46 protein-coding genes and 1 tRNA gene are annotated in these 49325 nt (G+C 33.7%); 21 read left to right on the top strand and 26 right to left on the bottom strand.

The features are described from left to right. The first annotated feature begins 242 nt into the window (after positions 1 to 242). The 3 genes from ACKOWY_RS03115 to ACKOWY_RS03105 all read left to right on the top strand — a co-directional run bounded on the left by ACKOWY_RS03115 (position 243) and on the right by ACKOWY_RS03105 (position 5226). Positions 243 to 1673, top strand: a complete 1431-nt coding sequence (locus tag ACKOWY_RS03115; protein ID WP_408939980.1) for a peptidylprolyl isomerase — start codon at positions 243 to 245, stop codon at positions 1671 to 1673. 84 nt (positions 1674 to 1757) lie between these two features. Continuing rightward, positions 1758 to 2711, top strand: a complete 954-nt coding sequence (locus ACKOWY_RS03110; protein ID WP_408939979.1) for an AAA family ATPase — start codon at positions 1758 to 1760, stop codon at positions 2709 to 2711. Between the two features lie 247 nt (positions 2712 to 2958). After that, positions 2959 to 5226, top strand: a complete 2268-nt coding sequence (locus ACKOWY_RS03105; protein WP_408939978.1) for an aconitate hydratase — start codon at positions 2959 to 2961, stop codon at positions 5224 to 5226. Positions 5227 to 5304: 78 nt separating this feature from the next. On the opposite strand, the gene ACKOWY_RS03100 is transcribed toward ACKOWY_RS03105, so the two are convergent. Both ACKOWY_RS03100 and ACKOWY_RS03095 read right to left on the bottom strand, forming a co-directional pair. Then, positions 5305 to 6753, bottom strand: coding sequence for a glyceraldehyde-3-phosphate dehydrogenase (locus ACKOWY_RS03100; protein ID WP_408939984.1), 1449 nt, complete (start codon positions 6751 to 6753; stop codon positions 5305 to 5307). A 155-nt stretch (positions 6754 to 6908) separates the two neighbouring features. After that, on the bottom strand, positions 6909 to 8300 hold the full coding sequence (locus ACKOWY_RS03095; RefSeq protein WP_408939977.1) for a trypsin-like peptidase domain-containing protein: 1392 nt from the start codon (positions 8298 to 8300) through the stop codon (positions 6909 to 6911). 149 nt (positions 8301 to 8449) lie between these two features. Here ACKOWY_RS03095 and dapF point away from each other — a divergent pair, with 149 nt between their 5' ends. The 5 genes from dapF (at position 8450) to ACKOWY_RS03070 (ending at position 12467) form a co-directional block, all read left to right on the top strand. After that, the gene (gene dapF, locus ACKOWY_RS03090) at positions 8450 to 9226 is read left to right on the top strand and encodes a diaminopimelate epimerase (protein WP_408939976.1); all 777 of its coding nucleotides are present in this window, start codon (positions 8450 to 8452) and stop codon (positions 9224 to 9226) included. 4 nt (positions 9227 to 9230) lie between these two features. Then, on the top strand, positions 9231 to 9755 hold the full coding sequence (locus ACKOWY_RS03085) for a GNAT family N-acetyltransferase (protein ID WP_408939975.1): 525 nt from the start codon (positions 9231 to 9233) through the stop codon (positions 9753 to 9755). Positions 9756 to 9784: 29 nt separating this feature from the next. Continuing rightward, positions 9785 to 10819, top strand: coding sequence for an endolytic transglycosylase MltG (gene mltG, locus ACKOWY_RS03080; RefSeq protein WP_408939974.1), 1035 nt, complete (start codon positions 9785 to 9787; stop codon positions 10817 to 10819). Positions 10820 to 10822: 3 nt separating this feature from the next. Beyond that, positions 10823 to 11737 carry a DUF2279 domain-containing protein gene (locus ACKOWY_RS03075; protein WP_408939973.1) on the top strand — a complete coding sequence of 305 codons (915 nt, stop codon included), beginning with the start codon at positions 10823 to 10825 and terminating at the stop codon, positions 11735 to 11737. Between the two features lie 97 nt (positions 11738 to 11834). Further along, the gene (locus ACKOWY_RS03070; protein WP_408939972.1) at positions 11835 to 12467 is read left to right on the top strand and encodes a peptidoglycan-binding protein LysM; all 633 of its coding nucleotides are present in this window, start codon (positions 11835 to 11837) and stop codon (positions 12465 to 12467) included. Positions 12468 to 12475: 8 nt separating this feature from the next. On the opposite strand, the gene ACKOWY_RS03065 is transcribed toward ACKOWY_RS03070, so the two are convergent. The 3 genes from ACKOWY_RS03065 to dnaA are packed head-to-tail and all read right to left on the bottom strand — an operon-like array spanning position 12476 to position 15143. Beyond that, positions 12476 to 13198: an SAM-dependent methyltransferase gene (locus ACKOWY_RS03065; RefSeq protein WP_408939971.1), complete on the bottom strand. Its 723-nt coding sequence runs from the start codon at positions 13196 to 13198 to the stop codon at positions 12476 to 12478. Continuing rightward, positions 13198 to 13665: a low molecular weight protein-tyrosine-phosphatase gene (locus ACKOWY_RS03060; protein WP_408939970.1), complete on the bottom strand. Its 468-nt coding sequence runs from the start codon at positions 13663 to 13665 to the stop codon at positions 13198 to 13200. The genes ACKOWY_RS03065 and ACKOWY_RS03060 overlap by 1 nt, the downstream gene beginning before the upstream one ends. A gap of 50 nt (positions 13666 to 13715) precedes the next feature. After that, complete coding sequence (gene dnaA, locus ACKOWY_RS03055) at positions 13716 to 15143, bottom strand: chromosomal replication initiator protein DnaA (RefSeq protein ID WP_408939969.1); 1428 nt, start codon at positions 15141 to 15143, stop codon at positions 13716 to 13718. A gap of 186 nt (positions 15144 to 15329) precedes the next feature. Here dnaA and ACKOWY_RS03050 point away from each other — a divergent pair, with 186 nt between their 5' ends. Continuing rightward, positions 15330 to 15731, top strand: a complete 402-nt coding sequence (locus tag ACKOWY_RS03050; RefSeq protein WP_408939968.1) for an acyl-CoA thioesterase — start codon at positions 15330 to 15332, stop codon at positions 15729 to 15731. Between the two features lies 1 nt (position 15732). On the opposite strand, the gene ACKOWY_RS03045 is transcribed toward ACKOWY_RS03050, so the two are convergent. Genes ACKOWY_RS03045 through ribD form a run of 3 tightly spaced genes read right to left on the bottom strand, consistent with a single transcriptional unit; the run spans position 15733 to position 17969 of the window. Then, complete coding sequence (locus ACKOWY_RS03045; RefSeq protein WP_408939983.1) at positions 15733 to 16392, bottom strand: IMPACT family protein; 660 nt, start codon at positions 16390 to 16392, stop codon at positions 15733 to 15735. After that, positions 16361 to 16969 (bottom strand): HAD family hydrolase, encoded by a 609-nt coding sequence (locus ACKOWY_RS03040; protein WP_408939967.1) that lies wholly within the window; start codon positions 16967 to 16969, stop codon positions 16361 to 16363. Before ACKOWY_RS03040 ends, ACKOWY_RS03045 begins: the two co-directional genes overlap by 32 nt. After that, positions 16947 to 17969 (bottom strand): bifunctional diaminohydroxyphosphoribosylaminopyrimidine deaminase/5-amino-6-(5-phosphoribosylamino)uracil reductase RibD, encoded by a 1023-nt coding sequence (gene ribD / locus ACKOWY_RS03035; RefSeq protein ID WP_408939966.1) that lies wholly within the window; start codon positions 17967 to 17969, stop codon positions 16947 to 16949. Before ribD ends, ACKOWY_RS03040 begins: the two co-directional genes overlap by 23 nt. Before the next feature lie 49 nt (positions 17970 to 18018). On the opposite strand from ribD, the gene ACKOWY_RS03030 reads away from it, so the two are divergent. Together ACKOWY_RS03030 and prmC are read left to right on the top strand one after the other, a co-directional pair. Further along, positions 18019 to 18495 carry a GNAT family N-acetyltransferase gene (locus ACKOWY_RS03030; RefSeq protein WP_408939965.1) on the top strand — a complete coding sequence of 159 codons (477 nt, stop codon included), beginning with the start codon at positions 18019 to 18021 and terminating at the stop codon, positions 18493 to 18495. A 7-nt stretch (positions 18496 to 18502) separates the two neighbouring features. Continuing rightward, entirely contained in the window at positions 18503 to 19363 is an 861-nt protein-coding gene (gene prmC / locus ACKOWY_RS03025) for a peptide chain release factor N(5)-glutamine methyltransferase (protein ID WP_408939964.1), read from the top strand. A gap of 27 nt (positions 19364 to 19390) precedes the next feature. Here prmC and ACKOWY_RS03020 read toward each other — a convergent pair whose 3' ends face one another. Next, entirely contained in the window at positions 19391 to 20635 is a 1245-nt protein-coding gene (locus tag ACKOWY_RS03020) for an ABC transporter permease (protein WP_408939963.1), read from the bottom strand. Between the two features lie 190 nt (positions 20636 to 20825). Between ACKOWY_RS03020 and hisS the strand changes: the two genes are divergently transcribed. After that, positions 20826 to 22184 carry a histidine--tRNA ligase gene (gene hisS / locus ACKOWY_RS03015; RefSeq protein ID WP_408939962.1) on the top strand — a complete coding sequence of 453 codons (1359 nt, stop codon included), beginning with the start codon at positions 20826 to 20828 and terminating at the stop codon, positions 22182 to 22184. Between the two features lie 47 nt (positions 22185 to 22231). On the opposite strand, the gene gpmI is transcribed toward hisS, so the two are convergent. The 4 genes from gpmI to ACKOWY_RS02995 all read right to left on the bottom strand — a co-directional run bounded on the left by gpmI (position 22232) and on the right by ACKOWY_RS02995 (position 28537). After that, a complete protein-coding gene (gpmI, locus tag ACKOWY_RS03010; protein WP_408939961.1) occupies positions 22232 to 23749 on the bottom strand; it encodes a 2,3-bisphosphoglycerate-independent phosphoglycerate mutase in 1518 nt (505 codons plus the stop codon). A 125-nt stretch (positions 23750 to 23874) separates the two neighbouring features. Next, positions 23875 to 26301 carry a DUF5916 domain-containing protein gene (locus tag ACKOWY_RS03005; protein ID WP_408939960.1) on the bottom strand — a complete coding sequence of 809 codons (2427 nt, stop codon included), beginning with the start codon at positions 26299 to 26301 and terminating at the stop codon, positions 23875 to 23877. Positions 26302 to 26393: 92 nt separating this feature from the next. After that, on the bottom strand, positions 26394 to 28094 hold the full coding sequence (locus ACKOWY_RS03000; protein ID WP_408939959.1) for a murein L,D-transpeptidase: 1701 nt from the start codon (positions 28092 to 28094) through the stop codon (positions 26394 to 26396). Continuing rightward, complete coding sequence (locus ACKOWY_RS02995; protein ID WP_408939958.1) at positions 28091 to 28537, bottom strand: GNAT family N-acetyltransferase; 447 nt, start codon at positions 28535 to 28537, stop codon at positions 28091 to 28093. Before ACKOWY_RS02995 ends, ACKOWY_RS03000 begins: the two co-directional genes overlap by 4 nt. Before the next feature lie 147 nt (positions 28538 to 28684). Here ACKOWY_RS02995 and ACKOWY_RS02990 point away from each other — a divergent pair. After that, positions 28685 to 28757: transfer RNA gene (locus ACKOWY_RS02990), tRNA-Gly, on the top strand. 42 nt (positions 28758 to 28799) lie between these two features. Here the strand turns inward: ACKOWY_RS02990 and pepE are convergent. Further along, positions 28800 to 29504: a dipeptidase PepE gene (pepE, locus tag ACKOWY_RS02985; RefSeq protein ID WP_408939957.1), complete on the bottom strand. Its 705-nt coding sequence runs from the start codon at positions 29502 to 29504 to the stop codon at positions 28800 to 28802. Positions 29505 to 29623: 119 nt separating this feature from the next. On the opposite strand from pepE, the gene ACKOWY_RS02980 reads away from it, so the two are divergent. The 5 genes from ACKOWY_RS02980 to ACKOWY_RS02960 all read left to right on the top strand — a co-directional run bounded on the left by ACKOWY_RS02980 (position 29624) and on the right by ACKOWY_RS02960 (position 34179). Then, positions 29624 to 30388, top strand: coding sequence for a hypothetical protein (locus ACKOWY_RS02980; RefSeq protein WP_408939956.1), 765 nt, complete (start codon positions 29624 to 29626; stop codon positions 30386 to 30388). A gap of 99 nt (positions 30389 to 30487) precedes the next feature. After that, entirely contained in the window at positions 30488 to 30931 is a 444-nt protein-coding gene (locus ACKOWY_RS02975; protein WP_408939982.1) for a DUF6702 family protein, read from the top strand. 59 nt (positions 30932 to 30990) lie between these two features. Next, positions 30991 to 33237 carry a M1 family metallopeptidase gene (locus ACKOWY_RS02970; RefSeq protein ID WP_408939955.1) on the top strand — a complete coding sequence of 749 codons (2247 nt, stop codon included), beginning with the start codon at positions 30991 to 30993 and terminating at the stop codon, positions 33235 to 33237. Positions 33238 to 33277: 40 nt separating this feature from the next. Then, positions 33278 to 33625 (top strand): twin-arginine translocase TatA/TatE family subunit, encoded by a 348-nt coding sequence (locus ACKOWY_RS02965; protein WP_408939954.1) that lies wholly within the window; start codon positions 33278 to 33280, stop codon positions 33623 to 33625. Beyond that, complete coding sequence (locus tag ACKOWY_RS02960; protein ID WP_408939953.1) at positions 33625 to 34179, top strand: phosphatase PAP2 family protein; 555 nt, start codon at positions 33625 to 33627, stop codon at positions 34177 to 34179. The genes ACKOWY_RS02965 and ACKOWY_RS02960 overlap by 1 nt, the downstream gene beginning before the upstream one ends. Here ACKOWY_RS02960 and ACKOWY_RS02955 read toward each other — a convergent pair. Beyond that, a complete protein-coding gene (locus tag ACKOWY_RS02955) occupies positions 34176 to 34817 on the bottom strand; it encodes an O-methyltransferase (protein ID WP_408939952.1) in 642 nt (213 codons plus the stop codon). The two genes, ACKOWY_RS02960 and ACKOWY_RS02955, sit on opposite strands and share 4 nt — an antisense overlap. Before the next feature lie 76 nt (positions 34818 to 34893). Between ACKOWY_RS02955 and rlmN the strand changes: the two genes are divergently transcribed. After that, the gene (rlmN, locus tag ACKOWY_RS02950) at positions 34894 to 35937 is read left to right on the top strand and encodes a 23S rRNA (adenine(2503)-C(2))-methyltransferase RlmN (protein ID WP_408939981.1); all 1044 of its coding nucleotides are present in this window, start codon (positions 34894 to 34896) and stop codon (positions 35935 to 35937) included. Between the two features lie 49 nt (positions 35938 to 35986). Here rlmN and ACKOWY_RS02945 read toward each other — a convergent pair whose 3' ends face one another. Then, the gene (locus ACKOWY_RS02945) at positions 35987 to 36835 is read right to left on the bottom strand and encodes a hypothetical protein (protein WP_408939951.1); all 849 of its coding nucleotides are present in this window, start codon (positions 36833 to 36835) and stop codon (positions 35987 to 35989) included. A gap of 108 nt (positions 36836 to 36943) precedes the next feature. Between ACKOWY_RS02945 and ACKOWY_RS02940 the strand changes: the two genes are divergently transcribed. Next, complete coding sequence (locus ACKOWY_RS02940; RefSeq protein ID WP_408939950.1) at positions 36944 to 37921, top strand: polyprenyl synthetase family protein; 978 nt, start codon at positions 36944 to 36946, stop codon at positions 37919 to 37921. A gap of 11 nt (positions 37922 to 37932) precedes the next feature. On the opposite strand, the gene ACKOWY_RS02935 is transcribed toward ACKOWY_RS02940, so the two are convergent. From ACKOWY_RS02935 to ACKOWY_RS02920, 4 genes are read right to left on the bottom strand one after another with little or no spacing between them, the layout of a single operon-like run. Further along, positions 37933 to 39852, bottom strand: a complete 1920-nt coding sequence (locus ACKOWY_RS02935; RefSeq protein ID WP_408939949.1) for a beta-L-arabinofuranosidase domain-containing protein — start codon at positions 39850 to 39852, stop codon at positions 37933 to 37935. Positions 39853 to 39857: 5 nt separating this feature from the next. Then, positions 39858 to 42023 (bottom strand): GH92 family glycosyl hydrolase, encoded by a 2166-nt coding sequence (locus tag ACKOWY_RS02930; RefSeq protein ID WP_408939948.1) that lies wholly within the window; start codon positions 42021 to 42023, stop codon positions 39858 to 39860. Between the two features lies 1 nt (position 42024). After that, entirely contained in the window at positions 42025 to 42858 is an 834-nt protein-coding gene (locus ACKOWY_RS02925) for a sugar phosphate isomerase/epimerase (protein ID WP_408939947.1), read from the bottom strand. 2 nt (positions 42859 to 42860) lie between these two features. Then, positions 42861 to 43691 (bottom strand): phytanoyl-CoA dioxygenase family protein, encoded by an 831-nt coding sequence (locus ACKOWY_RS02920; RefSeq protein ID WP_408939946.1) that lies wholly within the window; start codon positions 43689 to 43691, stop codon positions 42861 to 42863. 135 nt (positions 43692 to 43826) lie between these two features. Between ACKOWY_RS02920 and ACKOWY_RS02915 the strand changes: the two genes are divergently transcribed. Continuing rightward, positions 43827 to 44672, top strand: coding sequence for an AraC family transcriptional regulator (locus tag ACKOWY_RS02915; RefSeq protein ID WP_408939945.1), 846 nt, complete (start codon positions 43827 to 43829; stop codon positions 44670 to 44672). Between the two features lie 89 nt (positions 44673 to 44761). Here ACKOWY_RS02915 and ACKOWY_RS02910 read toward each other — a convergent pair whose 3' ends face one another. From ACKOWY_RS02910 to ACKOWY_RS02885, 6 genes are all read right to left on the bottom strand, one after another. Further along, positions 44762 to 45442, bottom strand: coding sequence for a uracil-DNA glycosylase family protein (locus ACKOWY_RS02910; RefSeq protein ID WP_408939944.1), 681 nt, complete (start codon positions 45440 to 45442; stop codon positions 44762 to 44764). 3 nt (positions 45443 to 45445) lie between these two features. Next, complete coding sequence (locus tag ACKOWY_RS02905) at positions 45446 to 45781, bottom strand: hypothetical protein (RefSeq protein WP_408939943.1); 336 nt, start codon at positions 45779 to 45781, stop codon at positions 45446 to 45448. A gap of 11 nt (positions 45782 to 45792) precedes the next feature. Next, positions 45793 to 45984 carry a hypothetical protein gene (locus tag ACKOWY_RS02900; RefSeq protein WP_408939942.1) on the bottom strand — a complete coding sequence of 64 codons (192 nt, stop codon included), beginning with the start codon at positions 45982 to 45984 and terminating at the stop codon, positions 45793 to 45795. A gap of 142 nt (positions 45985 to 46126) precedes the next feature. Then, positions 46127 to 46984, bottom strand: coding sequence for an EamA family transporter (locus ACKOWY_RS02895; RefSeq protein ID WP_408939941.1), 858 nt, complete (start codon positions 46982 to 46984; stop codon positions 46127 to 46129). Further along, on the bottom strand, positions 46981 to 48015 hold the full coding sequence (locus ACKOWY_RS02890) for a hypothetical protein (protein WP_408939940.1): 1035 nt from the start codon (positions 48013 to 48015) through the stop codon (positions 46981 to 46983). The genes ACKOWY_RS02895 and ACKOWY_RS02890 overlap by 4 nt, the downstream gene beginning before the upstream one ends. A 560-nt stretch (positions 48016 to 48575) precedes the next feature. Beyond that, complete coding sequence (locus ACKOWY_RS02885; RefSeq protein WP_408939939.1) at positions 48576 to 49220, bottom strand: hypothetical protein; 645 nt, start codon at positions 49218 to 49220, stop codon at positions 48576 to 48578. Positions 49221 to 49325 lie beyond the last annotated feature (105 nt).

Below are 49325 nucleotides of genomic sequence, written 5' to 3'. Positions count from 1 at the left end.
CAATAAAACAAATAGTAAAAGTTCTTTTCAAAACGTTTTCTGCAATTCCCTACTAATTTTTTGTTAATAGTACTTATAGTACTTGCATTCTCTAATTGAATTGTTATTTTTGTTGGCAATAATAAATTTCGGCTTCTGTAGTTTGTACTAGAAGTGCGTTTAACTTGAGAAAATATCAGGTTGCAATAACTAAAATCTGGTCTTACTAGGTTTTAGAAGTATTAAAAAATAAAAAATAAGCAATGCTATTTCAATTACCATCTATTACCTCTTTTATGAATAAGAAAGTGCTTTCTTTTTTCTTGGTTCTTTTTTCTGTAGTAACTTTAACAGCCCAAGAGGTTATTAAAGAGCAACCCGCAAAAGAAGCTCCAAAAACAAACTCATCTAAAAAATTGAAAGTAGATGGTGTTATTGCTACCGTGGGAGATTATATCATCTTAGATTCGGATATTGATAAAGCCTATTTGGAGATTTCAAGTCAAGGAGGTTCTGTCAAAGATATCTCAAGATGTCAGATGTTAGGAAAACTAATGGAAGATAAATTGTATGCACACCAAGCGGTACAAGATAGTGTTAAAGTAACCGATTCTGAGGTGAAAGCCTTAATGGACGAGCGTTTGAACTACATGACAGAGCAATTGGGTTCTATGGACAAAGTGGTGAGCTACTACAAGAAAAATAACGAAGAAGAATTTAGAACTTACTTTTTTGATATTTTAAAAGAAAACAAGCTAACATCCGAAATGCAAAAGAAAATTGTAGACGATGTGCAAATTACACCTGAGGAAGTGCGTAACTTCTTTAAGAAAATACCAAAAGATGAATTGCCTGTTTTCGGTGCAGAAATGGAAGTAGCCCAAATTGTGGTAAAACCTAAAATTTCGGATGCTGATAAACAAAAAGTAATTGATCGTTTGAATGGTTTCAAAAAAGAAATTCAAGAAGGTTCTAGTTTTGCTACCAAAGCCGTTTTGTACTCGCAAGATCCCGGTTCTAGATCCAGTGGAGGGTTTTACAAAATGAATCGAAAAACGCCCTTTGTAAAAGAATTCAAAGATGTGGCATTCAGTTTAGCCGAAGGAGAGATTTCGGCACCTTTTGAAACAGAATATGGGTATCACATTATATATGTAGAGAAAATAAAAGGACAAGAAATCGAGTTGCGTCATATTTTATTGGCTCCTAAAGTTACTGAGGAATCCATGCAAGAAGCAAAAGAAAAAATCGCGTTGATTCGTAAACGTATTGTGGACAAGGAAATTACTTTTGCGGAAGCAGCGAGAACCATGTCTGACGAAAAAGAAACTAGAACTAACGGAGGAACTTTAATCAATCCTAAAACACAGGATACTCGTTTTGAGTTGACTAAAATGGATCCAAGTTTGTATGCGCAAGTGTCTAATTTGAAAGAAAACGAAATTTCATCTCCAATTCCCGAAGAGTTGCAAGAAGGAAAAAAACAATACAAATTAGTTACTGTAACGAATAGAATTAATGAGCATACTGCCGATTATGCAAAGGATTATACTAAAATCAAAGAGTTGGCTTTGAAAGAAAAACAAATCAAGGCGATTGCAAAATGGTTTGATGAAAAAATCAAATCTACTTATATTAAAATTGTTGGAGAATACAGAGATTGTGTGTTTACCAATAACTGGTTGAAAAAATAAAATTTTTAAATAAATCCAAAAAGAGTTAGCTTTATGACACTAAAATCATGTTGCTAACTCTTTTTAATTTAAACTATTTTGGGAATGTCTGATGTAGCTGCTATACATAACTTAGTTCAAAAACGAACTGCTCTTAAAAAAGAAATTGCTAAAATCATTGTGGGGCAAGATGCCGTGATTGACCAAATTGTATTGGCTATTTTTTCAGGTGGACACGCGTTATTGGTGGGGGTGCCGGGATTGGCAAAAACCCTGATGGTAAATACGTTGGCACAAGCCTTAGGATTGGATTTCAAACGCATTCAGTTTACGCCAGATTTAATGCCTTCGGATATTTTGGGAAGTGAAATTTTGGATGAAAACAGACAATTCAAATTTATAAAAGGACCTGTTTTTTCGAACATCATCTTGGCTGATGAAATCAATAGAACGCCTCCAAAAACCCAAGCTGCTTTGCTGGAAGCTATGCAAGAACGTGCGGTAACTATTGCAGGGCATCAATACCAATTGGACTTGCCGTATTTTGTATTGGCAACCCAAAATCCCATCGAGCAAGAAGGAACCTATCCTTTGCCAGAGGCGCAGTCGGATCGATTCATGTTTGCCATTAAGTTAGAATATCCCACTTTTGAAGAAGAAGTTCAAGTGGTAAAACAAACCACTTCAGATGTAAAAACTGAAGTGCAAGCGCTATTTTCTGCTCAAGAAATTATCGATTTCCAACACCTAATCCGTCGTATTCCAGTAGCAGATAATGTGATTGAATATGCGGTTGCTTTGGTAGCTAAAACACGACCTGATAATTCATTGACTACTGATTTTGTGAAAAATTATTTGGATTGGGGGGCAGGGCCAAGAGCTTCGCAAAATTTGGTTTTGGCAGCCAAAGCGCATGCTGCTTTTAACGGAAAGTTCTCCCCAGATATTGAAGATGTTAAAGCGGTTGCTGTTGGAATTCTTCGCCATAGAATTATCAAAAACTACAAGGCGGATGCAGAAGGAATCACAGAAGAAATGATTATCAATAAATTATTATAAAAGATATTTTATACAATTTGAAACCCTAACCAAAAATCTGGTTAGGGTTTTTTGTTTTCTGTTGATTTCTTAAATAAATCAACATTTTTCATTATTTGACTATTAAAATGCTATTTTGATAAAAAATGCATATCAAAAATGGCTTTTTCGCAAATTATTCAAATCAAAGAACTTATTTGACTAATTATTTTTAAAAACTTAACCGATTTTGTAAATTTGCTAAACAAACAAATAAACCTATATTATTATGGCTTTTGATATTCAAATGATTGAAAAAGTATATGCGTCAATGGCTTCCCGCGTGGATAAAGCAAGGGAGTTAGTTGGGCGTCCGCTTACTTTAACAGAGAAAATTTTATACAACCACCTTTGGGATGGTAATCCAACTACAGTATACAAAAGAGGAATTGATTATGTTGATTTCGCACCAGATAGAGTAGCTTGCCAAGATGCAACAGCTCAAATGGCGTTATTGCAATTTATGCATGCCGGAAAGAAAAAAGTTGCCGTTCCTACAACGGTTCACTGTGATCACCTTATTCAAGCTAAAGTAGGTGCCAAAGCTGATTTGGCTGTAGCTACTTCACAATCTAAAGAAGTTTTTGATTTCCTTTCTTCAGTTTCTAATAAATATGGAATTGGTTTCTGGAAACCAGGAGCGGGTATTATTCACCAAGTAGTTTTAGAAAATTATGCTTTCCCTGGTGGAATGATGATTGGTACCGATTCACATACGGTAAATGCAGGTGGATTAGGAATGCTTGCAATTGGTGTTGGTGGTGCTGATGCGGTTGATGTAATGTCGGGTATGGCTTGGGAATTGAAATTTCCAAAATTAATCGGAGTTAAATTAACAGGAAAATTAAACGGATGGACCGCACCAAAAGATGTGATTCTTAGAGTTGCCGATATTCTTACTGTAAAAGGTGGAACTGGAGCCATTGTAGAATATTTTGGAGAAGGAGCAATCAATATGTCTTGTACTGGTAAAGGAACTATTTGTAATATGGGTGCCGAAATTGGTGCAACCACTTCTACATTTGGTTACGATGATTCAATGAGAAGATATTTAGCTTCTACTGGTCGTCAAGATGTAGTGGATGCTGCCGATAAAGTTGCGTCTTACTTAACTGGTGATGCTGAAGTTTATGCTAATCCAGAATCGTATTTTGACCAAGTAATTGAAATTAATTTATCAGAATTAGAGCCTTATATCAACGGACCTTTTACTCCAGATAGAGGAACTCCAGTGTCTAAAATGAAAGAAGAAGCTTCTAAAAATGGTTGGCCTCTAAAAGTAGAATGGGGATTAATTGGTTCTTGTACCAACTCATCTTACGAAGATATGGCGCGTGCAGCTTCAATTGTAGAGCAAGCTGTCGCTCACGGAATTACTCCAAAAGCAGAATTCGGAATCAATCCTGGTTCAGAGCAAGTGCGTTACACGATTGAAAGAGATGGCATCATTGCTACTTTTGAAAAAATGGGAACTAAAGTATTTACAAATGCTTGCGGACCATGTATCGGACAATGGGATAGAGAAGGAGCAGACAAAGGTGAAAAAAATACTATCGTGCATTCGTTTAACAGAAACTTCTCAAAACGTGCCGATGGAAATCCAAATACACATGCATTCGTAACATCACCAGAAATGGTTGCGGCATTAGCAATTTCGGGAGATTTATCTTTTAATCCGTTAACGGATACTTTATTGAACGATAAAGGTGAAGCGGTGAAATTCAATCCACCTACAGGTGATGAATTACCAAATAAAGGATTTGCTGTAGAAGATGCAGGTTTTCAAGCGCCTGCTGCCGATGGAAGTGGAGTAGAAGTAGTGGTTTCTGAAACTTCAGACCGTTTACAATTACTTGCTCCTTTCGATGCTTGGGATGGTAAAAATTATACCGGAGCTAAATTATTAATTAAAGCTTTTGGTAAATGTACAACCGACCATATTTCAATGGCAGGTCCATGGTTACGCTTCCGCGGACATTTAGATAATATTTCTAATAACATGTTGATTGGTGCTGTAAATGCTTTCAATCAAGAAGCAAATAAAGTTAAAAATCAATTAACCGGAGAATATGCTGCAGTTCCGGCTGTTGCAAGAGCTTATAAAGCTGCCGGAGTTCCATCAATTGTTGTTGGAGATCAAAACTACGGAGAAGGATCTTCTCGTGAGCATGCTGCAATGGAGCCTCGTTTCTTAGGTGTGAAAGCGGTATTGGTAAAATCATTTGCTCGTATTCACGAAACCAATTTGAAAAAACAAGGTATGTTAGCATTAACATTTGCTAACGAAGCTGATTACGACAAAATTCAAGAAAACGATACGTTTGATTTTGTAGATTTAACAAGCTTTGCTCCTGGAAAACCATTAACAATAGAAATCACTCATGGAGATGGTTCTAAAGAATCAATCTTGGCAAATCATACTTATAACGATAGCCAAATTGGATGGTTCAAAGCAGGTTCAGCATTAAATTTAATTGCTGCTGCAGGAAACGCTTAATTAGTTTTTCTATTATAAAACAAAAACTCCCAAGTACTACTTGGGAGTTTTTTATTTGAATTAATAATTAGCTACCTACTAATAATAAGTATATCTTCTCACTTTTGCAATGTATTTAGCCAAACGAATTACTTGGTGGCTGTAACCATATTCGTTGTCATACCAAACATATAAAACAATATTTGTTCCGTCGTTGGAAACAATGGTGGCATTACTATCAAAAATAGAAGGTGCCGATGTGCCCACAATATCCGAAGAAACCAATTCGTTATTTAAGGAATATTTTATTTGCTCTACTAATTCTCCTTCTAGGGCATAATGTTTCATGATGTTGTTTACCTCTTCAATCGAAGTAGATTTTCCAACTTCAAGATTCAATACAACCAAAGATCCATTAGGAACAGGTACACGAATGGCATTAGAAGTCAGTTTTCCAGCCAAGCTTGGTAATGCTTTTGCAACGGCACTTCCTGCGCCAGTTTCTGTAATTACCATATTTAAGGCTGCAGCTCTTCCACGACGGTATTTTTTATGCATGTTGTCTACTAAATTCTGGTCGTTGGTATAGGCGTGAATAGTTTCAAGATGTCCTTTTACAACCCCTAGTGTATCTTCAACTGCTTTTAATATTGGTGTTATAGCATTGGTTGTACATGATGCAGCAGAAAAAATGGAAACTTCATCCGGATTAAAATCATTATGATTTACCCCATATACAATATTTGGAACTCCTTTTCCAGGAGCAGTTAGTAAAACTTTTTCTACCCCTTTCGAAGTCAAATGGCGTTGTAAGGCTTCCTCAGTTGTAAATGCCCCGGTATTGTCAATAACCAAAGCATTATCAATACCATATTGGGTGTAATCAATTTCTTCAGGTGAATTGGCTGTAATTACATGAACCGTAGTTCCATTGATAAGTAAGGCGTTATTTTCGATATCTGCTGAAACCGAACCCTGAAAATCTCCATGAACCGAATCATATTGTAATAAAGAAGCTCTTTTTTCTAAAGATTGGGCGTCATTTCGGTCGCGAGTTACAATTGCTCTTAATCTTAGTTGTTGCCCTTTTCCAATTTTGCCCATCATTTCGCGTGCTAATAATCGGCCAATTCTACCAAAGCCATAAAGCACCACATCTTTTGGAGTAATTTCCTCAGAGTTTTTGGAATCTTTTAATTTATCTATAACAAAGGCTTTCGCATCATTGTATTTATTATCATCCAAATGGTATTCATATGTTAACTTTCCAATGTCAATTCGCGCCGGAGGAAGATCTAAATTTAAAATCGCTCTCGCAATTTCAACCGTATCAAATACATTTATTGGTTTTTGAACAAATTCACCAGCATACTCGTGCAAGTTCATGATGTTGCTTACTGTGGTATCAATTAATTGATTTCTAAAGAAAATTAATTCGATAGATTTATCATACCATAAATCATTAATGATTTTGATAAATTCAACTCCCGCTTTTCTTCGATCTGCTTGAAGTGAAAGTTCTTTTTCGTACAAATTGTTGTAGTTCATGTAAAGTAATAATGTAGTTAGAAGTGTGTTTTCAGTGAAATTTGGTGCAAAAATAAGCAACTATATCGTTTTCGTAAAATATTTTATTACTTTTTTCAATAAAAAAAACCGCCAACAAACTGTTGACGGTTTCTCAAACCCAATATTATAATTAATTAAATGATGATGCGTATTATTTGACCAATTTTATTGATCATCTCAATGCTTACTCCTTCATTTTCTCTTTTGTCGTTCGCCAATTTTGAAACCGTTTCTACATCGGTAGCCTTAGTTCCGTCAATGGTAAGAATGATGCTTCCCGAAAGTTCATTTTCATAGGGTTTTAATCGGTCGTTAGTGACTTCTTTAATTTTTACTCCATAGTCAATTTTATAACGTCTCTTGTCTGTTGCATCAATATTTTCTAATTCCAATCCTTTGAAATCAGTATTAATAATGTCATTTTTTACCAAAGTAACCGGGATAACCATATTTCTTCCATCTCTTAATATCGTAACATTGATTTTGTCATTCGGTCTTTTGGTGCTGATGTATCCGGTTAATTCAGGAAAACTTGTAATGGTTTGGCTGTCTAATTTTAAAATTACATCTCCTTTATGTAATCCCGCTTTTTCGGCGCCCGAATTTTTTAAAACTTTTGAAATGTAGTATCCTTGAGTTTCTTTTAATCCTAATTCTTTAGAAGTTTGGCCATTAATTTCATTTCCAACAATTCCTAAAGCACCTCGTTGCACATTACCGAATTCCATAATGTCTTCAATGATTTTACGAGTGATGTTAGACGGTATTGCAAATGAATATCCTGCATAACTTCCAGTTGGCGAAGAAATCATGGTATTTATTCCAATTAATTCACCTCGCGTATTTACTAAGGCACCACCAGAATTTCCTGGGTTTACTGCTGCATCCGTTTGAATAAAGGATTGAATTCCATTGGTGTCTAAATTTCTGGCTTTCGCCGAAACGATGCCCGCCGTTACCGTTGAAGTTAAATTATACGGATTCCCAACAGCCAATACCCATTCGCCCACTTTTACTTGATCCGAATCTGCAAAAGTAGAATACGGAAGTTTATCCTCCGAATCAATTTTTAATAAGGCAATATCCATTTTTGCATCGGTACCAATAAGTTTGGCTTTGTATACTTTTTTATTGTTTAAAGTAACTTCCAGTTCGGTTGCGTCTTTAATCACATGGTTGTTGGTTACGATATAACCGTCTTCCGAAATAATTACTCCCGATCCAGTTCCAATTTGTTCTTGTTGCTGACTTCCGCCATTACTTCCATAAAAAAACTGCATAATCGGATTGTAAACTGTTCGCACCGAAACATTTTTTACGTGAACTACGGTGTGAACTGCATTTTCTGCTGCTGCTGTGAAGTCAATATTTTCGGCACCCATTCCAACCGTTCTAGTGTAGTTTTCTGGTGCTGTTGTAATAATTGACTTTCGTCCAAAATTACTTTCAAATAATAATTTATAACCTCCAAGAGTAGTTGCTCCACTAAATAAAGCTACTAATAATAAGCTCGAATATCTTTTCATGTCTTTTTGTTTTAAATTATGTTAAGTAAAATTATATATTTTTATTTTTAAAAAAAATGCTTTAACGCTCGTTTAACAATCTTTAACTTATCATTAATAATTGTAACTTTGCTTTGAAAAATAGTATTTAACTAGTAATCATTCTACAAATGAAATTTCACAAATACCAAGGCACAGGCAATGATTTTATTATGATTGACAATAGATTGGGATTTTTTCCAAAGGAATCTGTTGCACTTGTTGAAAAGTTATGCGATAGAAGATTTGGTATTGGTGCAGATGGTTTGATACTTTTAGAAAATGATGCCGATACCGATTTTCGAATGGTGTATTACAATTCAGATGGAAACCAAAGCTCCATGTGTGGTAACGGTGGAAGGTGCCTTGTTGCTTTTGCAAAAAGCCTCGGAATAATTAATGATAAAACCACTTTCATAGCTACAGACGGATTACACCATGCTACGATTCTAGAAAATGGTTCGGTTTCGCTACAAATGAAAGACGTTCAAGAAGTGAAAATAGAAGCAGATTATATTTTTCTAAATACAGGTTCTCCGCATCATGTTACTTTGGTGAATGATATTCAAAACCTAGATGTTAAAAAAGAGGGTGCCGCTATTCGTTATTCTGATTTATATGGAAAAGCCGGTAGTAATGTGAATTTTGTAAGTCAATTAAGTGAAAACAATTTCCGATTACGAACCTACGAACGGGGCGTAGAAGACGAAACACTTTCTTGTGGAACTGGTGCCACAGCTACAGCAATAGCTATGAATGCTATCGGAAAAACAAATTCGAATGAAATAGCAATTGATGTTGAAGGTGGTAAACTTAAAGTTTCTTTTGAAAAAACCAATACAGGATACGAAAATGTGCTATTAGAAGGACCTGCCACTTTTGTTTTTGAAGGAGAAATAGAAATCTAAATTTATGACACTAACCGGATCACATATTTATCTCCGCGCTCTTGAACCCGAAGATTTGGATTTTATTTATCAAATTGAAAATGATGAATCCATTTGGGAGGTGAGTAATACACAAACTCCCTACAGTAAATTTTTGATTCGACAATATTTAGAAAATGCCCACCAAGATATTTATGAAGCCAAACAATTACGACTGGCAATTTGTATTAAGGAGTCGGATACTGCAATTGGTCTCATCGATTTATTTGATTTTGATCCCAAAAATAAAAGAGCTGGAATCGGAATCGTAATACAAAATGATAAAGACAGAAGTAAAGGTTTTGGTAAAGAAGCCTTGGGATTACTAATTGATTACTCCTTTAAACAATTGCAATTACACCAACTTTATGCAAATATTGGTTCAGAGAATGTATCAAGTTTAAACCTTTTTACTACTTTTGGATTTCAAAAAATTGGAGTCAAAAAAGATTGGATTTACATCAATAATGCCTTTCAGGATGAATTATTTGTTCAATTGATTAATTCTTAAATTGCCCTAACCCTAAAATAGATTTTATTTTGAACACAAAGTTTAAAACCCTTTTATTATCTGCTGCTGGTGTATTTTTAGTTATCACCATTATCGTTTATAGCAAATATTTTACAAGTAATACTAAAGGTCTTTCAAAGGAAATTTACATTGAAATTCCTACAGGTTCTAACTTTGTTAAAGTGCTGGAATTGGTTTCGCCCTACATTGATAACACCAATAATTTTAAATTCATGGCAGGTGTTCGTTCTTATGATGAAAATGTTAAGCCAGGTCGCTTTTTATTAAAAGAGGGGATGAGTAGTTTTGGGTTGGTTTCTGCATTGAGAAGAAATATGCCAGTAAATCTAGCGTTTAATAATCAAGAGCGCTTAGAAAATTTGTGTGATCGAATTAGCTCACAAATAGAACCGGACACTACAAAATTACTTTCTGTTTTTAGAGATTCTCTGTTTTTAAAACAAAATGGCTTCACTAAAGAAAATGTGATTGCCATGTTTATTCCAAATTCTTATGAGTTTTATTGGAATGTTTCTGCAGAGAAATTTAGAGATAAAATGCTTAAAGAATATAAAAAATTCTGGACTTTAGAGCGTTTAATAAAAGCAAAAAAACTAGGTTTGACTCCTGTTGAAGTCATGACACTCGCTTCAATAGTTCATAAAGAAACGGTTAAGAAAGACGAGCGCCCTAAAGTAGCGCGCGTTTATTTAAATAGATTGGCTCAAGGAATGCCACTTCAAGCCGATCCTACAATTATCTATGCTGTAAAACTTAAAAACAATAATTTCGATCAAATTATTAAACGAGTTTTATATGCCGATTTAAGTATCCATTCACCTTACAATACTTATGTAAATACCGGTTTGCCTCCGGGGCCAATTGCTATGCCAGATATTACGGCTATTGATGCGGTTTTATCCCCAGACGACAATAATTACATATATTTTTGTGCAAGTGTGGAGCGTTTTGGCTACCATGAATTTGCTGCCACCTATGAAGAGCATCAAGTTAATGCAAAAAAATATTCTACTTGGTTGAATAGCACCGGAACCAACCGATAAAAGTTGAAAAAATCAGTTTTATTATTTGCTTTTTTATTGTTGCATTTTCAATTTGTATTAGCACAAAGTGAATTGCAATCCTTTTTACAACCTTCCGATACACTAAATCAAACTCGATTAAAAGGGGTGGTTCTTTCAGAGGGAGTTCTCGCTTCGGGAGCATTAATTGGTTTAAATCAACTTTGGTATGCAGACTATCCTCATGCTAATTTACATTCAATAAATGATAATGATGAATGGCTTCAAATGGATAAGGCCGGACATTTATTTTCTTCCTATCATATGGGAGCCTTCGGTTATAATGCTTTGCATTGGTCGGGTTGCAGTAAGAAAAGTAAATTAATTTATGGCGCAACTATTGGATTGGCTTTTATGAGTGTCGTTGAGGTTTTTGATGGCTATTCTGCAGAATGGGGTTATTCCTGGGGAGATATGTTCGCCAATGCATCGGGTACTGCTTTATTTGTTTCTCAAGAATTGCTATGGAACGAACAACGTATTACTCCAAAATTTTCTTTTCATGCCACTGAGTACGCAAGTATTCGTCCCAATGTTTTGGGATCCTCATTAAGTGAGCAAATTTTAAAAGATTATAACGGACAAACCTATTGGCTTTCTGCAAATGTGGGTTCCTTTTTTAAATCCTCCAAAATTCCAAAATGGTTGAATGTTGCTGTTGGTTATGGAGCAGAGGGAATGTTGACCGGAAATGTTGAAAATAACACTGCTTTTTCTTCTTTAGAAACTAAAAGATGCCGACAATTTTACCTTAGTTTGGATGCCGATTTGACTAAAATTAAGACAAAATCACACTTTTTGAGCACTTTTTTTTCAATTTTTAATTCGATAAAAATTCCTGCTCCAACCCTAGAAATAAGCACTTTACAAGGAATTAAGTTTCACTATTTGTACTTCTAAAATCCTTAACTGCTTGATTTTCAATTTTATTTAAAAATAAGTTGTATATTTGCCCCGTCAATATCAAGATGGTGACAGCGCTTGGAAATTACAATTTATGATAAATAAATGGTTGTTTTACATAGGAATCGTTCTAATTGTAGGTTATATTAGTTCTGCTTTTAAGCCTTCAGAAGAGTTAAATAATAAACGATTTTATGTAAGCCAAAAGGAGGAATTGTTATATCAATTCCCATCCGAAAATCCATCCGATTATTTTCACCAATCCCTACCTTTTATCGGAAAACACTTCATCGGTTTTAAAGAAGCCATTGCAACTCGCGAATCTTTAGGTCAATATCATTTAGTAAATTCACTAGGATATATGGGTAAATACCAATTTGGTTCTGATGCTTTGCGCTTTTTTGGTATTAAAAGTAATTCTGCTTTTTTAAATTCACCCGAGTTACAAGAAAAAGCATTCGTAGCTTTAATAAAATATAATAAATACAAACTTCAAGATATTATTGAAGAATACAGAGGAAAGACTATTGATGGTGTTCGTGTAACCGAATCTGGAATACTTGCTGCGGCTCACTTAGGAGGCGCCGGATCTATAAGAAGATTCTTGGAGTCTAATGGTAAAAAAAGATGTAGAGACGGTTATGGAACTTCGGTAAAAAGTTATTTGAGAAAATTTGGAGGTTACGAAACCCACAATATTAAACCAGACAGCAGCCCTAAAGTTTAGTTTTTAGTTTACGTTTTGTGTAAAATAAAAATTGTTGGTCTATTGTGAAGATCTACTTTAACTCTTTTCCATTCACTTACCCTAAAGGTTTTGATGTATTCTGTTGGTAATGTAATATCAGTGGCAATACACAGGTGCGTATTTGGATGAAGAGTTTGCAACAAATCCTCCATTAATTTATTGTTTCTATAGGGAGTTTCAATAAACAGTTGTGATTGATTTTTGTCTTGAGATAATTTTTCGAAATTTTTTAAAGCCGATTTTTTCTCCGATTTATCAATAGGAAGATAGCCGTTGAATGCAAAACTTTGCCCATTCATACCAGATGCCATCATTGCCAATAAAATAGAGGAAGGTCCTACTAGAGGCACAACTTGAATTCCTTTTTCGTGAGCTAATTTAACAATTGCCGCACCCGGATCTGCAACACCAGGACAACCCGCTTCACTCATTAATCCAATATTAATTCCTTTTAAACACGGTTGAAGCATTTCGTTGTGTTCACTAATGTCGGTGTGCTTATTAAGCGTGCTTAGTAGTAAGGAAGATTGTATCTTTTCTGGGAAAACTGCTCGGATGCTTTTACGAGCTGTTTTTTCATTCTCAACGATGTAATGGTCTACGGTCTCAATTACTCTTTTAACTAATTGTGGTAAAACTTCTTCGGCATTGCTTTCACCTAGAGTTGTTGGTATGAGATATAATTTCCCTTTAAGGTTTGGGGTATTCATTACGCGTGTTTTGCAATTAGTTTTTTTGCAAGCAAATCGGTGGCTTCGTCAAGCATATCGTAAACCATGTCAAAGCCATTTTGTAATCCATAATAAGGATCAGGAACATCTACATTATCACCAGGAAAAAGCTCTTCTAAAATTAGTTTTACTTTTTCTTTTTGTTGATCTGATGGTGCCAATGCAATTACATTGTCATAATTGCTGCCATCCATAACATAGATGTAGTCAAATTCATCAAAAAAATCTGAAGTAAAATGTTTTCCTTTTTGATTCGAAATATCGATGCCGTGTTTTTTTGCAGTGGCAATAGATCGATGATCGGGTTGTTTGCCAATATGCCAAGATCCAGTTCCAGCAGAATCAACAAGAAATTTATCTTTAGGGAGTTTAGAGGCCAAGATACCTTCTGCCAAGGGAGATCGGCAAATATTTCCTAAACATACCATTACAATTTTGATTGGCATAGCTATATTTTCTATCTCCTTCAAAAGGAAAAGTTAGAAATGAACTGAAATTATAGAGATAATTTTTTATGAATATCTTCTACAAATTTTTTGAATTGCTTATCGGTAGAAACAAGATTGTCTACAGTTTTACAGGCATGAAGCACGGTAGCGTGATCTCTATCTCCAATTTGCGATCCAATATTTGCCAAAGAAGCTTTTGTAAACTTTTTAGCAAAGAACATAGCCAATTGTCTTGCTTGAACTACATGGCGCTTTCTTGTTTTAGATTGTAAAGTATCTAAATCCAATTGGAAATAATCGGAAACCACTTTTTGAATGTAATCTATAGAGATTTCGCGTTTCACATTCTTCACAAACTTCTCTACAATGTTTTTGGTAAGTTCTATTGTAACTTCTTTTTTATTGAAAGAAGATTGTGCAATTAATGAAATGATAGCACCTTCAAGTTCACGAACATTCGTTTTAATGTTTTGGGCAACATATTCAATAATTTCATTTGGCATTTCAACGCCATCACGATACAGAATGTTCTTTAAGATAGAAACTCTTGTTTCGTAATCTGGTTGGTGTAACTCGGCAGAAAGACCCCATTTGAAACGAGATAATAATCGTTGTTCAATGTCTTGCATGTCAACAGGTGCTTTATCCGAAGTAAGGATAACTTGTTTCCCGTTTTGGTGCAAGTAATTGAATATGTGGAAAAACACATCTTGTGTTCCTGTTTTACCTGATAAAAATTGTACATCATCAATGATTAATACATCAATCAATTGGTAAAAATGAATAAAATCATTTCGGTTGTTTTTCTTAACCGAATCTATGTATTGTTGTGTAAATACCTCTGCAGAAATGTATAAAACGGTTTTCTCAGGATATTTATCTTTAATTTCAACTCCAATAGCGTGTGCTAAGTGTGTTTTTCCTAAACCTACTCCTCCAAAAATTAATAATGGATTGAATGAAGTTCCACCCGGTTTATTGGCAACAGCCATACCTGCAGATCGTGCTAAACGATTGGAATCTCCTTCAAGGAAATTATCAAAACTATAGTTAGGATTTAATTGCGATTCAATTTTTAAATTTCTAATTCCCGGAATTACAAAAGGATTTTTTAACTCTGGATTTAAATTTTTAAAAGGTGCATCAACTTCTTGTGATTTAATTGGGCTGCGGTGAGCACTTGGTAATTGTTCTGTAAATGGTTGTTTATTGCCATAAGTGTTCTCCATTTTAATTTTATAGAGTAACTTTGCGTTTTTTCCAAGTTCTTTAGTTAAAGCGACCTTTAATAATTTAACGTAATGTTCCTCAAGCCATTCATAAAAGAATTTGCTAGGAACTTGAATATATAATGCATTATCTGATAATTCAACAGATTTAATAGGTTCAAACCAAGTTTTGTAGGCCTGTTCTTGGATGTTGTCTTTTATGAAAAGTAGACAATTTTCCCAAACTGATTGCGCAGTTTTGCTCATATTCTTACTAAAATTACTAAATTATATTATGGTCTTTAAACAGATGAAAAAGAAATTTCTTTCTGTTTTTTTTGGGGTAACAAATATGTGGATAAAAATCCATTAAAAAAAATATTTTGCTATGGTTTTTTAAAAAAAAATGTTGTATAGAGTTATTGTTAATTAGATAAAAAGTAAAAATTTAAGATGAACGAACATAAAGTAGAAGTAAGAGTTAGATATGGGGAAACCGATCAAATGGGAGTAGTATATCATGGAAGTTATGTACCCTATTTTGAGATAGGTCGTGTGGAATGGCTTAGAAACAAAGGAGTTTCCTATAAAGACATGGAACAAAACGGTATTGCATTGCCAATTGTTTCCATGCATCTTAATTATAAAAAGCCGGCTCGTTACGATGATGTGTTAACCATTTCAACCAAATTAAAAAATCACAGCGGAGTGAAGATTGAGTTTGATTGCGAAATCCATAATGAAAATGAGGAGTTATTAACAACAGCCCATTTTATTTTGGTTTTTGTTGATGTAAAAACAGGTAGACCAACGCAACCGCCCCAGTATATTTTAGATGTAATTTATGCAGAATAAGTTATTCTACTTTTTTGATGTTGATTTCAAACATTGAATTGAAAATTTCAAATACATTTTCTGCATTTTTTTTTCGGGTTGAAATGATAATTTCACATCCTAAATCCATTTTTTGAGTTTCAATTTCGATGTTTTTTTCTTTAATCACACGCATGACTTTGTTCATGTTTTTGTAATCAAAAGTAATGGAGTAGGTAACGTTGATTGTTTTTTCAATTATTTCAGATGCCTCCAAGGCCATTTGAGCTGCGGTTCGATAAGCTGTAATTAATCCTCCAACTCCTAATTTTACGCCTCCAAAATAACGCACAACCACCACTAATATATTGGTTAATCCAAAAGATTGAATTTGTCCGTAAATCGGCGTTCCTGCAGTATTGTTGGGTTCGCCATCATCATTTGCTCGATATTGGATGGTTTCGGTTCCTATTTGAAAAGCATAACAATTATGCACGGCGCTATAGTGCTGCTTTTTTAACTGTTCCAAATGATTTTTTATTTCCTCCTCATTGGTTACAGGAAATGCATAACCAAAAAATTTACTATTTTTTTCTTTAAATAAAATTTCCTCCGAGGCAAAAGCTATTGTTTTGTAGGTGTCTTGCAATGATTGAAAAATAATGATAATACTAAAATGGAAGGTGTTTTTGTTTAAATAAATCAACTACATCTTCTTGTCCAACTTGTAAATTCCAAACATGCAAACCTAGATTTTGTGCGGCATCCGTATTTATTTTTTTATCATCAACAAATAGGGTGTTTTTTGGATTTAAATTATTCTTATTAATAATATAGGAGTAAATTGATTCTTCAGGTTTTCGCATCCCCATTTCATAGGAATAATAAACTTTTTCAAAACATTGATAAAAATCGCTGAAGAACGAAGTGCCTACATTTTGTTCAAAATAGTTGATGTGAATTTCATCGGTATTGGTCAGTAAGAACAACTTATATTTATAAGATAATAATTGTAAAAACTCCAATCGATATAAAGGAAAATCGCCTATTATGGTATTCCAAGCGTCTTTTATTTCACTTAAACTAGCGTTAGGGATGTATTTTTGAAACGATTCTAGAAATTCTTGCTCCGTTATTTTTCCCTTCTCAAATAAATCGTTTTTAGATATTAAATCTTCATTGGGTGTAGTTAAACCGAGCTTATTAAATGCTTCAACTTGTGCTTCTTTTTCTAGATTGAGAAAAATATCTCCAAAATCAAAAATGATGGTTGTTATCATGATTTCTAAAAGTTACTAGTTCATCCTCTATTAATTGTGTTTTATTTGAATTTGCAATTTTAATTTGGGGTGCATTCACGCCATTTTTAAATGAAATTCCTCCTTTAAACACCCTTGCTTCATCCCATAAATTTGAATCAATGAAAGTTTGCAAGGTTTGAGCTCCACCTTCAATAAGCACCGATTGAATGTTTTGTTCATATAAAAATGAAGCAACATGAAATGCTAGATTTTCATCAAACGGAATTTCGTTCGAACCAATTGAAATAGTTTTTGCCTGATTATCAAAGATATGACTTTCTTTTGAAATTTTATTATTTTGATCTAAAACTATTCGAATCGGATTGTTTCCCGACCAGTTTCTGGTAGTTAAAGCAGGATTATCTTCCAAAACCGTGTTCGTTCCAACTAAGATAGCCTGTTCTTCGCTTCGCCATTTATGAACCAATTGCCGCGAAATTTCATTGGTTATCCAAACGGGTGCTTTTTTTTCTTTAGTAACAGGAGCAATAAAACCGTCTTTGCTCTCCGCCCATTTTAATAGAATATAAGGTCTCTTTTTTGTATGAAAAGTAAAAAAGCGTTTGTTTAATTCGTTGCATTCGTCTTCTAAAATTCCTACAGTAACAGTTGCCCCCGCTTCAATTAATTTTTTTATCCCATTTCCTGCCACTTTTGCAAATGGATCAACTGTTCCGATGACTACATTTGGGATTTTATTTGCAATAATTAAATCACTGCAAGGCGGAGTTTTTCCAAAATGACTGCAGGGTTCTAAACTCACATAAATGGTAGCTTTTGAAAGTAATGATTTGTCTTTAACCGATTGAATAGCATGAACTTCGGCGTGCGGACCTCCTGCCTTTTGATGCCAACCTTCACCAATAATTTGGTCATTATACACAATTACGCTACCTACCAAAGGGTTAGGATAAGTCGTGCCCAAGCCATTTTTGGCAAGTTCAATACAGCGTTGTATGTATTTTTCATGTATCTTCACACCACAAAAATAAGTCTTTTTGATTTTAGAATGTTAGACGATTTAGTTTATGTTACTCCGAGAAATAAAAAAAGAAGATAATCCTCAAATAGCCACTGTTATTCGCGAGGTTTTTATTATTGAAAACTATCCAAAAACAGGAACTGCTTTTGCTGATGTGCAATTGGACTTTATGTTTGAAGCCTATCAAAGTGCTAAGTCAATTTATTTTGTGATTGAAGAAAATAATAAAATTGTTGGAGGTGCCGGAATCAATCAATTGGATCATTCTGATGAAAATATCTGTGAGTTACAAAAAATGTATTTCTTGCCAGAGGCTCGAGGTAGAGGATTCGGTTTGCAACTCATTCAAAAATGTTTGGCGAAAGCCAAAGAATTTGGCTATGAAAAGTGCTATTTAGAAACATTGCCTGTAATGTTAAATGCGCAAAATTTATATAAAAAAGTTGGTTTTGAATACCTTTCCGAACCACTTGGCGGAACAGGTCACACCAGTTGTCCGGTATGGATGATAAAACAATTATAATTAACTGATGCTATTAAAAACCTTCAAATCCAAAATGCTAACTGCGCTTTCTTCCATTTATGATGAGCAAGAAATTGAAAGTTTTTTTTATCTGTTATTGGAAAGTTATCAGGGTAAAAAATGCATCGATTTAGCGTTGAATCCAGATATGGAAATGGATGCTTTGCAATTGATTCAATGGGAAAGCGCCTTATCAGAATTATTAAATCAAAAGCCCATACAATATATAATAGGTGCGACCGAATTTTATGGATTGCCATTTATGGTTAATGAAAACACCTTAATTCCAAGGCCCGAAACCGAAGAATTAGTCGAATGGATTGTAGCCGAAAGTCGGGAGTCAGCTCCGGGAAGTCTGAAAATTCTCGATATAGGAACGGGGTGTGGTTGTATTGCAATTTCCTTGGCTAAAAACTTACCAAATGCTGAAGTTTTTGCTGTGGATGTTTCCGAAAAGGCGCTGGCTGTTGCCAAAAAAAACGCAGATACCAATAAGGTGAAAGTGAATTTTATTCAGGCAGATATTTTAAAAATTAACGATTTGGTAGAACTTTCAACTCATTTCGACATAATAGTTTCCAATCCGCCTTATGTGCGCCATCTTGAAAAAGCGGAAATCAAACCCAATGTGTTGGAATATGAACCTCATTTGGCTTTGTTTGTGGAAGATTCCGATGCCTTACTTTTTTATCGAAAAATAGCGGAATTAGCTAACCAAAATCTTGTTGAAAAAGGAAAGTTGTTTTTTGAAATCAATCAATATTTAGGAAAAGAAACACTACAATTGCTAGAAAAATTTGGTTTTAATTCTACTGAATTAAAGAAAGATATTTATGGTAACGATCGAATGACTCGAAGCGAAAAATAAGTACAACTTTTGTTTTCCAACTACAATTTACTCGTAACGCAATGCTTCAATAGGATCAAGCTTAGAGGCTTTTATTGCAGGATATAATCCGGAGACTAACGCCACAATAAAACTGGTAATTACCGCAGCCAATATAGCTCCCCACGGAATTACAAAGCCAAACTCCATTACGGTAGCCATTAAATATCCTACCAATATTCCGAAGATAATTCCAACAAAACCACCAATTTGACCAATTAACAGGGTTTCCATAAAAAATTGCCAAGCAATTGTTTTGCGTTTGGCACCCAATGATTTTCGAACTCCAATTTCTCGAGTTCTTTCGGTTACCGAAACAATCATAATATTCATTAAGGCTATAGAAGAACCGAGTATGGTAATAATTCCGATTATCCATGCAGAAATACTTAAAACGCCAGTCATTTCGGCAATTCGGTTAACCAAATCATCGCTTCGCGAAATACCAAAATTATTTTCCTCCACCGGATTGAGTTTTCTAATTTGTCGCATGGTAACAGTTGCATTATCTACAGCGGCTTCAAAAAACTCTTTTTTATCAACCATAGTACTTATGGTATAGTTAATGCTGGGAGCAGAAAACAAGGAACGAGCCACCTGAATTGGAATCAAAACTCGTAAATCTTGATTGTTTCCAAAGGTGGAACCTTTTTCTTTTAATACACCAATCACTTTAAATTTAGCCCCTCGAATGGAGATTATTTTATCAATAGGATTTACGTCTTTTAAGAGTCCTTTGGTCGCAAAATCACTACCAACAATACAGGTGTAAGTATTGTTTGAAATATCAAAACCATTAAAATTTCGACCTTGAGTCACTTCAAAACCATTGTTAGCAGTAAAATATTCATCCACACCCAAAACAGCTATTTCAGGATCTGTTTTTTCATTATCAAATTTTACTTCGGCTCTTCCGGTAGCAGTAAAGGATAGTGAAGTTCTTGTGAAAGGGTAATTGAATTTTTCTTTGTAAGCTTTTGCTTCAGGATAAGAAATAATCGGATTGATTTTTTCAACTTCATCGCCTCCTTGGTTTCGGGTTCTAAATTCATACTGATTAATACTAAATGTATTCGAACCCATTGAAGCAAACTTAGAATTTAAAGTATAATCAATTGCAGAAACCACTGTAAGAATACCCACTAATGCAGTAATTCCGATAGCAATAATTACAATAGTAAGTACCGTCCGTAATAGTTGTGCTCGAATAGAACCAAGCGCAATCTTGATATTTTCTTTAAAAACTCCTTTCATAATCTCTATTTGACACGAATTTACGGATTTTGTTACAAGTTTGTGTCATAACAATTATAAAATAGTTTAAAAATTTAGATATTTGCAGAGGAATTTGAATTTTACTCTAGTAAATGTTGGAAGACGGAAGTTGGAAGGTGTAAAAAGGGTAATTTCTGACTTCCAAATACCAACTTCTAACAAATTTAAAATGGCATCCAAACCAAGTATACCCAAAGGGACACGCGATTTTTCACCTGCTGAGGTTTCTAAGCGGAATTATATTATTTCGGTTATTCGAAATCACTTTGAAAATTTTGGTTACCAGCCAATTGAAACTCCGAGTTTTGAAAATTCAGACACCCTTATGGGTAAATATGGTGAAGAAGGCGATCGCTTGATTTTTAAAATATTGAATTCGGGAGACTATTTAGATAAAGTTTCATCTGAAGAATTGGCGACCTTAAATTCAAAGCAACTTACCGGTAAAATTTCCGAAAAGGCACTTCGTTATGACTTGACTGTGCCCTTTGCAAGATATGTAGTGCAGCACCAAAGCGAAATTGAGTTTCCGTTTAAGCGGTATCAAATTCAGCCAGTATGGCGTGCCGACCGTCCTCAAAAAGGAAGGTTTAGAGAATTTTATCAATGTGATGCCGATGTGGTGGGTTCTACTTCATTGTGGCAAGAAGTCGAATTGGTTCAGTTGTATGATGCAGTTTTTTCCGAATTAGGATTGAATGGGGTGACTATTAAAATAAATAACCGCAAAATCTTATCGGGGATTGCTGAGGTGATTGGCGCTTCTGATAAATTAATTGATTTTACAGTTGCCCTAGATAAATTAGATAAAATTGGTGAGGAGGGCGTTAAAAAAGAAATGCTTGAAAAAGGAATTTCAGAATCAGCAATTCAAAAAGTACAGCCTTTATTCAACTTCACTGGAACCTTATTAGAAAAAATCGAAAAATTATCTGCTTTACTTTCCTCTTCAGAAGAAGGTAAAAAAGGAATTGAAGAGCTGCAATTTATTTGTGAAAATGTATCTAAATTAGGTTTAAAAAAAGCAATTTTAGATTTGGATGTTACTCTTGCACGTGGATTAAATTATTACACCGGAGCCATATTTGAAGTGGCAGCACCTAAAGAAGTTGCAATGGGCTCAATAGGTGGAGGAGGTCGTTATGATGATTTAACCGGAATTTTTGGTTTGAAAAATATGAGTGGTGTAGGAATTTCTTTTGGTTTAGACCGAATTTATTTGGTTGTTGAAGAACTAAATTTATTTCCAGAAACAGTGACTTCAAGTTCTAAAGTTTTGTTTTTAAATTTTGGTGATGACCAAGCTTTTGCTGCGTTGCAAGCCATTCAAAAATTGAGAGCCCAAAATATTAAATCGGAATTATATCCGGATGCTTCTAAAATTGACAAACAATTTAAGCATGCCGAAAAAAGAGGAATTCCGTTTGTGGTTAAAGAAATTTCGGGCGATTTATTTACTTTAAAAAATATTGTATCCGGTGAACAAGTTCAAGTTACTTTAGAAGAATTAATTTGCAAATTAAATTAGTATTCGTAGCATAAATAAAAAAGCCTCCTAAATGGAGGCTTTTTATTTTATAATAAAGAATGTCTTGTCATGGCTTCAGGTTGTGCAACCCCCATTAAATCTAATATAGTAGGAGCGATATCACCCAAAACACCATCGTGAATGTTTTTCAATTCGTTGTCTACCAATATAATCGGCACCGGATTCGTGGTGTGTGCTGTATTTGGTGAACCATCTGGATTAATCATGGTCTCGCAATTTCCATGATCGGCAATAATAATTGTAGTGTAATTATTTGCTAAAGCTGTTTCAACCACTTCTTTTACACAAGCATCTACCGCTTCACATGCTTTGATTGCTGCTTCCATAACTCCGGTATGACCTACCATATCGCCATTGGCAAAATTCAGACACACAAAATCTACTTCACCTTTATTAATTTCGGGAACTAATGCGTCTTTTAATTCATAGGCGCTCATTTCGGGTTGTAAATCGTAGGTAGCCACCTTTGGAGAATTTCTTAATATTCTTGTTTCTCCTTCAAATGGAATTTCTCTTCCACCCGAAAAGAAAAAAGTAACATGAGGGTATTTTTCGGTTTCAGCAATACGAATTTGGGTTTTCCCCGCTTTTTCTAATACTTCACCAAGGGTTTCGGTAATGTTGTCTTTATCGTAAATTACATGTACATTTTGATAGGTGTCATCATAATTGGTCATGGTAACATAGTACAAATTCATTTTATGCATGTTGAATTCGTGTAGGTCTTTTTGAGACAGTACTTCGGTTAATTCTCGTCCTCTGTCGGTTCTGAAATTAAAGAAAATAACTACATCATCTTCTTCAATTTTAGCCAGTGGATTGCCATTTGCATCAACCATTACAAGCGGTTGTAGAAATTCATCAGTTACATTATCAGCATAACTTTTTTGAATACTTTCAACTGCATTTGAACAATGGGTACCTTCATTATGTACCAATAAATCATACGCTAATTTTACTCGTTCCCATCTTTTATCTCGGTCCATTGCATAATAGCGGCCTATTAAGGTAGCAATTTTAGCATTCGAATTTTTGATGTGATTTTCTAAATTGGCTATATCGGTTGCTGCCGATTTAGGATCGACATCGCGACCATCAGTAAACCCATGAATAAATACTTTTTCTAAACCAAAATCTTGCGCCGCATCCAATAATCCATATAAATGAGAGGTGTGGGAATGCACGCCACCATTAGAAACCAACCCTAAAAAATGCACTTTTTTATTGTGGTCTTTCGCATATTGAAAAGCATCTAGTAATGGCTTTTCTTGGTTCATGGTTTTGTTTTGAACGGCCAAATTTATTTTGGCTAAATCTTGATATACAATGCGGCCTGCCCCTAAGTTCATGTGACCTACTTCCGAATTCCCCATTTGGCCTTCCGGTAAGCCTACGTTTAGACCGTCTGTGCGTAACTGAGCATTTGGGTATTTAGTATATAAACTATTTATAAACGGAACGTTAGCATTGTCAATAGCAGATACTTTTGGATCAGGTGATTTTCCCCAACCATCAAGAATCATCAAAATTACTTTCTTATTCATGGTACTTAAATTTCCACAAATATAGTCAATTGCAAAATCGAAAGGGAATAGAATAGCGTTAATTTTAGATAAAATAAACGAAATCGTTTTAGCAATTTTAGTATGAAATAGAAGCGCTATTTATATTAAAACCAATGTTTTGCTCGGTTGTAATCTATAAAATATCGGAAACTAATCGAAACCGTATTATTCAAGCTTTCGGGACGGAATAAATTTTTGAAATTTTGACCATAGTCTTGACTAAAATCTCCCCCAGGATAATAGGTAGAACTGTTTCGATATAAAACCGAAATCTGACTTCCGGGAGCGAACCACCAAGAATAACTTAAATCCAAGTTCCAAGAATTAAAGTAACGGTCTTGATTTGTAGAATAACTTGTGTTTTCTAGTAAATTTCCGTCGTCTTGAAGTGTATAAAATTCATTAGATAAAGCGTAACTCCAATAATGTCTTACTGTTAAGTTAAAATTCATTACGTTATTTACAGAATATTTCCCTTGTAATGAATTACTGAATGTAGTTCGGTTTCTTTTTGCGAAAATAGTGTTTGAATTGGAATCAAATGCTGCCCAACCAATATTGTTATTTTGGTAATTGTAAGAAAAGGTGTAGCTCAAAGATAATTTATCGCTAAAACGGTATCTTGGAGTGATAGAAGCATTGATGTTATAGCGCTCTTTTCCGTCTACAATAGCAACTGCCGGATTGAAATCTACTGCAAATTTTCTATTATAATTGGTAGACAAATAAAACCAAGGATTCACATATTTTGGTTGCAAAATAAATTTCATTTCGTTTTCTGAACGCGGTTCATAAAAATCAGAAATTTTCATTGGTCTAAAATTAAACCCATAACCATAATAATCATTTTTCTTATTTACCGTATTAATGTTAAGCGAAAAGCTTGCATTTTGTAATCGATCGGTTCGGTTATCAAATTCAACATATTCATTTAACCCAATGTAGAAACTATTAAATGTTTTAGTTGGATTTAATATTCGGTAGCTTTGATTTGCATAAAAATCATGATAATGGGTTTGATAATTAATTCCCAAATCATTTGGATCATAGTTTTTAGAGTAATATTCGGTTCCCACTGAATATCTGTATTTTCCGCTTGTTTCAGAAAAATTCAAAGACATTTCATGACCTTTTTTAATTTCTAAAGCTCTAGAATCATTTACATAACTGTATTTAAGATCTCCCGAAAGATTATAAGTGTTTGCCTTTGTATTCAAATCATATACCAAAGCAGATACATTTGCATCTCTAAAATCACCATTTCTTGTAACATTAGTATTTACAAGTGAAACAGATGAGTTTTTTCTAAAGCGTTGATCTAAAACTAAAACATTATAGTTTGCCAAAGGTTCTACTAATTCTTTGCGGCGGTCGCCGGTTACCGTATTTTGAATTTCTGCAAAGGTTTTGTCGGTTACTGCATTTAAAACTCCAATTCCTAAACCGTTTTTTGTTCTACCTGAAATTTTTAGAGCATTTAATAAATTCACATTGGAAGGGTTTTTTATAAACTCCTCATTGGTGTCTAAATTTGCATAGGTTGATGGTCCGCCGCCAATTCTTCTTGAGTAAAAAATGTTTCCTTTATTAAAAAGGTCGGTTCCTTCTGTGAAAAAAGGTCTGTTTTCTGCAAATTGTTGTTCAAACGGACTTAAATTCAAGACCACATTATCAAACACCGTTTGACCAAAATCGGGGATCATAATAGCATCTAATGTAAAGGCATCATTAATACCGTATTTTATATCCAAACCACCTTTTAATTCACCTTTAGTTTGTTGTTGATTACTACTCAAATAATAAGAAGAATAGGGAATCAAGAATAAACGGGTAGGAGTGTCAATATTTTCAATTCCCTCCAATAATCCGGCTTGAACACTTTCGTTGTTGATTTTATTATCTATTAAATTCCATGTAAATTGTTGTCGGTCTCTATTGATATCTCTATAAAAATTTAAACCCCAGGTTTGTTTTTTTTCAGAAGAAAAACGCAAAGCCGCATATGGAATTTTCATTTCTACCACCCAACCATAATTGGTAATCTCAACATGACTATCCCAAATGGCATTCCATGATAAATCTTGATTGCCATTGCTTGTATACATAGCATCAGTTTGAACTCCAGCCGCACTTACCGCAAACCGAGCTTCTTGTTGACTGTCATTATATCCATTAATAAAAACGCCAAAAATATCTGCTGAAGCATCACTATCTCTTGAAGCAAGTTCTTTTCTTATTTTACTTGGCTCATTGTCATAAAGTGTGGCACCAATATAAATAGCGTCATTGTCATAAACCACTTTTACTTCAGTTCTTCTTTCTTTTGGCTCTGTTTTTCCATTATCTGGATTAATCATTAAAAAGTCTTTTGCTATATCAGCTTTTGCCCAAATAGCCTCCGTTAATTTTCCATCTACATTGATTTTCTCATTGCAGAATTGGGTGTGTAAGGTTTTTTTTGGAGCTTGTGAATAGCCTAGCGAACTAATTAATGCTATAAAAAGTATATAGTAGGTTTTGTTTTTTTGCATGGTAAAATTTATGGGTGCAAAATTAATTTTCTTGTTGTATAGTAGTCAAAAAAAATAGTTAATTGTTACACACTGCTTCAATTTTTTTTTATCTAATATTTTAATTTAGAATACAAGTCGGCATCCAAGCAATAAATATCCTCTCTAAATTGTAGAATTCCATTGGTTTCCCATGCGGTCCAATACCACAAATGCAAATAAATAGGGTCTTTGATTTTAACTACAATGGTTTTAAGTTCAGGTTTTGGTAAAGGTTTACTATCAATTTTCAAGAATGGATTTTTAGCTAGCAATCTGGAGTTTTTCAAATCGATAGCCATCTGTTTTTTTCTTTGTAATTTATTGTAGTAGTTGATGTCAGTCGTGTCTTTAATCTTTTGTAAAGGCCATTTTAAGGTATCGTTTAATATATAGGTTGCCATTTCAAGAGGCTTTTGAAGTCGGACACAACCCGAACTAAGCGAACGAAAAGTGTAATCGAAAAAATCACGGTGGTTGGTGTCATGAAGATATACTGAAAAACGATTTGGAAAATTTATTTTCATGGAGCCAAGCGAATTGTTTCTGCTTGGTTTTTGAACATATTTGTATTGGCTAGCGTCTTCAATTTTCCAATCATATGGGCTTATTTCATTGTTTTCATTATCCAAAATGAGAAGTCCTTTTTTCTTGAATACATTTCGATTTTTCTTGGCTTCCGGATAAATATCTTCTTTTAATATTGTGGGTGGTACTGTCCAATTTGGGTTTAAGTTTATGTTTGTCAATTTAGAATCTAAAACAGGCGTCATACGGGTTTCTCTTCCTACTACAATTCTTTGAGATAAGATGGTATCGTTATTTTTTACGGCCACGATGGAATAATCGGGGATGTTGATTAATAAGTAATTGTCTTCAAAAGTATGTGAAAACCATCTCCAGCGTTCTAAATTGGCAATGACTTGTTCGATGCGTTGGTTTCTGCTGAAATTTAAGGCTTCAATGGTGCTTCTTCCAATAATTGCATCTACTTTTAATCCGTGTCTCGCCTGAAATGCCTTTACAGCTTCTTGTGTTTTTTTATTGTAAAAAGTGATCAGTAGCGTGTCTTTTTCTTTTAAATCACCCCAGTAGTTCAATCTTTTTTTGATGATGGGAATGTAATTGTTTTTGGTATTTGGTAAGATTCTTTCCTTTAAGTTGACCAATGCTATCGACTTTTCTGGAGGGTATTGTTTTAATAGACGTAAACTCGATTTTAGTTTTTTATAAATCCAATGATTGGGTTTGCAATTTTCAAGACTTGATTTAAGGGTGCTGTTTTTTAATCCTTCATCTAAAACAGCATTTTCAGAAATTGTTCTTTCTTCTAAATCCCAATTACGATATAATTTTTTTGGGTTTAATTTCCCTTTGCTGAGGTGCGAAATTAATTTTTGCGCGCTCAAGGTTAGGGCGATATCATAATTTATAAGTAATGAATCGGATAGGGTAGCTCTATTTTTCTCAAAATTCTGCAAAGTTTCTTGATTGTAATCTCTAGGCTCTAATCCTTCGTTTTCCGAATTTGCGATTTCTTGAAGAAGGGCATCTCTGTCTGATTTTGAATTCCAAACTAATTCAAAATTCTTCTTTCGATAAAAATCTATCAGCAGATTATTATGGGTGTTTAATACTAAGACAGAATCAATTGGACTGTTTTTTTGATAAAAAGTAAAGGCGCCGAAAGTTGAATTTGCTTCAAATCTATTCGGGATAATTTTGAGGAAAAATGCAAAAAAAGTTAGAAATAAAACAGAGAAAAATTTGTTCATAGCGGATCAATTTCTTTTTTCATTAAATAATGAGGTCCTATTTCAGGGATTGAAAAAAGAGCTCCAACTTTATTGTAATTCGATTTTTCGTAAAAAGAAACGGCCGACTCCCGTGCGTTGAACCATATTAAGGTACCGTTTTGGCTTTTAATGAATACTTCGCAGTGGTGCAGTAATTTTTCTCCGAATCCTCTTTTTTGATATTCAGATAAAATTGCCATTCCTCTAATTTGAAATTGATTTGGGCCTTTAAAAATATTATTTATTTTGTTAAATACAGAAACAACTCCGACTAATTTTTCATCATTATAAATTCCAAAATGCTTGGTGGTAGGTAAATCATCCCCATCAAATTGGCAACTTTCTATAGGTTTCCCCGCCCTTAATACAGGTTGTCTAACTTCATAGGTTTCTAAGGAACTTATATTTTTAATGATTTCCATATTTTTTTTAAAAAAATAGTATCGGTTAACAAATTAATACTAAAACTTTTAGCTTTACAGTTTGTTTATAATTCATAAAGATATAGAAAAATTTTTGAAAAAAATTTGCAATCAAAGAAACAATTACTTTATATTTGCACTCTCAATGCGGAAGTAGCTCAGTTGGTAGAGCTCCAGCCTTCCAAGCTGGTTGTCGCGAGTTCGAGCCTCGTCTTCCGCTCTGCAAGTAAAAACCCGAATCAACTGATTCGGGTTTTTTATTTTATAAACTTGCTAAATTGGTTTCTGGTTCAAGTTCTATTGGATCTTGGTTTTGTGTAAACCATCTTGCTGTTAAAGGCCCTTTTAATATTATTGATTCTCCCTTTACATCAAGCCAACTTCCTTCTCGTAATCCTAAAACAGGAATAGAATTAAAGGCATGAAATTCTTTAAGACGCGTTTCTCTAGTTTCACCCATGTGTTTGCTATTACTATCTGGATCTAAATAATGCGGATTTAAATTAAACGGAATAGCTTCCAAAGTTTTAAAACTTGGTGGATATACGATGGGCATGTCATTAGTAGTTTGCATCGAAATTCCAGTAATGTTACTACCGGCGCTAGTTCCTAAATAAGGCGTGCCATTTTTTATTGCTTTAGCTAATGCTTCCATTACTTCGTTTTCATACAATTGAGTTACCAGCAAAAAGGTGTTTCCGCCTCCTGTGAAAATTCCTTTGGCAGAAGCAATGGCTTCGGCTGGGTTTTCAAAACTATGTAAGCCAACAATTTTTTTATTTATTTTTAAAAAAGCAGCCCGAACATTTTCAGTATATGCATCCTCGGTAATCCCGCCAGGACGAGCATATGGAATGAAAAGTACGGTTTCACAATTTTCAAAATGCTGTTCCAAAACGGGTAATAAATAATCCAAATAGGATCCGCCATGAATTGTAGAAGTGCTTGCTATGATTAGGTTTTTCATTGAAAATTATTATTTGTACAAAACTACAAATTTATAATTAACAAAAAATTATCAAGCCGTTGGCTGTGCTTTTGCAAAACTTTGAAATACTTTTACCAAAATTATTTAATTTCTATTCCTTGAAGGCAATTAAGTTTAGTTTAATACTGTTTTTATTTCTGAATGTTGTTTCGGCACAATCCAATTTGGTATTCAGAAAGTTAAATGGAAAAGTGACTTCAACAAATTCTGATTTGGAGGGAATTTATATAACTAATCTAAAATCTAGAGAAGCTACTTTAACGGAACACGGAGGTTATTTTGAAATTCAAGCAAATGCAGGAGATACCTTAGTTTTTTCTTCGGTACAATTCAAAGCTTTAAAAATAGCAGTAAAAGAATCCGATTTCAATAAGGAATTGTTTTTTGTAAAAATGGATCCAATTGTTCGATTTTTAGATGATGTACGAATCAATGAATACAAAAATATTAACGCCGTTTCACTCGGGATAATTTCACCAAACACCAAACATTATACTCCAGCAGAGCGAAAATTAAATGCAGCATCCAACCCTTATTCTAGCTTTGGTCTTGGTAATTTTATTGGTTTTTCTTCCGGTTTAGATCCCTTGTTAAATTGGATGTCAGGTCGGACTACCATGCTTAAAAAAGAAGTTGAAGTTGAGAAAAAAGAAACTTTAATGGATAAAGTGGAAGGATGGTTTGAAAGGAAGTACTTTATTCAAACGCTTAAAATACCTGAAGATTATGTTAAAGGTTTTGAATACTATATTGTTGAAGATGCAAAATTTGCTGAGGCCATGAAGTCCAAAAATAAAACCATGGCGACATTTATTATGAATGATCTTGCAGTTAAATACAACCAACTTTTGAAGGATAAATAAATTAAACTACATTTGGACTTTAGTTTCATCTAAACCTATAAAGTGTCTAAATATTTTAAATTTTTCACCTTAATTCTATTGCTTTTATCCCTCTCTTCAATGGGGATTCATAAATATTATATGGGTATTTTTCAAGTTGATTATGTGCCTCAAAAGAAACGAATTCAGGTTACTTCAAGAATTTTTGTAGACGATTTAAATGCGGCTTTGGAAAAAAAATTCCATATGAAATCAAATTTAGGTTCAGATCAAGAAACTCCACAAGATGAGCAAAATTTGAAAAAATACCTTTCAGAGAAATTCCTTATTAAAGTGAATGGAGCTCTGAAACCAATGACTTATTTGAGTAAAGAATTGGAAGCAAATGTGTTGATCTGCTATCTTCGAATACCAGAAATCACTAAAATAGCTAAAATTGAAATTGAGAATTCTATATTGATGGAATGGAATTCAGAACAGCAAAATATTATGCAAACCAATATTAATGGAGTGAAGCAAACCATCATGCTGAATTCTGACGATTATAAACGAATGTTAAAATAGTATCGGAAGTAGTTGTTATTGAAAAATAAATTACTTTTATACTTTAAAAATTAATTGATATGCACCATTGTTCGACCCTAACTAAAGTTGTTTTTCTTTGTTTTTCTATTGGAATCTTTGCACAAGATGCTCCAAAGGCTAATCCAAGTGAAAAAAATCCAGATAAATTTAAGCAGATGTATGATTTGTTGGCAACGCCAAATATGTATCGTACCGCTTCCGGAGCTCCAGGGCCAGAATATTATCAACAACAAGCCGATTATAAAATTGATGTTGAATTGGATGATAAAAACACCAAACTTTACGGTCAAGAAACAATTACCTATACCAACAATGCCAAAGAATCACTTGATTATCTTTGGGTACAATTGGACCAAAACCAACAATCACGTAAGTCACTTTCGCCACTGGTTGAAAGTAATAAAACTGATCCTGCTATGGGGGTTCAAGGATTTTCTAGAAAATATTTAGAAGCCGATTTTGATGGAGGTTTTAACATCGAATTTGTTAAAGATGCATCAGGAAAACCAATGAATTATACCATCAATCAAACGATGATGCGTGTGGAATTGCCTAAAGTTTTAAAACACGGAGAGAAAATTTCGTTTTCAATTAAGTGGTGGTATAATATTAATAATTATACAATTGACGGTGGTCGATCTGGCTACGAGCATTTTGATTCAGATGGTAATAATTTGTATGTTTTGGCTCAGTTTTACCCAAGAATGGCAGTATATAATGATGTGGAAGGTTGGCAAAACATGCAATTTTGGGGATCGGGAGAATTTGCTTTGCCTTTCGGAAATTTTGAAGTGAACATTACCGTTCCTGCAGATCATATTCTAGAAGCTACAGGGACTTTATTAAATAGATCAGAAGTATTCACACCAGCTCAATTGGCTCGATACGCTCAGGCAGAAAAGTCATTTGACAATCCGGTGGTAGTAGTAACGCAAGCAGAAGCAGAAGCAGCTGAAAAAGGTTTTTCTGATAAGAAAAAAACATGGAAATTCAAGGCAGAAAATGTGCGTGATTTTGGAATTTCAACTTCTAGAAAATTCATTTATGATGCTATGGCCGTAAAAACTGGTTCTACCACAGCTATGGCGATTTCATTATATCCAAAAGAAGGAAATCCACTTTGGGAGCAATATTCTACTCGAATGGTGGCGCATACTTTGAAAAGTTATTCAAGCTATACTTTTGATTATCCTTATCCAAAAGCAATCTCGATTAATGCTAGAGATCAAGGGATGGAATATCCAATGATTTGCTGGAATTTTGGTCGTCCAGATGCAGATGGAAAATATTCGGATGGTGTCAAATACGGAATGCTTGGAGTGATCTGCCACGAAGTGGGACACAACTTTTTTCCAATGATTATCAATTCAGATGAGCGCCAATGGACTTGGATGGATGAGGGATTGAACTCTTTCATGGAATTTCTTGCTGAGAAATCATTTGACCCAAAATTTCCACTACGACGCGGACCTGCAAAAAATATTGTTCCTTACATGAGCGGTGATCAAAAAGGATTGGAGCCAATTATGACCAATTCAGAAAGCATCCGTCAATTTGGAAATAATGCCTATGGAAAGCCAGCAACAGCATTAAATATTTTACGTGAAACCGTAATGGGACCTGAGTTATTTGATTATGCATTTAAAACCTATGCCAACCGTTGGAAATTCAAACATCCAACACCTGAAGATTTCTTTAGAACCATGGAAGATGCTTCTGCAATTGATTTGGATTGGTTTTGGAGAGGTTGGTTCTACACTACTGATGCTAATGATATTGGAATCAAAGAAGTGAAAAAGTATTTTGTAAGTAACGAACCTTCAAAAGAAGTAACCGAATTTATGAAAAAACAACGCCGCCGTGATAGTAAACCAGGGCCAATGGTTTATATGATTGCAGAAGGCAGCGAAGATTATAAAACCGAGTTGAATAAACCATTTAAAATTGCCGATTTTGCGGCGTTAAATGAGTATGTAACTGCTCATTTTACTGCAGAAGAACGCGCTAAATTAAACGAGCCTAAATATTTCTATCAGGTAACTTTTGATAAACCAGGTGCTTTGGTAATGCCAATAATTGTGGAGTTAACCTATGAAGATGGAACCACTGAAATTCAAAAATTCCCGGCGCAAATATGGCGTATGAACGATAAAGAGGTAAATAGAACTTTTGCTACTCAAAAAGCAATTGTAAAAATTAAGTTGGACCCAAATTTAGAAACCGCAGATATCGATTTGTCTAATAATAGTTGGCCAAAAGAAGAAGTTAAATCAAAATTTGATTAAGAACTTTGTACCTTTGTAACACTTTTTAAATTGCAATACCATGTTTGGAGGAGAATTCTTTTTTATTTTGCTTGTAGCTTTTTTATTATTTGGTTCTAAAAACCTTCCTGAAGTTGTGAAAGGCTACGCCAAAATTGTAGCAACTTTAAAAAATGCTACGAATGAGATTAAAAACGAAATACAAAATAGCGTAGATATAAAAGAAATAGATGCTTCAGTAAAGCAAATCACGCATTCTTTAACCAAAGATGTGGAAGAAATAAAATCTTCCGTTGCATCTTCCTCTAATGATTTTGGTAAAAATATTCTTGAAGAACCAGCTGCTATTGTTTCTCAGATAGATGAAGAAATAGAGGAGGCTACAGGGCCTATTAAACGCAAAATGTAATGCTTGAAAAAATCATTGCTTTAGATAAAAAAGTATTTATTTTCTTAAATAGTTTAGGATCTCCAACTTTTGACGGGCTTTGGTTAGTAATTACAAAACAAGCCTATTGGACTCCGTTTTTCTTATTGTTAGCGTTTCTTTTATATAAAAATATTGGAGGAAAAAAATTAGGAATTGTAGTGCTATTTATTGCCGTAATATTACTTTGTTGCGATACCTCTGTGGAATTTTTTAAAACTACTTTTCAAAGATTACGACCTTGTAATGATCCTGAAATAAAAGGTATTATTCGAATTATTCACCATTCAAGTACGTATAGTTTTTTCTCTGGGCATGCCGCCAATTCTATGGCTTCCATGGTTTTTATTTATTTGATTTTGAAGAAATACTATAAATATTCTTTTTTTATTTTTCTGTATCCAATCATTTTTGCCTACAGCAGAATTTATTTAGGCGTACATTTTCCTACTGATATTTTAACTGGATATCTATTTGGAGCTGCTTTAGGATTGGTTTTTCACGCGCTCTATCAAAAGTATTTCAATAAAATTTAAAGCACTCGTGATACTGTTAATCCGTCACGGATGGGTAACAAAACCGTTTCCACCCTTGGGTCATTATTAACCATTTGATTGTATTCTAAAAGTACTTTGGTACTCGTATCTTTTGGATTTAATTCTTCCAATACTTTTCCACTCCACAATACATTATCCGAAAGGATGATGCCTCCTGGGTTCATTATAGGTACTACCAAGTTAAAATAATGGATGTAATTTTCTTTATCGGCATCAATAAAAACCAAGTCGTATTTTTTATTTAATGTCGGAATAATATCCAAAGCATTTCCTAAATGAGCCGTTATTTGCTCCTTCCATGGCGATAAATCAAAATATTTTTGCTGAATGGAAACTAATTCTTCTTTGATATCTATGGTATCTAAAGTGCCTTCTTTTTGCATTCCTTCTGCCAAACACAACGCGGCATATCCCGTATAGGTTCCTATTTCTAGAATATTTTTTGGACGAATAATTTTGGATAACATACTTAGCACACGCCCCTGAAAATGACCGCTAAGCATTCGGGGTTGTAGAATTTTTTGATGCGTTTCTTTAAAAAGTTTCACCAATAATTCCGGTTCGCTTTGCGAATGGTGTTCTACGTAGGCTTCTAATTCTTCGGATATGAAATGCATGGTATTTTTATTTTTTTTGCAAAATTACAAATAACAAAACACAAATAACCAAATCAACTAATTGTTTTACCTTTGCATCATGATTGAGAAAAAAGACATTCGCGCGATATCTAAAGAAGCACTTCGAGATTTTTTTGTTGCCAATGGCGATAAAGCTTTTCGTGGGAATCAAGTTTATGAATGGTTGTGGAGTAAGGGAGCCCATAGTTTTGATGACATGACCAATGTTTCTAAAGAAACGCGTGCCATGCTTGAAGCTCATTTTGTAATCAATCATGTTAAGGTAGATACCATGCAGCGCAGTGCTGATGGTACGGTGAAAAATTCGGTTCGGTTACATGATGGCTTAGTGGTAGAAAGTGTATTAATTCCTACTAATACAAGAACAACTGCATGTGTGTCTTCTCAGGTGGGCTGCAGTTTGAATTGTAATTTTTGTGCTACCGCTCGATTGAAGCGTATGCGAAATTTAGAGCCGGGCGAAATTTATGATCAAGTTTTGGCTATCGATAGCGAAAGCAGATTGTACCATAACCGACCGCTTTCGAATATTGTTTTTATGGGAATGGGTGAGCCGTTAATGAATTATAACAATGTCATTAAAGCAATTGACCGAATCACCTCCGATGAAGGACTTGGAATGTCTCCAAAAAGAATTACGGTTTCCACATCGGGTATACCCAAAATGATTATGAAAATGGCCGATGATGGTGTGAAATTCAAATTGGCAGTTTCTTTGCATTCTGCCATTGAAAATGTACGTAACCAGATTATGCCATTTAGTACCAACTTTCCGTTAACTGAATTACGAGAATCATTAGAATATTGGTATCAAAAAACAAAAAGTAAAGTTACCTATGAATATGTAGTTTGGGGCGGAATAAACGACACAAAAGAAGCTGTTGATGCATTGGTTAAATTTTGCAAATATGTGCCTTGTAAAGTGAATATAATTGAGTACAATCCCATTGATGATGGAATGTTTCAACAAGCTTCAGACGCAGCAATAGATTTGTATATTAAAGAATTAACTAAACACAATATTGTGGCCAAAGTAAGAAAAAGCAGAGGTAAAGATATTGATGCGGCTTGCGGCCAATTAGCAAATAAAGAATCATAAAAAAAGTCCCATGAAATGGGACTTTTTTGAATTTATAACTAACTTTTTATTAGAAAGTATGCGCTACTGGAGTTCCACCATCAATTGAAATAGTGTAGCTGTTATCACAAGTTCCAGTTCCATAATCAATATCTGCATAATGAGTATTTTTAGTGATATGGAAACTTCCAGAAACTAATTTGTATAAAGGACAACCTGCAATATCAAAACGCAACGGATTAACAATTGTTACTGTGTGTGCATTTCCATCTGGTTTTGTAGTAGTCCAAGTTCCGGTAACTACATAAATATTATCTGTTACAACAGAAGTAGTATATCCTTCAATTAATTCTCTAGTTCTAGTACCTACACGAGTATAAGTTCCTAATGTTGGGAAAGTAACCGACATATTAATATCCATCACATATACAGGATGTGCATTTGAATTAGCAGTTGTACCAATCACAGATCTAGTAACTGTTCTTGTTCCTTGCACTAAAGCATCATTGTGATAAAAGTTTTCAAATGTATAGGTAATTACATAGTTGGTGTTTGTAAAAGTAGTACTACCACTAGCAATAATTTTTCCTTTTAACACGTTTCCATTAGGCATAGCACAACCAGTTGTACCAAAATCTACTGTACGAGTCCAAGTTGTTCCTGTTATAACTACAGTTGTAGTAGCACATGCAGGTAATAATGCTGCAATATCAGAAGGTTTTCCTGATACAGAAGGGTTTTGAGCAAAATATTGTGATTCTACAACATCTTCCACGTCGTTAGATACTTGATCCATTTTAGAATGAGTAGCTGCATCTGCTGCAGTAATACCATCGTCGTTTTTGTTGTCTTTAGAACAACTTGCAAAGAAAACACCAGCACTTAAAACTGCCATTTTAATAAAATTTCTTGTTTTCATAGGTATAAATATTAATTGGTTTAAACTTAAGACTTAAACAAATATAAAAGGTTTAATCTTAATATAAAAATAATTTTCAAATTGTTGGAATGTTGTATCTTTGGCCTAATGAATATTACCTCGCAAATAAAGCAGCCGATTCAACAGGAAATGGAACTTTTTGAAAAAAAGTTCTACGAATCGATGTCATCCAAAGTTGCTTTACTTAACAGGATTACCTATTACATTGTAAACCGAAAAGGAAAACAAATGCGTCCTATGTTTGTTTTCTTAACGGCTAAAATGGTTTCGGGAGGCGTAATTAACGAACGCACTTACAGAGGTGCTTGTGTAATCGAATTAATTCATACCGCTACTTTAGTTCATGATGATGTGGTTGATGATAGCAACAAAAGAAGGGGTTTTTTCTCAATTAATGCCCTTTGGAAAAATAAAATTGCGGTATTAGTAGGCGATTATTTACTTTCTAAAGGTTTGTTGCTTTCTATAGATCACGGAGATTTTGACCTACTTCGAATCATTTCGGTGGCAGTACGAGAAATGAGTGAAGGCGAATTACTGCAAATTGAAAAAGCACGTCGATTAGATATTACCGAAGATGTATACTACGAAATCATCCGTCAAAAAACAGCTACTCTTATTGCGGCTTGTTGTGCTTTGGGAGCCAAATCGGTTTCTGAGGATGAAGAACAAGTTGAAAGGTTGCGAAAATTTGGAGAACTTATCGGAATGGCATTTCAAATAAAAGACGATTTGTTTGATTATACCGATGAGGCAATTGGTAAACCAACCGGAATTGATATCAAAGAGCAAAAAATGACTTTACCCTTAATTTACGCCTTAAATCATTGTACTGATAAAGAAAAAAGTTGGTGCATCAACTCAATTAAAAATCACAACAAGGATAAAAAGCGCGTGAAAGAAGTCATCCAATTTGTAAAAGACAAAAACGGATTGGCTTACGCCGAACAAAAAATGGTAGAGTTTCAAAAAGAAGCCCTGTTATTGATTCAAGACTACCCAGAATCGGTTTACAAAGATAGTTTGACCCTTATGGTGAACTATGTAATGGAGAGAAAAAAATAAAGAAAATAACATTATTTCTCCATTCCAAAACTCACTTGTCTCAATATAGTTTTACTAAAAGGAACTAAAGTAATTTCTTCAATTTGGTTGGTAATAGCATTTTTTGCACTTAATTTTATTTGATTATTTTCATAAACGGCCTTATTTGTTTCTACAAATTGGTAGCGAAAGTTGTTTTTTGGTTTATACAAATAATCATTAAATCCTTCTAGATACGATTTGCCTTTTTGTTCTTCTGCATCAATAGCTTTAGCATAAAAAAGCGCTCCATAAGTGAAATACTTTTCCTGATTCGCATCTTGTTTAATGCTGACTTCTGTTTTAAATTCTATTTGAATGGAATCTGCTTTCATGAATTTTCTATCAAATAATAAAAATCCATCTTCAATTTTATATTTTTCAGTTGTAACAATTTCAGTTGCCCAAGAAGGTTTTCTTATTTTGATTTTGAATGAAGCCAAATTCGGGTTTGTTATTTTATAAGTAAATTTATTTTGATATGGGTATTCTGTAACAACTTCTATGGCTATTGGGTTGTGGTTTAAATTTGATTCTAATTTAGTTGGACCAAGCAACGCATTAACAAAGGTGTTTTTATTTTCTAATAACCAAGAATTTTCCAGGAAATAAGGTGTAATTCTACCTGCATTTGGATTGCAACAAACGGCCACTTCTTGGTGAGCTGGTGAATATTTATAACGAATTTGTTTTCTGTTGGGTTCTATTTCTCCATTTTTCGTGCCTTCCATTTCATAGGAATTATCGGTTTTTAAGTAGGCTATACAAGAATGATTTGGATTTCGAGCACCTTGTGCCGCATTATAGAAAATCGTTTCAACCGCTTCAGCTGTATTTGTATTTCCTTGTTTTTGAAACAACATCGAATAACTATGTAATAATTCTTGTAACGAACAATATTCATATCCTGTATTTGTAGCATCGGCAGTTCTTTGACCAATCCATTCATCACCAATTGCACCTCCAGTAAGTGTAGTAGTTTTTTCTATACGTTGTTTATATATTTCTAATGCTTTTTGTAATTCGGGATTATTTGTTGAATAGGAAGCCACGAGTAACGGTCTTAAATGTTCGTAGGTATGTACACCGTGGGATTGCAGTTTATAATTTGGGTTGAAGATATTTTCTAGTTTGGCATCCTTCTCCGATTGATAGGTTTTGCAAAAATCTAAATATAAAAATTGAGCATATTCAATGTATTTTTTATCACCTGTAATTTGATACATTTTATCTAAAACATCAGTGAAAGTTAGTCCGTGAGACACCCCGGCATTAAAATTAGCTCCCGAAAAATAGGGGCTGGATTTTCCAATAGGATAATTTACCATGACATTATTTACTGCTTTTTCAATTGCCAGAAATAACTTTTTGTCTTTGCTGTATTCGTAATAAGCCAATAACCCTCGGTACATAGTAGTTTTAGACCATAATTCTCCGTTTTCGGAGTTGAAATTATAGCGTAAATCTTTGGCATAAATTCCGATGTAACCATCTTCGTCCTGAGATTTAAGTACATTTTCAAGGTACTTTTCAACCTTTTTTAGTCCGGCTTTATCATTCAGTAAAACCACATTTCTAATGTATCCATCCCACCAATTAGACTGCGTTTCGCTGTTCCACCATTTGTATTGCTCACTGCCTTCAGCATCTCCATCTTTTAAGTTTCCCAAATCTTTTGCCACACTATTCTTATGTAATCTTCCGGTGCTATATATGGGATCGTTAATTAAGTCGGGAACCAATTTATCAAGATTGCCCACAAAACCATTGATGTCGTATTGCATTTGGGTTTTAATCCATCCAGTAGGTTTTACAGTCCCAAATGGAAACGGTTTGTATTTTTCAATGGGTTTATTTTGAGCATTCAATTGAATTGAAATTGCTAATATTAGTAGCAGAAGATTTTTTTTCATGATAATTATTTTTTTGACATTTTAAATCGAAGTGTCCCACCATTCATGATTTCTGAATAGGTGATAATTGGTTTTTGTAATGGAATTGCGTTTAGCAAGCACTCGTTTTGGTACAGGGTATTTTTTGAAAAATCATCCGAATGGATCGAAAATAGTTTCCCATTTGCTAATTGAAGCGTTGCCTTTTTAATCTGTGGAGCGCCTATCACAAATTCTCCATTGGTTGGATTTACAGGATAAAATCCTAAAGTTGATAGGATGTACCAAGCCGACATTTGACCGCAATCATCGTTACCAATCATTCCGTTTGGAGTAGTATTATGAAACTCATTAATGATTTTATGGATGTATTTCTGTCCGGTTTTTGGCGTATCCGAAAAGGCATACAAATACACAATGTGGTGGCTAGGTTCATTGCCGTGTGCATATTGACCTATCATGGCTTCCTGCCCCAAAAATTTATTTGGATTCAAACTTTGTGTGGTGAAAAAAGCATCCAATTTTTTTGTGAATGCTGAGGTGCCACCCAATAGGTTTTTCATGCCTTCAATGTCATATTGAGCCGGAGTCCAAAAATATTGCCACGCATTGGCTTCGGTATAATCTCCCGGATTGTTCATGGGAGAGGTTGCTGTAAGTGGATCAAATGGAGTTCTCCAATTGCCTTTGGTGTCTTTTCCGCGAAAGAGTTTGGTTTCGGGATCAAACAAATTTTTATAGTATTGAGCTCTTTTGTTAAAGATAACTTCTTCGTTTTTTTGGTTCAAATTGGATGCCATTTGTGCTACACACCAATCATCAAAACCACTCTCCAAGGTTCTTGATACCGCCTCGTTATCTAACTTATCCAATGGGTAATATCCGTATTGATTGTACAATTCCCAATCGGAGTTGATGTGACTTTTAGTGGAAGTTTCAAGCATGGCTTTGAAAGTTTCATTTTTATCAAAATCGTTAAACCCATTCGTGTAAGCCGAAAGTAGCATGGGAATAGCATGGTTTCCAATCATGCAATAATTGTCTTGCCCCCAAGCAGTCCAAATTGGTAAAAAACCAGCTGCTTTATGATGTAGCAACAAGGTGTTTGCAATTCCGTTTATTTTTTCGGGAGCAATAATTTGTAATAATGGAAAGGCTCCTCTATAGATATCCCAAATGGATAATGTAGAGTAATATTCTTTATTTGGCGCCAAGCCAATTGCATCATTTGCTCCTCGATATTTTCCATCTACATCGGCAATATTTGAAGGTTGAAGCAATAAATGGTACATCGAAGTATAAAATAATTCCTTCTGTTTACGGGGTGCTTCAATGGTTATTCTATTCAAATAAGCATCCCAAACTTGTTCGGCATCTAGCCTCACTTTATTAAAATCCCAATGCGGAATCTCCGCAATTAGATTCGCTTTTGCGCCATCACAACTCACCGTAGAAAGTGCAATTTTGATATTTAATAGTTTGCTTTGAGGCAAATTAAAATCTAAAATATATTTGGGTGCATTTTGTTTTTTCTCTCTGGCTAATTCTTTAATTGCATTGTAAGGAGTTTCAAATTCAATAGAGAAAAAATATTTTTTGGTTACCCAACCTTTGGTTTTGCAATACCCCGAAATTGTGCTTGCATTTTCTATTTTGATGTCGCTTTCCAATACCAAACTGTCGTTCAAAAATTGAAATCCGTGTTGAAAATCGAGTAGTAGTTTTGCCTTTTGATTGGGGTAGGTGTATTTATGAAACGCCACTCTTTCTGAGCAAGTTAATTCTACTTTGATACCGTCTTTTTTAGTAAGGGTGTAATAGCCAACAGCTGATTTTTCACTTTTTTTGTGGTAACTGTTTTTCAAATTTTGTTTGGTCTCCTCAAATGGAAGTAACAAGATGTTTCCCATTTCTCCAATTCCGGTACCGCTAAAACGGGTTTGAGAAAATCCCAGAAGCAAGGTATCTTTATATTGATAGCCACTGGTGTGATTCCATCCTTCAATAGAATTGTCGGGTCCCGGCTGAACCATTCCAAAGGGTAGGGAAGGCCCTGGAAAAGTATGCCCGGTTCCATCGGTTCCAATAAAAGTGTTGACAAACTTGGAGTTTTTTTGAGCAATTGCATTGTTAAAGCTCAATAAAATCAAGAAGTAAACTAATATTTTTAAGTTGCTTTTTTGTAAACTCATCTTATTCTAAGTTTTGTTGAAGGTAGCTTTTCATTTGTAAATTAACTTCCCATTGGTTAGAAAGTGGTTTCAAAGTATAAGGCTCTTGAGGCATGTAGGGATAAGGGCCAAACTCGGGAGTGATGGTTGTGAATTCAACATTTTTTTGCTTTTGAATTTCAAGAATTTTTTGCCACCAATTTCGATATTGATTTAAATAAACTTCCCATTCTGGTGCAAAAGGATTGTTTACTTGCGGACTTTGTTCAAATCCTATTCGGGCATGAATGTGCTTTATATTTGGAAATAATTGCTCTAGCAATTCTTTTTGATCGTCTAAATTACTTTCGGAAACTACACAAAAATGTGAAAAATCCGCAATAAGTTTTAATTTCGGATAGATTTCAAGGTACTTCAAGAGTGTTTTTAAATGAAAGGAAAATCGGCCTCTATGGATTTCATGCCAAATGGGAATTCCTGTTTCTTTAGAAATTTGTTCGGTAAGCTCAATTATTTTGCAATTCTCACTAAACTCAAAAAAGTCTTTTCCAGTATGGGAATTGATCGCGTTGGGTTTCAATTTTGTTAGAAATTCCAATCGCGTTTTAATCCTGTGGCAATAGTCTTCTACCGATTCTACTTTATTGGGCAAAACTTGTTGCGCAATAAAAAAGAAATCAGGGTTGATGGTTTCTCGAATGATTTTTAGTTCATTTAGGAATTCTTCTAAAAATGAATTATCCTCTGGAAAATTAATTTCTACACCTTCATAACCCTCTTCGATGGCTTTGTATAAAAATGCTTTCGCAGATAAATTTTCGCTTCCCCAATAGGTGCAAAGAAATTTAATTTTCATAATTAGTTGGAATATAATAACGGATTGATAGGGGAGTCAATAATTTCTCCAATTTTTGCTCCAGGACACCATGTTTTCCAATCGTGTTCTTGATTGGTGTTTTCTGGATTTTTCAAAATCATATCTTTATCCATATAAATTATGGTCATCACTTTTCGCATTTCATCGGTTGCATTGGCTCCCGCTCTGTGAAATACCCAACCCGAATGAAAGCTAATTTCACCCGCATCAAATGGTTCAATCACATGCGTAAAATCGGTGACGCGTAATTTTTTTTCAATCAGTTCTTCACTTTTATCACTGATTTCCAATTCGCGACCTTCCACAATTACATGGCTACCTGCACTAAATTCTAACGGACCCATATTGAGTGGTGTTTCCTGCAACGGTATCCATGCCGTAACGGTTTTGTCGGTTTCCAATGGCCAATAATATTGATCCGCATGCCATGGCGTTATACCTCCTCCTGCTTCCTTAAATAAGGCTTGATCGTGGTACAAACGAACTCCGTTTACTTGCATCAAATCGGAGGCTATTTTTGCAATTCGTTTGCTGTAAATCAATTCTTTTACCATTGAATTTTCCAACCATAGATTGAACAACTGTAAAAATGCTTTTCCATAAGTAGTTCGTTCTTCAAGAGCAGTTTGTTCTTGATTCATTAGTTCCACTTGTTCCGAAATTACGGCATTGAAAAAGGCAAGCGCTTCTTTATTTAGCACTTCTTTTAATTTAATAAATCGATTCTGTTGATAGAAGTCAATTTGGTCTTGACTCAAAGAATAGGGGTCATTAAGGTGTTCCTGAATTGAATTGGGAATATTTTCTGTCATATCAAGCTTTGATTCAGTTAATTAATTTCAAAACTAATCATTCAAAAGTAGTTGATTTAACATTAAATTATTAAATTATGATACTATATTGAATTATATTTGTAATTATTTATACAAATTGGTAAAATATAAGCCATGAAAGCGGTATTAGAAGATATAAAATTGCAACAAGGAACTTCGAGTTTTTATGCGTACCAATTTCAGGTTCCTTTTTTTGAATTCAAATGGCATTATCATCCCGAATATGAATTGACCTACATTGTAAAAGGAAATGGATACCGAATTGTGGGCAACACTTATGAAAACTACACCGAAGGTGACTTGGTTTTATTGGGCCCAAATTTGCCCCACACTTGGACTGGAAAGGCCGTTGAGAATGAAAGTTTTGAAGCCATTGTGATTCAGTTTTCCAAAGAATTCATCACGTCTTTTTTAGGTTTTGATGAAGCGCATCTCATTAAAAATTTATTAGAAAATTCGGCCCGAGGGATTGCATTTGAAGCAACACAAGACCTGGTTCAAGCAATTAAAACGATAATTGAGAAAGAGGGGATAGATCGGATTTTGCAATTAATTTCTGCCTTAAACCAATTAGCGCAATCAAACTACAAGTTAATTACACCCAACACATTTCACACTATTGCCTCCAAAAAAAGTGAATTGCGCATCAATGAAGTTTGTTTGTTTATTCAAAATAATTTCAATTCGAACATCACTTTAAAGCAAGTGGCTAGCCAAATTTATTTAACAGAAAGTAATTTTTGTAAATTTTTCAAAAAAGCTACTGGTAAAACTTTTTCCGATTATTTAAATGAAATTCGAATTAATGAGGCTTCCCGTTTGTTATTGCAAACCGATAAAACAATCAGCCAAATTTCCTTTGAATGCGGATTTGAAACTTTGAGTTATTTTAACCGCGTATTTTTAAAAAAGAAAAACCAAACACCTTCTGTTTTTAGAAATAATAAAACCGTTAAATAAAAAAGCCCAGTCGTTAAACTGGGCTTTTTTGTAGCGAGAGGGAGATTTGAACTCCCTAAATGAATTAATCGAAATCAAATTGAATAGGATTAATTAAAGATAACATTCAATTGTTTTTTTGCAAGATCCCATGCATTTTCTTTGGACTGCATATTCTGTCTGGCATTTGGATGCACTACTTTAATAACTTTATCACCGAATTGTTGATTTAAAAAAGTATACGTATCATTTCCCAAAGCAATTATATGAGTTGGATTTATTATTTCTAATTCCTTTTTTAAAAATGATAAGTTTTCAGTATCAGCAGCTTTTTTCCAAAATGTTTTTCTAGCGTTAAAATCTGCTTCTACCTTTGAGGTTTTTACTTCATATTCTTTTACTACGTCTGTAAAATAAAGATAACAATCGTCTCTTTTTAATAGCTCTTCAAAACATCTGTAATATTTATTTTTTTCAGTCCAGTATTCAATTCCAAAAGGAGTTCCAAATACAAATTTTCCAGAACGTTCTATATTGAATTTTGAATTTGAATCTCTAGGTTCTAAGCCTAAAATAGCAAAACGATATTTAGCGTTTTCTTTTCCTAAACTTATTGGTAAATCAACCCGAATATCACCATTTTGGCATTCGATTTTATCGATTATACTTTTTGAAGTTTCATATAATTTTTGTTCACAAAACAAACTGTTCTTTTTAATTAATTCAGTTGTAATTTTGTAAAAGTCTCGAAAACCATATCGATTACAATAAATGGATTTAATATCTTTCATTAATTAGAACAAGGAGATGATGAAAATCCAGAAAAAAATCACTAATACTACACAAATTATGGCTAATCCTATAATATATGGTAATGATTTTTTATCTTTTTCAATAATCAGTTGCTTTTCTTCTTCAGTTAATTCTTTTTCTGGGTAATCATAAGTCTCTTTATATGAATTTGACTTTTTTATTGGTTTTTTCTTTTTACTTTTTCCAAATAAATTACCAGCTATCCCAACTGTTGCATCAAACATTTTAACACCGTTTGTTTGTAGGTGTTTTTCTTTTCCTGCTTTTGTTCTTTTATCATTTACATCCCAAGAACCCAATGCTTTTTTACCTGCCATTTTCTTATCTTTTATAATTTTTCAACAATAAATGAATTTAAACTTAATTCCATAGCTTTTGGTTTTTTACCTATTTTCTCTAAATATCTACTTACATCAGAATAATGAAGATTTGATGAAGATATTTCAATAACAATTGTTTCTCCTTCTTTTAAGGTTTCCCAAGATGTTGATCTTTTTTTTGTTAGAATAAATTTTGGCATAATAAAATGATTTTACTTCCTACTCTTTTGGCTTTTCAGTTTCGCCCCGTTTTTTAGAGTGGGTTCTGAACTCCACTATTTTTAATTTGTATTGTAAAAATAGGAAGTAAAAAATTGCATTTTAAGTTCAACTTAGTTCAACTTAATTGTTTTGGTAGTGTACTATAAATGCTCCAATTGAAATGATAATTACAGCAACAATATTTAAAGAACTCATTTTTTCTTTAAAAAAAATAGATCCGAAAACTATAGTCAATAGTGGTGTAGCTAAGAATAGTATGCTGGAAATTAATGGATTGGTAATTTGAAGCCCTAAAAAGCTAAATAATAACCCAAGAAAAATTATGAATGCCATGAATAATGCGTTGAAAAAATATTTCTTTACGTCGGTTTTAATTTTGGTGATTTTAATTTTAGTTAGAGTAATACAAGCTGCTGTTATAAAAACAACTAATTCTTGATTGGCTATAATTATTATGGGAGGAACTTTTGTACCTAAATTCTTCCAATGGATAATAGATGAAGTTCCAAAAGCGAAAGTCATTGCTATTAAATAAATGTGTTGTTTAAAACTTATTTTATATTCTTTTTCATTATTGTAATAAATATAGAATATAAACCCTGTTAGGATAAAAAACAATCCTATAAATGATTTAAATACAGGAATTTTTTCGAAGAAGTGTAAGTATAAAGCAGTAAAAATAATGCTAACGATATTATAAATACCAAGCCACTGTAGAGGTGCTTTTTTTATGACAATTAGCATGCAAAATAAACCTAATACCCCAAAAATTGATCCTAATGTGATTCTATATAAAGGCAGATTAAATAGTGAGCTAAATTCATTAGTATATAATGTTATTGTTATTGTTATTGCTCCTAGACTTGTAAATAAAGCCCTGTATCCAACTAAGAATGGAACCGAACAATCCTGTAAGTTCTTTTTCCATAATACATTGTTTAATGAAAATAACAAAATTGATAAAAAGATATATATCATACTGGCAGAATATTTAATAATCCATTTGCGTTATGTAATTTTTTAATTTCAATATTTTCAGCTTGTTGATATTTAATTTTATTCTTAATTAGTAAACTAACTTTGTTTTTGAGGGTATTTAAGTTTAAGTTTTGAAATACCTCTAAAGTTGTTTGATATATAATATTTAATTCAATTACAGAATTTGTATTTTGAATTTCTTTAGTTATCCAATTTATATAAAGTTTACTGTAAGTTTTAAATTGAATTGTCAAATCGCTTTTTTGGTTTAGGTACCAAAATTTATAGGTCATAAATCGGGTTTTTGGAAAAATATGAAGATTTTTCATAGATATATCCATATCAGTTTCTTGATATAGTTTTTCCCCATATTTGTCTGCTTTTTTGCTTCCAATTAAATTATAGTGTCTGAATAACACCGATTGAGCAAAAACTAAATCCTGAAGATAATTTTCTGAATTTTTATTTGATGCCAGCATATAATTTTCAATAGCTTCTGAATAGCCATTTATTCTATGATGTGGATCATATAGCGCTTCAATCAATATGTTTCGCACAAACCAATGCGATCCATACTCTTTAATAAATTTCGGAAATAGATTTGTTTTGCTAAAGCTCAAAAAAGTTTTAATTCCATAAAACTCTTTGGTTTTATAATTTTCATTTTCTAGTGTGTCGAAGATCTCTATTAATGCACTGAAATTTTCATTTACAACAAAATTCTCAATAACTACTTCAACTGACTTGTTTAAAAATTTTGGTTCATTAAATAAGTAATTAGAGTCATAATATTTTAAAAATGCATTCCAATCAGGGTATCCGCAAAATCTAGCTAGAACATTAAAAGTGTTTTTATAGGGTTTGTTTGAATTTGAATTGTATAAAAAAAATCGATACAAAGTTGATTCTGATAAAAATCCATTTTTTTCAGCAGCAATAAATTGACTTACTTTACGGCAATCATTTTTGGTTGTTATATAAACTCCGGTCTTATTGTAAATGGCTTCAAGTAAAATATTTTTACTTATCATGTTTTTTCTATAAAAATAATAAATAATTTTTTATAAAATAGTTCAAGATAGTTCATTTGATGAATGTAGACAACACAAATAATAGTGACTTCCAATAAAAAACCCTTAACTATTGATAGTTAAGGGTTTCTTTTTGTAGCGAGAGGGAGATTTGAACTCCCGACCTCAGGGTTATGAATTGATTTTTTTATCAATTTATATACGTTTTTTGCTCTTGAAAAGATGTTTTTCTATAAAATGGTGTACGGTTTGGTGTACGGATTAGTTTACTATTTTTGAATTTAATTTCGTATGCAATTTAAACTTTTTTATTTAGATTACTACTTGACTTTTTACAAAAATGCTCTCAAAGAAAATTCCCTTTAGTTTGAATTCGTAAATTTCCTTCATAATTCATTTATTAGAACATCCGAAACTTATTCCTAAGTTTTGCTTCCACCAGAAGGTGGCGATTTCGAAGCGCTTCACTGTCAACCAAGCACCAACTTTGATAGAAGTACAAAACTTGATTTAACCAATGAACCGCCACTTTTGGGTAGGTGCTGTTATATCTAGTTTTTCTATTTGATAATTTGTTCGTCATATTGTTCAGGTGTCAAAGTCGCACTGATGATTGGCTTTCCGCAGTCAGGAACCATTGCAGCAAAACGTTGATAGTCGCAAGTGAAGTCTACCAAAAATTTTGTATAATCAACTGCATCTGTTAAAGAAAGCAATTCATACTGTCCTTGAATAGGAGGCATTTGAGGATTGGTGTGTGTAACCAAGTGCGAAATAAACTCTGCACGCCCAATCCAACATCCACCAAAAGTATGTTGTCCGTTTACAATATTTGTCCATTTACAAAATTCACCTTTTGTCAATTGACCACCACCTTCAATTTGAACTGTTCCTGATAAAACAAGCCAACTTTCAATTCTTGGTTTAGAAACATCTTGGTCAACATAACCACTAACAATAAATTCTAAATTCATAATTGTCGTTGCTGTTGCCAAGTCTTCAATATTCAGTTGCTTTCTCAACTCTGCTTTTAATCCATCAATAAAATGTCTTATAACTGTGTCATAAGTGCCGGTACCTTGATAATTTTTTTCAAGTGTCTTGAAAATTGAATAAATTGTCTTGTGATTTAGTAAGGCAGCACCAGCAATACAAATTGCATAAATATTGCCTTGAATTTTAAGGTTAAATAACTTCCTTGTCATTTTTGACCAACCAATTGGGACAGTCAAAGGTTGAGCAAGGTCAAAAAGTTGATTTGTCCCACGCTGTGTCGCTTGGGTGATTGTTTGGCTCCAAGTCGTTTGACT

The organism is Flavobacterium sp., from assembly GCF_046073885.1.
In the GTDB taxonomy this organism is placed as follows: Bacteria; Bacteroidota; Bacteroidia; order Flavobacteriales; family Flavobacteriaceae; genus Flavobacterium.
This window is presented reverse-complemented; position numbering and strand designations above follow the sequence as displayed.

What these genes read in the sequence shown, in the direction of transcription:
- pepE (WP_408939957.1), bottom strand. Translation starts at nt 29,504, where the DNA reads ATGAAAAACCTAATCATAGCAAGCACTTCTACAATTCATGGCGGATCC.
- ACKOWY_RS02945 (WP_408939951.1), bottom strand. Translation starts at nt 36,835, where the DNA reads ATGAAAACAAGAAATTTTATTAAAATGGCAGTTTTAAGTGCTGGTGTT.
- ACKOWY_RS03095 (WP_408939977.1), bottom strand. Translation starts at nt 8,300, where the DNA reads ATGAAAAGATATTCGAGCTTATTATTAGTAGCTTTATTTAGTGGAGCA.
- ACKOWY_RS03070 (WP_408939972.1), top strand. Translation starts at nt 11,835, where the DNA reads ATGATAAATAAATGGTTGTTTTACATAGGAATCGTTCTAATTGTAGGT.
- ACKOWY_RS02995 (WP_408939958.1), bottom strand. Translation starts at nt 28,537, where the DNA reads ATGGAAATCATTAAAAATATAAGTTCCTTAGAAACCTATGAAGTTAGA.
- ACKOWY_RS03065 (WP_408939971.1), bottom strand. Translation starts at nt 13,198, where the DNA reads ATGAATACCCCAAACCTTAAAGGGAAATTATATCTCATACCAACAACT.
- ACKOWY_RS03040 (WP_408939967.1), bottom strand. Translation starts at nt 16,969, where the DNA reads ATGATAACAACCATCATTTTTGATTTTGGAGATATTTTTCTCAATCTA.
- ACKOWY_RS02925 (WP_408939947.1), bottom strand. Translation starts at nt 42,858, where the DNA reads ATGAAAATTAAATTTCTTTGCACCTATTGGGGAAGCGAAAATTTATCT.
- ACKOWY_RS03115 (WP_408939980.1), top strand. Translation starts at nt 243, where the DNA reads ATGCTATTTCAATTACCATCTATTACCTCTTTTATGAATAAGAAAGTG.
- ACKOWY_RS03100 (WP_408939984.1), bottom strand. Translation starts at nt 6,753, where the DNA reads ATGAACTACAACAATTTGTACGAAAAAGAACTTTCACTTCAAGCAGAT.
- dnaA (WP_408939969.1), bottom strand. Translation starts at nt 15,143, where the DNA reads ATGAGCAAAACTGCGCAATCAGTTTGGGAAAATTGTCTACTTTTCATA.
- ACKOWY_RS02955 (WP_408939952.1), bottom strand. Translation starts at nt 34,817, where the DNA reads ATGCATTTCATATCCGAAGAATTAGAAGCCTACGTAGAACACCATTCG.
- ACKOWY_RS02975 (WP_408939982.1), top strand. Translation starts at nt 30,488, where the DNA reads ATGGGGATTCATAAATATTATATGGGTATTTTTCAAGTTGATTATGTG.
- ACKOWY_RS03005 (WP_408939960.1), bottom strand. Translation starts at nt 26,301, where the DNA reads ATGCAAAAAAACAAAACCTACTATATACTTTTTATAGCATTAATTAGT.
- ACKOWY_RS03105 (WP_408939978.1), top strand. Translation starts at nt 2,959, where the DNA reads ATGGCTTTTGATATTCAAATGATTGAAAAAGTATATGCGTCAATGGCT.
- ACKOWY_RS02970 (WP_408939955.1), top strand. Translation starts at nt 30,991, where the DNA reads ATGCACCATTGTTCGACCCTAACTAAAGTTGTTTTTCTTTGTTTTTCT.
- ACKOWY_RS02905 (WP_408939943.1), bottom strand. Translation starts at nt 45,781, where the DNA reads ATGGCAGGTAAAAAAGCATTGGGTTCTTGGGATGTAAATGATAAAAGA.
- ACKOWY_RS02910 (WP_408939944.1), bottom strand. Translation starts at nt 45,442, where the DNA reads ATGAAAGATATTAAATCCATTTATTGTAATCGATATGGTTTTCGAGAC.
- gpmI (WP_408939961.1), bottom strand. Translation starts at nt 23,749, where the DNA reads ATGAATAAGAAAGTAATTTTGATGATTCTTGATGGTTGGGGAAAATCA.
- ACKOWY_RS03085 (WP_408939975.1), top strand. Translation starts at nt 9,231, where the DNA reads ATGACACTAACCGGATCACATATTTATCTCCGCGCTCTTGAACCCGAA.
- ACKOWY_RS03000 (WP_408939959.1), bottom strand. Translation starts at nt 28,094, where the DNA reads ATGAACAAATTTTTCTCTGTTTTATTTCTAACTTTTTTTGCATTTTTC.
- ACKOWY_RS02920 (WP_408939946.1), bottom strand. Translation starts at nt 43,691, where the DNA reads ATGACAGAAAATATTCCCAATTCAATTCAGGAACACCTTAATGACCCC.
- ACKOWY_RS02900 (WP_408939942.1), bottom strand. Translation starts at nt 45,984, where the DNA reads ATGCCAAAATTTATTCTAACAAAAAAAAGATCAACATCTTGGGAAACC.
- ACKOWY_RS02965 (WP_408939954.1), top strand. Translation starts at nt 33,278, where the DNA reads ATGTTTGGAGGAGAATTCTTTTTTATTTTGCTTGTAGCTTTTTTATTA.
- ACKOWY_RS02930 (WP_408939948.1), bottom strand. Translation starts at nt 42,023, where the DNA reads ATGAGTTTACAAAAAAGCAACTTAAAAATATTAGTTTACTTCTTGATT.
- ACKOWY_RS03060 (WP_408939970.1), bottom strand. Translation starts at nt 13,665, where the DNA reads ATGCCAATCAAAATTGTAATGGTATGTTTAGGAAATATTTGCCGATCT.
- ACKOWY_RS03050 (WP_408939968.1), top strand. Translation starts at nt 15,330, where the DNA reads ATGAACGAACATAAAGTAGAAGTAAGAGTTAGATATGGGGAAACCGAT.
- ACKOWY_RS03110 (WP_408939979.1), top strand. Translation starts at nt 1,758, where the DNA reads ATGTCTGATGTAGCTGCTATACATAACTTAGTTCAAAAACGAACTGCT.
- ACKOWY_RS03030 (WP_408939965.1), top strand. Translation starts at nt 18,019, where the DNA reads ATGTTACTCCGAGAAATAAAAAAAGAAGATAATCCTCAAATAGCCACT.
- hisS (WP_408939962.1), top strand. Translation starts at nt 20,826, where the DNA reads ATGGCATCCAAACCAAGTATACCCAAAGGGACACGCGATTTTTCACCT.
- ACKOWY_RS02885 (WP_408939939.1), bottom strand. Translation starts at nt 49,220, where the DNA reads ATGACAAGGAAGTTATTTAACCTTAAAATTCAAGGCAATATTTATGCA.
- ACKOWY_RS02895 (WP_408939941.1), bottom strand. Translation starts at nt 46,984, where the DNA reads ATGATATATATCTTTTTATCAATTTTGTTATTTTCATTAAACAATGTA.
- prmC (WP_408939964.1), top strand. Translation starts at nt 18,503, where the DNA reads ATGCTATTAAAAACCTTCAAATCCAAAATGCTAACTGCGCTTTCTTCC.
- ACKOWY_RS02960 (WP_408939953.1), top strand. Translation starts at nt 33,625, where the DNA reads ATGCTTGAAAAAATCATTGCTTTAGATAAAAAAGTATTTATTTTCTTA.
- ACKOWY_RS02935 (WP_408939949.1), bottom strand. Translation starts at nt 39,852, where the DNA reads ATGAAAAAAAATCTTCTGCTACTAATATTAGCAATTTCAATTCAATTG.
- ACKOWY_RS02890 (WP_408939940.1), bottom strand. Translation starts at nt 48,015, where the DNA reads ATGATAAGTAAAAATATTTTACTTGAAGCCATTTACAATAAGACCGGA.
- ACKOWY_RS02940 (WP_408939950.1), top strand. Translation starts at nt 36,944, where the DNA reads ATGAATATTACCTCGCAAATAAAGCAGCCGATTCAACAGGAAATGGAA.
- dapF (WP_408939976.1), top strand. Translation starts at nt 8,450, where the DNA reads ATGAAATTTCACAAATACCAAGGCACAGGCAATGATTTTATTATGATT.
- ACKOWY_RS03020 (WP_408939963.1), bottom strand. Translation starts at nt 20,635, where the DNA reads ATGAAAGGAGTTTTTAAAGAAAATATCAAGATTGCGCTTGGTTCTATT.
- ACKOWY_RS02915 (WP_408939945.1), top strand. Translation starts at nt 43,827, where the DNA reads ATGAAAGCGGTATTAGAAGATATAAAATTGCAACAAGGAACTTCGAGT.